The sequence below is a fragment of the Kluyvera sp. 1366 genome (assembly GCF_054823405.1).
Genome location: NZ_JBTRDW010000008.1, coordinates 230,687 through 281,574, shown reverse-complemented (window position 1 = coordinate 281,574; position 50,888 = coordinate 230,687). Strand labels below are relative to the sequence as shown.

48 protein-coding genes are annotated in these 50,888 nt (G+C 54.9%); 31 read left to right on the top strand and 17 right to left on the bottom strand.

Going from position 1 to position 50,888, the window contains the following annotated elements:
* Positions 1–311 precede the first annotated feature (311 nt).
* A complete protein-coding gene (locus ACVLVH_RS19175) occupies positions 312–524 on the bottom strand; it encodes a hypothetical protein (RefSeq protein ID WP_167391204.1) in 213 nt (70 codons plus the stop codon).
* Here ACVLVH_RS19175 and mdtD point away from each other — a divergent pair.
* Complete coding sequence (gene mdtD, locus ACVLVH_RS19170; RefSeq protein WP_312462471.1) at positions 463–1,866, top strand: multidrug transporter subunit MdtD; 1,404 nt, start codon at positions 463–465, stop codon at positions 1,864–1,866. The genes ACVLVH_RS19175 and mdtD overlap by 62 nt on opposite strands.
* Here the strand turns inward: mdtD and rbsR are convergent.
* From rbsR to ACVLVH_RS19135, 7 genes are all read right to left on the bottom strand, one after another.
* Positions 1,863–2,846, bottom strand: a complete 984-nt coding sequence (rbsR, locus tag ACVLVH_RS19165) for a ribose operon transcriptional repressor RbsR (protein ID WP_192414456.1) — start codon at positions 2,844–2,846, stop codon at positions 1,863–1,865. The two genes, mdtD and rbsR, sit on opposite strands and share 4 nt — an antisense overlap.
* A gap of 13 nt (positions 2,847–2,859) precedes the next feature.
* Positions 2,860–3,789: a ribokinase gene (gene rbsK, locus ACVLVH_RS19160; protein ID WP_192414264.1), complete on the bottom strand. Its 930-nt coding sequence runs from the start codon at positions 3,787–3,789 to the stop codon at positions 2,860–2,862.
* Positions 3,790–3,853: 64 nt separating this feature from the next.
* Positions 3,854–4,729: a ribose ABC transporter substrate-binding protein RbsB gene (rbsB, locus tag ACVLVH_RS19155; protein ID WP_008106759.1), complete on the bottom strand. Its 876-nt coding sequence runs from the start codon at positions 4,727–4,729 to the stop codon at positions 3,854–3,856.
* 26 nt (positions 4,730–4,755) lie between these two features.
* Complete coding sequence (rbsC, locus tag ACVLVH_RS19150) at positions 4,756–5,727, bottom strand: ribose ABC transporter permease (protein ID WP_008106756.1); 972 nt, start codon at positions 5,725–5,727, stop codon at positions 4,756–4,758.
* Entirely contained in the window at positions 5,724–7,232 is a 1,509-nt protein-coding gene (gene rbsA / locus ACVLVH_RS19145) for a ribose ABC transporter ATP-binding protein RbsA (RefSeq protein WP_101763923.1), read from the bottom strand. Before rbsA ends, rbsC begins: the two co-directional genes overlap by 4 nt.
* 7 nt (positions 7,233–7,239) lie before the next feature.
* A complete protein-coding gene (gene rbsD, locus ACVLVH_RS19140) occupies positions 7,240–7,659 on the bottom strand; it encodes a D-ribose pyranase (protein ID WP_101763922.1) in 420 nt (139 codons plus the stop codon).
* A 172-nt stretch (positions 7,660–7,831) separates the two neighbouring features.
* Positions 7,832–8,227, bottom strand: a complete 396-nt coding sequence (locus ACVLVH_RS19135) for a YgiW/YdeI family stress tolerance OB fold protein (RefSeq protein WP_176973313.1) — start codon at positions 8,225–8,227, stop codon at positions 7,832–7,834.
* 180 nt (positions 8,228–8,407) lie between these two features.
* Here ACVLVH_RS19135 and qseB point away from each other — a divergent pair, with 180 nt between their 5' ends.
* On the top strand, positions 8,408–9,070 hold the full coding sequence (qseB, locus tag ACVLVH_RS19130) for a quorum sensing response regulator transcription factor QseB (RefSeq protein WP_137386813.1): 663 nt from the start codon (positions 8,408–8,410) through the stop codon (positions 9,068–9,070).
* Positions 9,067–10,398, top strand: a complete 1,332-nt coding sequence (gene qseC / locus ACVLVH_RS19125) for a quorum sensing histidine kinase QseC (protein ID WP_192414266.1) — start codon at positions 9,067–9,069, stop codon at positions 10,396–10,398. The genes qseB and qseC overlap by 4 nt, the downstream gene beginning before the upstream one ends.
* Positions 10,399–10,409: 11 nt before the next feature.
* Here qseC and kup read toward each other — a convergent pair whose 3' ends face one another.
* A complete protein-coding gene (gene kup / locus ACVLVH_RS19120) occupies positions 10,410–12,278 on the bottom strand; it encodes a low affinity potassium transporter Kup (protein ID WP_498949959.1) in 1,869 nt (622 codons plus the stop codon).
* Between the two features lie 297 nt (positions 12,279–12,575).
* Between kup and ravA the strand changes: the two genes are divergently transcribed.
* From ravA to ACVLVH_RS19000, 24 genes are all read left to right on the top strand, one after another.
* The gene (gene ravA, locus ACVLVH_RS19115; protein WP_192414269.1) at positions 12,576–14,072 is read left to right on the top strand and encodes an ATPase RavA; all 1,497 of its coding nucleotides are present in this window, start codon (positions 12,576–12,578) and stop codon (positions 14,070–14,072) included.
* Entirely contained in the window at positions 14,069–15,529 is a 1,461-nt protein-coding gene (gene viaA / locus ACVLVH_RS19110; protein ID WP_192414270.1) for an ATPase RavA stimulator ViaA, read from the top strand. The genes ravA and viaA overlap by 4 nt, the downstream gene beginning before the upstream one ends.
* A gap of 67 nt (positions 15,530–15,596) precedes the next feature.
* Complete coding sequence (gene ovoA, locus ACVLVH_RS19105; RefSeq protein ID WP_498949958.1) at positions 15,597–17,723, top strand: 5-histidylcysteine sulfoxide synthase; 2,127 nt, start codon at positions 15,597–15,599, stop codon at positions 17,721–17,723.
* Positions 17,724–17,829: 106 nt separating this feature from the next.
* The gene (gene asnC / locus ACVLVH_RS19100) at positions 17,830–18,291 is read left to right on the top strand and encodes a transcriptional regulator AsnC (RefSeq protein WP_008106733.1); all 462 of its coding nucleotides are present in this window, start codon (positions 17,830–17,832) and stop codon (positions 18,289–18,291) included.
* A 154-nt stretch (positions 18,292–18,445) separates the two neighbouring features.
* Complete coding sequence (gene mioC / locus ACVLVH_RS19095; protein WP_101763915.1) at positions 18,446–18,886, top strand: FMN-binding protein MioC; 441 nt, start codon at positions 18,446–18,448, stop codon at positions 18,884–18,886.
* Positions 18,887–19,328: 442 nt separating this feature from the next.
* Complete coding sequence (gene mnmG / locus ACVLVH_RS19090) at positions 19,329–21,218, top strand: tRNA uridine-5-carboxymethylaminomethyl(34) synthesis enzyme MnmG (RefSeq protein ID WP_217549501.1); 1,890 nt, start codon at positions 19,329–19,331, stop codon at positions 21,216–21,218.
* Positions 21,219–21,265: 47 nt separating this feature from the next.
* Positions 21,266–21,883, top strand: coding sequence for a 16S rRNA (guanine(527)-N(7))-methyltransferase RsmG (gene rsmG, locus ACVLVH_RS19085; RefSeq protein ID WP_309836576.1), 618 nt, complete (start codon positions 21,266–21,268; stop codon positions 21,881–21,883).
* 713 nt (positions 21,884–22,596) lie between these two features.
* A complete protein-coding gene (gene atpI, locus ACVLVH_RS19080) occupies positions 22,597–22,977 on the top strand; it encodes a F0F1 ATP synthase subunit I (RefSeq protein WP_064738312.1) in 381 nt (126 codons plus the stop codon).
* 8 nt (positions 22,978–22,985) lie between these two features.
* Positions 22,986–23,804, top strand: coding sequence for a F0F1 ATP synthase subunit A (atpB, locus tag ACVLVH_RS19075; protein ID WP_007893608.1), 819 nt, complete (start codon positions 22,986–22,988; stop codon positions 23,802–23,804).
* 49 nt (positions 23,805–23,853) lie between these two features.
* Positions 23,854–24,093, top strand: a complete 240-nt coding sequence (atpE, locus tag ACVLVH_RS19070; RefSeq protein ID WP_003849523.1) for a F0F1 ATP synthase subunit C — start codon at positions 23,854–23,856, stop codon at positions 24,091–24,093.
* Positions 24,094–24,200: 107 nt separating this feature from the next.
* Entirely contained in the window at positions 24,201–24,671 is a 471-nt protein-coding gene (gene atpF / locus ACVLVH_RS19065; RefSeq protein WP_007893603.1) for a F0F1 ATP synthase subunit B, read from the top strand.
* Between the two features lie 14 nt (positions 24,672–24,685).
* Positions 24,686–25,219 (top strand): F0F1 ATP synthase subunit delta, encoded by a 534-nt coding sequence (gene atpH / locus ACVLVH_RS19060; RefSeq protein ID WP_008106723.1) that lies wholly within the window; start codon positions 24,686–24,688, stop codon positions 25,217–25,219.
* Between the two features lie 14 nt (positions 25,220–25,233).
* Positions 25,234–26,775 (top strand): F0F1 ATP synthase subunit alpha, encoded by a 1,542-nt coding sequence (atpA, locus tag ACVLVH_RS19055; RefSeq protein WP_008106721.1) that lies wholly within the window; start codon positions 25,234–25,236, stop codon positions 26,773–26,775.
* Positions 26,776–26,827: 52 nt separating this feature from the next.
* Positions 26,828–27,694, top strand: a complete 867-nt coding sequence (atpG, locus tag ACVLVH_RS19050; protein ID WP_101763910.1) for a F0F1 ATP synthase subunit gamma — start codon at positions 26,828–26,830, stop codon at positions 27,692–27,694.
* A gap of 63 nt (positions 27,695–27,757) precedes the next feature.
* The gene (atpD, locus tag ACVLVH_RS19045) at positions 27,758–29,155 is read left to right on the top strand and encodes a F0F1 ATP synthase subunit beta (protein WP_008106718.1); all 1,398 of its coding nucleotides are present in this window, start codon (positions 27,758–27,760) and stop codon (positions 29,153–29,155) included.
* A gap of 24 nt (positions 29,156–29,179) precedes the next feature.
* The gene (locus ACVLVH_RS19040) at positions 29,180–29,599 is read left to right on the top strand and encodes a F0F1 ATP synthase subunit epsilon (protein WP_008106717.1); all 420 of its coding nucleotides are present in this window, start codon (positions 29,180–29,182) and stop codon (positions 29,597–29,599) included.
* Between the two features lie 163 nt (positions 29,600–29,762).
* The gene (glmU, locus tag ACVLVH_RS19035) at positions 29,763–31,133 is read left to right on the top strand and encodes a bifunctional UDP-N-acetylglucosamine diphosphorylase/glucosamine-1-phosphate N-acetyltransferase GlmU (protein ID WP_137386820.1); all 1,371 of its coding nucleotides are present in this window, start codon (positions 29,763–29,765) and stop codon (positions 31,131–31,133) included.
* Positions 31,134–31,263: 130 nt separating this feature from the next.
* On the top strand, positions 31,264–33,093 hold the full coding sequence (gene glmS, locus ACVLVH_RS19030) for a glutamine--fructose-6-phosphate transaminase (isomerizing) (protein WP_222185620.1): 1,830 nt from the start codon (positions 31,264–31,266) through the stop codon (positions 33,091–33,093).
* Between the two features lie 176 nt (positions 33,094–33,269).
* Positions 33,270–34,313, top strand: coding sequence for a phosphate ABC transporter substrate-binding protein PstS (pstS, locus tag ACVLVH_RS19025; protein ID WP_049852409.1), 1,044 nt, complete (start codon positions 33,270–33,272; stop codon positions 34,311–34,313).
* 89 nt (positions 34,314–34,402) lie between these two features.
* Positions 34,403–35,365, top strand: a complete 963-nt coding sequence (gene pstC, locus ACVLVH_RS19020) for a phosphate ABC transporter permease PstC (protein ID WP_101763907.1) — start codon at positions 34,403–34,405, stop codon at positions 35,363–35,365.
* The gene (gene pstA / locus ACVLVH_RS19015; protein WP_101763906.1) at positions 35,362–36,249 is read left to right on the top strand and encodes a phosphate ABC transporter permease PstA; all 888 of its coding nucleotides are present in this window, start codon (positions 35,362–35,364) and stop codon (positions 36,247–36,249) included. The genes pstC and pstA overlap by 4 nt, the downstream gene beginning before the upstream one ends.
* A gap of 43 nt (positions 36,250–36,292) precedes the next feature.
* Positions 36,293–37,066: a phosphate ABC transporter ATP-binding protein PstB gene (gene pstB / locus ACVLVH_RS19010; protein WP_101763905.1), complete on the top strand. Its 774-nt coding sequence runs from the start codon at positions 36,293–36,295 to the stop codon at positions 37,064–37,066.
* A gap of 14 nt (positions 37,067–37,080) precedes the next feature.
* On the top strand, positions 37,081–37,815 hold the full coding sequence (gene phoU / locus ACVLVH_RS19005; protein ID WP_007893583.1) for a phosphate signaling complex protein PhoU: 735 nt from the start codon (positions 37,081–37,083) through the stop codon (positions 37,813–37,815).
* Between the two features lie 119 nt (positions 37,816–37,934).
* Positions 37,935–39,173: an MFS transporter gene (locus ACVLVH_RS19000; RefSeq protein ID WP_217549507.1), complete on the top strand. Its 1,239-nt coding sequence runs from the start codon at positions 37,935–37,937 to the stop codon at positions 39,171–39,173.
* A gap of 103 nt (positions 39,174–39,276) precedes the next feature.
* On the opposite strand, the gene yieH is transcribed toward ACVLVH_RS19000, so the two are convergent.
* Positions 39,277–39,939 carry a 6-phosphogluconate phosphatase gene (gene yieH / locus ACVLVH_RS18995; protein WP_498949957.1) on the bottom strand — a complete coding sequence of 221 codons (663 nt, stop codon included), beginning with the start codon at positions 39,937–39,939 and terminating at the stop codon, positions 39,277–39,279.
* Positions 39,940–40,090: 151 nt separating this feature from the next.
* Here yieH and ACVLVH_RS18990 point away from each other — a divergent pair, with 151 nt between their 5' ends.
* A complete protein-coding gene (locus tag ACVLVH_RS18990; RefSeq protein WP_217549509.1) occupies positions 40,091–41,404 on the top strand; it encodes an NCS2 family permease in 1,314 nt (437 codons plus the stop codon).
* Positions 41,405–41,432: 28 nt separating this feature from the next.
* On the opposite strand, the gene ACVLVH_RS18985 is transcribed toward ACVLVH_RS18990, so the two are convergent.
* Positions 41,433–42,179 (bottom strand): 4'-phosphopantetheinyl transferase family protein, encoded by a 747-nt coding sequence (locus ACVLVH_RS18985; RefSeq protein ID WP_110868240.1) that lies wholly within the window; start codon positions 42,177–42,179, stop codon positions 41,433–41,435.
* A gap of 294 nt (positions 42,180–42,473) precedes the next feature.
* Between ACVLVH_RS18985 and ACVLVH_RS18980 the strand changes: the two genes are divergently transcribed.
* Positions 42,474–42,983, top strand: a complete 510-nt coding sequence (locus ACVLVH_RS18980; RefSeq protein ID WP_192414279.1) for a flavin reductase family protein — start codon at positions 42,474–42,476, stop codon at positions 42,981–42,983.
* 46 nt (positions 42,984–43,029) lie between these two features.
* Here the strand turns inward: ACVLVH_RS18980 and ACVLVH_RS18975 are convergent, their stop codons facing one another.
* The 6 genes from ACVLVH_RS18975 to rpmH form a co-directional block, all read right to left on the bottom strand.
* Complete coding sequence (locus ACVLVH_RS18975) at positions 43,030–43,620, bottom strand: malonic semialdehyde reductase (protein WP_137386827.1); 591 nt, start codon at positions 43,618–43,620, stop codon at positions 43,030–43,032.
* A 192-nt stretch (positions 43,621–43,812) separates the two neighbouring features.
* Positions 43,813–45,177, bottom strand: a complete 1,365-nt coding sequence (gene mnmE, locus ACVLVH_RS18970; protein ID WP_309836560.1) for a tRNA uridine-5-carboxymethylaminomethyl(34) synthesis GTPase MnmE — start codon at positions 45,175–45,177, stop codon at positions 43,813–43,815.
* Between the two features lie 96 nt (positions 45,178–45,273).
* Positions 45,274–46,920 (bottom strand): membrane protein insertase YidC, encoded by a 1,647-nt coding sequence (gene yidC, locus ACVLVH_RS18965; RefSeq protein ID WP_101763898.1) that lies wholly within the window; start codon positions 46,918–46,920, stop codon positions 45,274–45,276.
* Between the two features lie 2 nt (positions 46,921–46,922).
* Entirely contained in the window at positions 46,923–47,180 is a 258-nt protein-coding gene (gene yidD, locus ACVLVH_RS18960; protein ID WP_007893564.1) for a membrane protein insertion efficiency factor YidD, read from the bottom strand.
* Positions 47,144–47,503: a ribonuclease P protein component gene (gene rnpA, locus ACVLVH_RS18955; protein ID WP_036648555.1), complete on the bottom strand. Its 360-nt coding sequence runs from the start codon at positions 47,501–47,503 to the stop codon at positions 47,144–47,146. The genes yidD and rnpA overlap by 37 nt, the downstream gene beginning before the upstream one ends.
* A 14-nt stretch (positions 47,504–47,517) precedes the next feature.
* Entirely contained in the window at positions 47,518–47,658 is a 141-nt protein-coding gene (gene rpmH, locus ACVLVH_RS18950) for a 50S ribosomal protein L34 (protein WP_003849659.1), read from the bottom strand.
* A 602-nt stretch (positions 47,659–48,260) separates the two neighbouring features.
* Between rpmH and dnaA the strand changes: the two genes are divergently transcribed.
* Together dnaA and dnaN are read left to right on the top strand one after the other, a co-directional pair.
* Entirely contained in the window at positions 48,261–49,661 is a 1,401-nt protein-coding gene (dnaA, locus tag ACVLVH_RS18945; protein WP_101763897.1) for a chromosomal replication initiator protein DnaA, read from the top strand.
* A gap of 5 nt (positions 49,662–49,666) precedes the next feature.
* A complete protein-coding gene (gene dnaN / locus ACVLVH_RS18940; RefSeq protein ID WP_008105300.1) occupies positions 49,667–50,767 on the top strand; it encodes a DNA polymerase III subunit beta in 1,101 nt (366 codons plus the stop codon).
* Positions 50,768–50,888: the final 121 nt, after the last annotated feature.

The window sequence follows — 50,888 nt, the reverse complement described above, 5'->3', positions numbered from 1 at the left end:
TTTTTGCGTCCGGAGACGCGGATATCAATCCTGCGAGTGCCCACACAGATTGTCTGATAAATTGTTAAAGAGCGTTGCGAACAGCGGCTGAACCGCCTGTCGCGAGGTGGCGTATACTACGCTACTCTCCTTCGGAGTCAAACACTTTTTTCAGCGTTTTCATCCGGCGGGATGAATTTCTTCACTCCCTGCTGAGCCGTCTGCGTTGCCGCTTTGCCGTCTCAGTGGTGGCGCATTATAGGGAGTTATTTGGGGCTGACAAGGGTTAATTGCAAAAAAATGACTGAGCGCCTCTTTTTTAAACGAACGCGTTAAAAACGGACATTTCCCGGCGAAGAATCAGTCAAAATCGCCGCTTCATCGGCATAAATCAGCGCCATCACCTTAAACACCAATGCTATTCTCTTTAACCAAACGTAATTTCTTTGTCGCAGGCTGACAATTATTCGAGAAGGACTTTCAATGATTCGCTCCGCGCGCAGCATGGCCGGCTTGCCCTGGATCGCCGCCATGGCGTTTTTCATGCAAGCACTTGATGCCACCATCCTGAATACTGCGCTTCCTGCTATCGCCACCAGCCTTGAACGTTCCCCTCTTGCCATGCAATCCGCCATCATCAGTTACACGTTAACGGTAGCGATGCTGATTCCAGTGAGTGGCTGGTTAGCCGATCGCTACGGCACACGCAAAATCTTCATTCTTGCGGTATCGCTATTTACGCTGGGTTCGCTGGCCTGCGCCTTATCCGGCTCGCTGAGCATGTTGGTGGTCTCGCGCGTGGTACAAGGGATAGGCGGGGCGATGATGATGCCCGTCGCGCGCCTGGCGTTGTTACGCGCTTATCCACGCAGTGAACTGCTGCCGGTGCTGAACTTCGTTACCATGCCGGGTTTAGTAGGCCCGATTCTGGGCCCAATGCTGGGCGGATTGTTAGTGACCTACGCCAGCTGGCACTGGATATTCCTCCTCAACATTCCCATCGGTATCGCTGGCATCTTCTACGCACGCAAATATATGCCGGACTTCACTACCCCAAAACGCCGCTTCGACTTTTCAGGCTTCCTGCTGTTTGGTTTGGGTCTGGTGCTGATCTCGGTCGGTATCGAGTTGTTTGGCGAGCGCGTGGTGTTGCCGTGGCAAGCGTTGTTGGTGCTGTTTGGCGGCATTGCATTACTTCTTCTCTATATAGTGCACGCGCGTCGCCATCCGGCACCGCTGATTAATCTGCCAATGTTTAAAACCCGCACCTTCTCGATCGGCATCATTGGCAACATAGCTTCGCGCCTGGGAACCGGCTGCATTCCGTTCCTGATGCCGCTGATGTTGCAGGTGGGCTTTGGTTATCCCGCACTGATTGCCGGTTGCATGATGGGGCCAACGGCGATTGGCGCGCTGCTGGCGAAATCCACGGTGACGCAAGTGCTACGCCGCTTTGGTTATCGCCATACGCTGGTAGGTATCACCATTATTATTGGCATATTGATCGCCACCTTCTCACTGCAATCGCCGGGTGGCAGCGTGGTGATGTTGCTGGCGGCACTGTTGATTCTGGGGATGGCGATGTCAACGCAGTTCACCGCGATGAACACCATCACGCTGGCAGATTTAAATGATGAGAACGCCAGCGGCGGGAACAGTGTGCTAGCGGTAACGCAGCAGCTGTCGATCAGCTTTGGCGTGGCGGTGAGTGCCGCAGTGCTGCGTTTCTATCAGGATGTCGAGGCCACAACCGTCGCGCAATTCCACGCCACCTTCCTGACGATGGGCGTCGTCACGGTGTTGTCTGCCTTTACCTTTATGATGTTACGTCCGAGCGATGGGCGTAATCTTATCGCCAACCGCGAGAAAAAGAAGAAAGCGACTTAGACCGAACCGCGCTCCACCAGCTCCGGCGTCAGCACCAGCGTTTGCTGACTGGCGTCGGGATCGCCCATACGATGAATCAAGGTATCAATCGCCAGTTCACCTAACTCATCTTTCGGCTGATGGATGGTACTAAGCGGCGGAGTCAGGTAACGCGCCAGCTCAATGTTGTCATAGCCCATCACCGCAATATCCTGCGGCACGCGCAATCCGGCCTGGAACAAGGCGTGATAGACGCCAACCGCCATCGCATCGTTGCTGGTAAATATCGCTTCTGGCAGCGTATCCAGCGTCAGCAGTTGATTCATGGCGTTGAAGCCGCCCTGAAACTCGAAATCGCCATCAACCACATAACCCGGCGGCACCGATAATCCGCTGTTGGCCATCGCTTTATGGAAACCTTCAAGACGCAAACGCGCGGGCGTTTTATCCTGCGGCCCGGCGATACAGGCAATGCGCGTATAGCCACGATCGATCAGATGCTGGGTTGCCAGTTCGCCGCCGAGCAGCGCGTTGTCCTGAATAATGTCGCCGCGCCCTTCAAATGGCGCCCAATCCATCATCACCATCGGCACCGAGGGATAACGATTGAGGATCTCCGCCGACGGCAGATGGGTTTCGGTGCACATCATCAGTAAACCATCGACGCGCTTTTGCATCAGCGTTTCGAGGCTGCGATTCATACGCTCTTCATCGCCTTCGGTATTACACAGAATCAGGCTGTAACCGCGTTCGTAGCAGCTGTTTTCTACGCCGCGCACCACTTCGGAATAAAACGGGTTACTGCTGGCGGTCAGCAGCATGCCGATGGTGCGGGTTTGTTTGATCTTCAGGCTGCGTGCCAGCGCGGACGGCGCATAGTTCAGCTCACGAATTGCCTGCTCCACCTTTTTGCGCACCTGCTCGCTGACAAAGCGATTGTTATTGATGACGTGTGAAACGGTGGAGGTAGAGACGCCCGCAAGGCGGGCGACATCTTTCATAGTAGCCAAGCGCTTAGTCCTGTTGTTGCAGGAAGGCGTCAATCTCAGTGCGCCACGGCACTGAGGGCTGCGCGCCCGGACGCGTCACTGCAATCGCAGCGGCGGCATGGGCGAAACGTACAGCATCATGCATCGCCACACCTTCCAGACGTGCGGTAATAAATGCCCCGTTGAAGGTATCGCCCGCCGCGATAGTATCGATGGCCTGCACGCTGAAGCCCGGAATGCGCACGCCGTTACCTTGCTCACTCAGCCACACACCGCGACGGCCTAGCGTGATCAACACGGTAGCAATACCTTTCGCATGCAATGCCGCAGCAGCACGCGCGGCATCTTCATCGCTCTTTACCGCGATGCCGGTGAGAATTTCAGCTTCGGTTTCATTTGGCGTGATGATGTCGATAAGCGCGAGCAGCTCATCAGAGAGCGCCGTGGCCGGTGCGGGATTGAGGATCACTTGCGTCTGCTGCGCGCGAGCAATCTTCGCGGCGGCCAGAACGCTTTCCAGCGGAGATTCCAGCTGCATCAGCAACGCATCAGCATCGGCAATCACCTGCTGATGCTGCGCAACGCGAGCCGGCGTCAGCGCGGCATTGGCACCGGAATAGATGCCGATATTATTTTCGCCTTCGCCATTTACGAAGATCATCGCTACACCGGTCGATTCATCTGCGACGGTTTCAACCGGTGCAGTATCAATGCGGTCTTGCTGCAACTGCTGACGAATACGCTCGCCAATATCATCAGCGCCTACGCAGGCAATAAAAGCAATGTCTGCACCGGCACGGCCCGCAGCCACAGCCTGATTGGCCCCTTTGCCGCCAAAAGCAATGTGATACTGTTTCCCGATCACCGTTTCGCCCGGACGTGGAAAATGGGCGAGGTTAAGGATGTGATCGGCATTGATGCTGCCGAGAACGGCCAGTTTTGCGCTTGTGGTCATTGGGATTCATCCAGAAAGATGCGCCACCAGGACGGTGGCGCGTTGCCCTGCTTTTCTTTACTTATTATTTGGTCACCAGCTTCAGGTCAACCGGATTAACCGCCTGCACCTTCTCGCCTTTCAATACTTTATCGGCAGTCTGCACGCCAATCACACCAATCTTGTCTGGCATCTGCGCCACAGTCGCGGTCAGTTTACCCGATTCTACGGCTTTCACACCGTCAGCGGTGCCGTCAAAACCCACCACCAGCACGTCGGTTTTACCGGCGGTTTGCAGCGCACGCAGCGCGCCCAGCGCCATTTCGTCGTTCTGAGCGAAGACGGCCTGCACATCCGGATGTCCCTGCAGCAGGTTCTGCATGACGTTCAGACCTTTAGTACGGTCGAAGTCAGCAGGCTGGCTCGCCAGGATGTTGAATTTATGGGCATCGGCTGCCTGTTTGAAGCCTTCGCCGCGCTCACGCGCCGCAGAGGTTCCGGCAATGCCTTGCAGTTCAATAATTTTCGCGCCATCGCCCAGTTTTTTGGCGATGAAGTCACCGGCCATTTTGCCGCCGAAGCGGTTGTCAGAAGCTACGTGGCTCACCACGGTACCTTGTGCTGCTACGCGGTCCAGCGTGATCACCGGAATATTTGCCTGGTTCGCCATCTTCACGGCGTTACCCACCGCATCAGAATCAGTTGGGTTGATCAGCAGCAGCTTGGTGCCGCGCACCGTCAGATCCTGCACGTTCGCCAGCTCTTTCGCCGGGTTGTTCTGCGAATCCAGCACCACGAGGTTATAACCCAATTGGTCAGCTTCTTTCTGTGCGCCATCTTTCAGTGACACAAAGAACGGATTATTCAGCGTAGATACCACCAGAGCAATGGTGTCCTTTGCCATCGCGCCAGCACTGAGGGTGGCGCCAAGAATGACGGCCAATGCAGTTAACTTTTTCATTTTTAAATCCTGTGTGAAGGTCAGAGTTATTTACTGCTTTTGTTATCCACCAGCACCGCTAGCAGAATGACGACGGCTTTAACAATCATTTGGTAGTAAGACGATACGCCCATCAGATTCAGGCCGTTATTCAGGAAACCGAGGATCAACGCACCAATCAGCGTACCCATGATGCGACCTTTACCGCCCGCCAGGCTGGTACCGCCCAGCACCACCGCAGCAATCGCATCCAGTTCATAACCGGTGCCCGCTGTAGGTTGTGCGGAAGAGAGACGCGCCACTTCGATGGTGCCCGCCAATGCCGCCAGCAGGCCGCACAGCGAATAGACGATGATTTTGACGCGATTAACGTTGATGCCCGACAAACGCGTAGCCGCTTCGTTGCCACCCAGCGCATAAATGTAACGACCAAGGCGCGTGTGATGCAGCATGTACCACGCCAGCCCGAACACCGCGACCATCAGCCACACCGGCGTTGGAATGCCCAACGGGCGACCGATACCGAACCAGCCGAACAGATCGGCGTTATCGTTAAAACCGGTATTGATTGGGCTGCCGTTGGTGTAAACCATGGTGACGCCGCGCAGCAGCAACATCATCACCAGCGTGGCGATGAAAGCCTGCACCTTGCCGCGCGCCACAATCACGCCGGTAATACCGCCAATCGCCGCCCCCAGCGCCAGCGAAGCCGCAACGGCCACCAGCGCATTCACCTCCAATCCGACAATCGATGCCGCCACCGCGCCGGTCAGCGCCAGCAGCGATCCCACCGATAGATCAATGCCCGAGGTCAGAATCACCAGCGTCATGCCGACCGCCATAATGGCGTTGACCGACGTCTGCTGCAGAATGTTGAACATGTTGGCCAGCGTGAAGAAGTTCGGACTCTGGCTGGCAACCACGGCAATCAGCACGATCAATGCAATCAGTGATTTCTGCTCCAGCAGCCAGGCTTTGCTAAACCAACGACGGCTGGCGGGTAAGGTTTGGGTGCTCATACAACTAACTCCTCGCTGTGTTGCTTACCGACTGCCGCCGCCATCAGGGATTCCTGGGTAGCTTGCTCACGGGAAAATTCGCCACTCAGATGGCCTTCATGCATCACCACGATGCGATCGCTCATGCCCAGCACTTCCGGCATTTCCGACGACACCAAAATGATGCTCAGCCCTTCGGCTTTAAACTGGTTAATTAACTGATAAATTTCTTTTTTTGCCCCGACATCGACGCCGCGTGTCGGCTCATCAAGAATCAGCACATCGGGGCGCGTCATCAGGCCACGCGCAATCGCCACTTTTTGCTGATTACCGCCAGATAGCAGACCAATCGGCTGCTCCATTGACGGGGTTTTAACGTTGAACAGGCGGATAAAATCGCCCACCGCCAGCTGCTCGTCGCTGTGGCGCAGGTTGCCCGCGCCAGTGCTGAAATAGCGCAGCGCGGTCAACGACATGTTCTCTTTCACCGACATGCCGAGCACCAGACCATCGCGCTTGCGGTCTTCCGAGATATACACAATGCCGCTGGCGAGGCCATCCTGCGGAGAGCGGGTCACGATCTCGCGGCCGTTCAGCGTCACTTTGCCTTTGCTGCGCGGCAGCGCGCCGTACAGCACTTTCATCAGTTCAGTACGTCCTGCGCCCATCAGACCCGACACGCCAAGGATTTCCCCTTTGCGCAGCGTAAAGCTGACGTTATCAACGCCCGGACCGCTGAGATTTTCCACTTTTAAGCGGATCTCGCCCGGCTGTTGATCGATACGCGGATATTGATCTTCCAGCTTGCGGCCGACCATCATCTCGATCAGGCTCTCTTCGCTGAGATCGCACACCGCGCGTTCGGCAATAAACTGCCCATCGCGGAACACGGTGACGTCATCGCAAATCTCGAAGATCTCTTTCATGCGGTGCGAGATATAGACGATGCCGCAGCCTTGCGCTTTCAGTTCATTGATGACGCGGAACAGCGACAGCGTTTCGGTATCAGTCAGCGCATCGGTCGGTTCATCCATAATGATGACTTTCGACTCGAAGCTGAGCACCTTGGCGATCTCGACCATCTGCTGATCGCCAATCGACAAATCGCCCACCAGCTTGTGGCTGTCGAAACGCAGATTGAGGCGCTTTAATAGCGCATCCGCTTCGGCATACATCTTTTTCCATTCGATGCGGCCAAAGCGGTTAACACATTCGCGGCCAAGGAAGATATTCTCGGCAACAGTCAGTTGCGGAATCAGGTTCAGTTCCTGATGGATAATGCCAATGCCTGCTTCCTGCGACGCTTTCGGGCCAGAGAACGCCACATCCTTACCCAGCCACTGCAGGGAACCGGCATCCATGCTGTAAATGCCGGTCAGCACTTTCATCATGGTGGATTTGCCCGCGCCGTTTTCACCCACCAGCGCCATCACGCGTCCCGGATAAACGGCCAGCGATGCGCCATTCAACGCCTTCACGCCAGGAAACGACTTTTCAATTCCTTTGAGTTGCAATAACGGTTGCATAGCGGCCTCAGAAGGTCACGCCGGCGCTCAGGATGACATTCGCATACGGAGAACACTCTCCGCTGCGAATGACCGCCTGACTACGCTGCGTATGTTGTTTGAATTGTTCATGGCTGGTGTAACGGATGGTGATGACATTCCCCTGGTGCTGTTGCAAGGCTTCGAGCACGGCGAGCAGTGCGCTGTGGAGCTGCGGATTGTGCTGCTTAATCTCCTCCGCCATCAGGGCGCTTTCGACCTGCATCTCCTGCGTGACAACGTCAACTACCTGTAGAAATTCGGGCGTACCCGGCGTTAACGCCAGATCGATGCGCTGTGGACCGGCCGGAATCGGCAAGCCTGCATCTGCAATCGTCAGCGTATCGGTGTGCCCCAGGCGAGCAATCACATGTGAGACTTCAGCGTTTAACAAGCGACCTTTTTTCATTTATTCCACTCCACAGCGAAACGTTTCGCTGATCGGGAGTGTATAAAATGCGCACGGCAACTCAATGACGGCATCACGGAAATGTGATCGCCATCGAAACGTTTCGCTTGTGCCAGAGAGCATTTGAGTTTGGTGGGATTTTGGAGCCGCTGCTGCGGCCCCGAAGATGGGATTACGGCAGTTTACGTACCTGTTTCACGTCCAGTTCGATGGAGTTGAAATCTTTATCCAGTTCGCCGGTCAGTTCTACCTGATCCTTCGGCGTGATGGTCAAACCGTTCCAGCGTTTATGATCGATTTCAACTTTCATGGTGCCGGTGGCATCACGGAACTGATAATCCTCATCACCGATTTGCTTCTCAAGCGTACCGCGCACGGTAATCCAGCTATCGTCTTTCATCTCTTCGGCCTGTTTTACCGTGACAACGCTGGTGTTGTCGGCTTTGAACCCACCGGACTTCACCTGCGCGGATGGCGCATTGGGATCAACAAAGCCACCTTGCTGAGCGGCAAGAACCGGCGTGGCGGCCAGGGCGACAATCGCTAACAGAGCTGCAGACTTTTTCATAATTCACCTCTTTTCCATGAATGTGTCGGTTTACGGGAGCTATTTCACCATAAGGTTCTTAACAGGATCTTAAGAGAATCCGTTTGGCTAATATTCATGAAAAATAGTCTATTTGCCGGGATTTTCGCTGTACAAGAGCAATTGTGCTTCGTATAACTCCGCTTAATAGAAGGAGGGTTGATGCGCATTTTACTGATTGAAGATGACACGCTGATTGGCGACGGTTTGAAAGTCGGGTTGACCAAGCTCGGTTTCAGCGTGGATTGGTTTGTCTCCGGCGAAGCCGGATTTCAGGCGTTGACCGCCGCGCCCTGGGACGCAGTGGTGCTGGATCTGTCGCTGCCCGAACGCGATGGTCTGGATATCCTGCGTCAGTGGCGCCAGCAAGGACACGATGTGCCGGTGCTGATTCTCACCGCGCGCGATGCGCTCGATCAGCGCGTACAGGGATTGCAACTCGGCGCCGACGATTACCTGTGCAAGCCGTTTGCATTAACAGAAGTGGCGGCACGCTTGCAGGCGTTGATCCGTCGCCGTCATGGGCAACTGCAGCCGGAACTGAAACACGGCAACGTGGTAATGGCGCCCGGCAGCCACAGCGTGCTGTGCGATGGCGAACCCGTTAGCCTGAAAAGCCGTGAACTGGCGCTGCTGGAACTGTTTCTGCGTAATCCTGGCCGCGTGCTGACGCGCAGTCAGCTGGAGGAGAAGCTCTACAGCTGGGATGAAGATGTCTCCAGCAATGCGGTGGAAGTGCACATTCATCATCTGCGCAAGAAACTCGGCAGCCAGTTTATTCGTACCGTGCACGGCGTCGGTTATACGCTGGGAGCGGCGGAATGAGTCTGTTTCTGCGCCTCGCCATCGGCTTTGTGCTGCTGATTATAGTGTGCGGCGGCCTGGCCGGCCTCAGCGCCTGGCATCAAACCCGCGATACGGTGAACGAGCTGTTTGATACTCAGCAAATGCTGTTCGCCAAACGGCTGATAGCGCTCGATCCCACCTCGCTGCAGGACGTGACGCTGCCGAAAACCAAAGCGATCCTGCGCCATCACCGCGGCGATCAGGATGATGATGCGCTGGCATTTGCCATTTTCAGCGCGGAAGGCCAGCCGCTGTTGAACGACGGCGAAAATGGCCGCGATCTGCAATTCGATCATCAGCGCGATGGCTTTGTTGATGGACGACTGCGCGGCGATAAAGACAGCTGGCGCCTGGTGTGGCTCACCTCCGAGGATAAGCGCTATCGCGTGGTGGTCGGGCAAGAGTGGGAATACCGCGAAGATATGACGCGCGATCTGGCGCTCAGCAGCCTGCTGCCGTGGCTGATTGCCATGCCCTTTATGTTGCTGCTGCTACTGGCGCTGGTGTGGTTCGAGCTGCGCCCGTTGAAACGCCTCACGCTTTCCCTGCATCAGCGTGCGCCGGATGATGCCACGCCATTGCCGGACACGCGCTTGCCTAAAGAGGTGAAGCCGCTGGTGGTGGCACTTAACGGTTTGTTCAGTCGTATGGCGCATCTGGTGCAGCGCGAACGTCGCTTTACCTCCGATGCCGCCCATGAACTGCGCAGCCCGCTGGCGGCGCTGCGCGTGCAGAGTGAAGTGATTCAACTGGCTGATGATGATGAGGCGATGCGCAAACGCGCCATTCAGCAACTGGATAGCGGCATCGTGCGTGCCACGCGTCTGGTGGATCAGCTCTTAACGCTGTCACGCGTGGAAGCCGACGATCTGCGCAGCGAGTTTCAACCGGTGGCGCTGGCGCCGCTGCTGCAAAACCTGCTGGCGGAGCACTTCCCGCAGGCAGAACAACAAAACACCGCTTTGCAGTTCACCAGCCATGCCGAACCGGTGATGAACGGTCATCCGCTGTTGCTGGGGTTGATGGTGCGCAATCTGCTGGATAACGCGCTGCGCTATTCGCCGTCGGGCAGCACTATTGATGTGCAGCTCAATGCCCGCGCCATTACCGTTGATGATAACGGGCCAGGCGTCAGCGATGAGCAGTTGATAAGGTTGGGTGAACGCTTTTGGCGACCGCCAGGACAGGCGCAAACCGGCAGCGGATTAGGGCTTTCCATCGTGAAAAATATTGCCCAGTTGCACGGCGTTCGCTTGCAGTTCAGCCAGCGCGCCAGCGGAGGATTGCGCGTCACCTTGAGTTGGTGACGCGCACAACATTAAATCTCGACCTGGGTTCCCAACTCGATCACGCGGTTCGGTGGGATTTCAAACTGATCCGGCGCGCGTAGCGCATTGCGTTGCAGCGCGAGGAACAGCTTGCCGCGCAGGCGCAGGTACCACGGACGATCGCCGATAATCAGCGATTCATGCGACATAAAGAAGGAGGTTTCCATCATGCGGCAGTTCAGGCCTTCAAGACCGCAACGGTGGAAAATCTCTTCGACGTTTGGCGTTTCGCGCCAGCCGTAACTCGCCACCACGCGCCAGAAGGTCGGCGACAACTGTTCGATGGTCACACGACGGACGTTGTGCACGTAAGGCGCATCTTCCGTACGCAGCGTCAGCAGCACCACGCGCTCATGCAACACTTTGTTGTGCTTGAGGTTATGCAGCATGGCAAACGGAATCACATTCAGCGCACGCGACATATACACCGCGGTGCCCGGCACGCGTACCGGCGGCGATTTCTCCAGCGATGCAATCATCGCTTCCAGTGAATTGCCGTGCTCATGCATGCGACGCAGCAGACGGAAACGCTCGCTTTTCCAGGTAGTCATAATGATGAACATCATCAGCGCCAGCGTCAGCGGCAGCCAACCGCCGGAGAACACTTTGATCAGGTTGGCGGAGAACAGCGACACGTCGATGATCAGCATGGCAATCAGAATCAGCACCACCAGATAGCGGTTCCAGTGCCAGTTTTGAATCGCCACGGTAGAACAGAGAATGGCGGTCAGCACCATGGTGCCGGTGACCGCGATGCCATAAGCCGCCGCTAGATTGCTGGAGTGCTCGAAGCCAACAATCACAATCACCACCGAGAAGTAGAGCAGCCAGTTAATCACCGGAATGTAGATCTGCCCGGACTCCTCTTCTGAGGTGTGCACAATGCGCATCGGCGGCAAATAGCCGAGACGCACTGCCTGACGCGTTAATGAGAACACGCCGGAAATCACCGCTTGCGAGGCGATCACTGTGGCTAAGGTGGCGAGAATCAACATCGGGATCAGCATCCAATCCGGCGCAAGCAGGAAGAACGGGTTTTTGATCGCTTCAGGATGTTTGAGCAGCAGCGCGCCCTGACCAAAGTAGTTGAGCACCAGTGAAGGCAGCACCACGATAAACCAGGCGAGACGAATCGGGAATTTACCGAAGTGGCCCATATCGGCATACAGCGCTTCCACGCCGGTAATCGCCAGCACCACGGCGCCCAGCGCGAAGAAAGAGACACTTTTGTATTGAATAAAGAAGTGCAGCGCCCAGTAAGGATTCATGGCGTGCAGCACGTCAGGATTATTAATGATGCTACGCGCACCCAATACGGCGAGGATGATAAACCACAGCAGCATCACCGGCGCGAACAGCTTACCGACAATGCCGGTGCCGTGCTTCTGGATGACAAACAGCAAGGTCAGCACCGCAATCGCCAACGGCACGATGTAGGTATCGAGGCTCGGCGCGGCAATTTCCAGACCTTCTATCGCCGATAACACCGACACCGCCGGCGTGATCACCACTTCCCCGTAGAAGAAGCTGCCGCCGATCAGGCCCATGATCACCAGTATCGCGGTGGCTCTGGCGCCGGTGTTTCGTCCGGCCAGTGACATCAGCGTTAAAATCCCGCCTTCACCGGCGTTATCTGCACGCATTACGTAGCTGATGTACTTTAGCGACACCACCAGAATCAGCAGCCAGAAAATCAGCGACAGGAAGCCAAAAACCGCTTCGCGCTCCACGCCAATTCCAAACTGACCAGAGAGGCATTCACGCAATGTATAGAGTGGGCTGGTACCGATATCGCCATACACCACGCCAATTGCCGCCAGCGTGACTGCCCCAAGGGACTGTTTCTTATCCGAGCTCATAAGTTGTCTTTTGTTGGAGCCGGAGGCGCTTGCCTTCCGCTCAAGCCATCAAAAAGCGCACAGTATGCACATATTCCCAAAAAAACCTACTCTTACAAAGTGTCACCATCGCGTCGGTGACGCGGTTTTTCGCCGAAAATAGCGCCAAAAAACCGTTGGAAGCGGCGAGTTTTCTCGCATCAACCTTCTGAAACAAAAAAGCTGACGGCTATCAACGCAATCGCGCATGATAATCAGTAGAGTATTGCGCTCGCCAGACTATGACGGCACCAGGATCAAAAGGATAATGATGTGATTATGGCTCAACCCCATCTTTTGGCAGAAAGAATTTCTCGCCTGAGCAACGCTCTGGAAAAAGGGCTGTATGAACGCCATCATGCGATCCGCCTCTGTTTGCTGGCTGCCTTAAGTGGCGAAAGTGTGTTTCTGCTCGGGCCGCCGGGCATCGCCAAGAGTCTGATTGCCCGCCGATTGAAATATGCCTTCCAGCACGCCCGCGCATTTGAATACCTGATGACCCGTTTTTCCACCCCCGAAGAGGTGTTTGGCCCGCTGTCGATTCAGGCACTAAAAGATGAAGGGCGTTATCAGCGTCTGACCAAAGGTTATCTGCCGGATGCCGAAATAGTCTTCCTCGACGAAATCTGGAAAGCCGGCCCGGCAATTCTTAATACCTTGTTGACTGCCATTAACGAACGCCGCTTCCGCAATGGCGACAGCGAAGAAAAAATCCCAATGCGCCTGCTGGTTACCGCTTCCAACGAATTGCCGGAAGCCGATAGTGGCCTCGAAGCGCTGTATGACCGCATGTTGATTCGCCTGTGGCTGGATAACGTGCATGAGAAGCAGAACTTCCGCAGCATGCTCACCCACCAGCAGGATGAAAACGACAATCCAGTGGCGGAATCGTTGCGCATCAGCGACGAAGAGTATGAGCAGTGGCAGAAAGGCATCAGCCAGGTCAGTTTGCCGGATCATGTGTTTGAACTGATTTATCAGCTTCGTCAGCAGTTAGAAACGCTGCCGGACGCGCCGTACATTTCCGATCGTCGCTGGAAGAAAGCCATTCACCTGTTGCAGGCTAGCGCCTTTTACAGCGGCCGCGTGGCCATCGCGCCCATCGACTTAGTGCTGCTGAAAGATTGCCTGTGGCATGACGTGGCGTCGATGAAAATGCTGGATCGCGAAATCGATACGCTAATGTCGCAACATGCGTGGCAGCAACAGGCGCTGCTACATAAGCTGCAGCAGATCAAAAGCCGCCAGCTGGCGCTGCAACAGCAGCAAAGCGTGGCGCAAGCGCTGACGCTGGAGAAACACAGCGGCATGTTCAGCCGCAAACCGCACTACGAATTACCCGCCGCCATCACCGATGATCAACTGACGCTAATGCTGCAACAACCGTTGATGCTGCACGACATGCAGGTGACGCACATTCTGATTGGCCGCGAAGCGCTGGATCAGTGGCTGCTGAAGGGCGGTGAAATCCGTGGCAAGCTGAACGGCATCGGCTTTGGTCAGACGCTGGATATGCTGGTGGATACTCATCACTGTTTGACGCTGCGCGATGCCAGCCTGCAATCCACGCGTCTGACGCTGCCGGGCGCCAGCAGCAGCAGCGAGATGCCGCAGGAGATCGCTGATGAATATGACGCGCTGGAAACCCAGCTGCGCGCGCAGCGCACGCTGTTCAGCCAGCATCAGCGCTGTCTGTTCATTAGCGATGACTGGCTGGCGCGCATCGAAACCAGCCTGCAGGATGTCGCGGAACAGCTGAAACAGGCGAGAAAATGATCTCACTGGAGACGCTGAGTGCGCTGTTGTCGATTGGCGAAACCGAGTTAATCGAAGAGCTGATTATCGCGCTGCTCGCCTCGCCGCAACTGGCGCTGTTCTTTGAGAAATTTCCCCGCCTGAAACAAGCCATGATGCGCGATCTGCCGCGCTGGCGATCGGAGATCGCCGAGCAGATCAAAGTCACGCCGGTGCCAGAAGCGCTGGCGCAGGAGTTTCAGCTGTTTCAACAGATGCAGCTACTCAGCACGCAACATTTCACCCAACAGTTACCCAACATCATGACGCAGCTGAAAAGCCTGCCGTCGCCATTCATCGAAGAAGCCAGCAAACTGCTGCTGAATGCTGAAAGCGACCAGCTCAGCAACGCGCAACACACCTTGTTCCTGCAACGCTGGCGCCTCAGCCTGACGCTGCAAACGCTGACGCTGAATGAAACCCTTCTGGAAGAGCAGCGCGAACGCTTGATGGCCGAGCTGCAGCAGCGCATGGCGATTAGCGGTCAGCTGGCGCCGATCCTGACCGATGACGATGAAGCTGCCGCCGGACGCCTGTGGGATTTAAGCAAAGCGCCGCTGCAGCACGGCGATTATGAACTGATTGTGCAGTACGGCGATTTCCTCGCCCAGCAGCCGGAATTGATGAAGCTGGCGCAGCAGCTGGGTCGCAGCCGCGAGGCCAAATCGGTGCCGTCGCAGGATGTACCGCTGGAAGCGTTTCACCAGCTGGTGCGCGAACCGGATAACGTACCGGAAGAAGTCAGCGGCATTCATCAAAGCGATGATGTGCTGCGTCTGTTGCCACCTGAGCTGGCGGCATTGAGCATAAGCGAGTTAGAGCTGGAGTTTTATCGGCGCTTAGTCGAGAAACGCTTGCTGACTTATCGTCTGCAGGGCGATGCGTGGCACGAAAAAGTCACCATGAGTCCGGCCAGCCACCAGCAGCATGAGGAGCAACCGCGCGGCCCGTTTATCGTTTGCGTTGATACGTCCGGATCGATGGGCGGTTTCAATGAGCGCTGCGCCAAAGCCTTTTGCCTGGCGCTGCTGAAAGTGGCGCTGGCGGATAAGCGCCGCTGCTATATCATGCTGTTTGCTCATGAAGTGATCGGTTATGAACTCACCGCTGATAACGGCATTGAGCAGGCGATCCGTTTCCTCAGCCAGCGTTTTCGCGGCGGTACCGATCTCGCTGCCTGCCTTGCGGCGGTGGTGAAACGCATGGAAGGCAGCGCGTGGCAGGAAGCGGATGCGGTGATCGTTTCGGATTTTATTGCCCAGCGTTTGCCGGACGACATCGTCAGCACCATTAAGCAGCGTCAGCGCCAACATCAACAGCGCTTCCACGCGGTAGCAATGTCGCTGCATGGCAAACCCGGCATTCTGCGCGTCTTCGATCACATCTGGCGCTTCGATACCGGCCTGAAAAGCCGTCTGCTGCGCCGCTGGCAGCGCTAATTCATCTGGCGGAAATGCTAATTTGCTATATTGATAAGTTCGAGCATTTAGCAAACTGGAGCACCTTGTGACGACCGCCCAACTTCCCGCACCGACCCGTACGCTGAAACTTTCCGGCCAACACTCCGAACAAAAACGGGCCGAGCTTCTGGCGTACTTCACCCAAACCTGGGAACTGTATGAAAGCTTGTTTGATTGCCTGGCGGACGAGCGCGCCTGGTTTAACAAAGCCATTTCGCTGCGCCATCCGCTGATCTTCTATTTTGGCCACACCGCAACCTTCTACATTAATAAGCTGATGGCGGGCCGCTACCTCGATCAACGCGTTGACGATCGTATTGAGGCGATGATGGCGATCGGCGTGGATGAGATGAGCTGGGACGATCTCAACGACAGCCATTACGACTGGCCGACCATCGCAGAAGTGCGCGACTATCGTGGCAAAGTGAAAAGCCTGGTGAGTGAGTTTATTCGCACCATGCCGCTGGAACTGCCGATCGACTGGGACAGCCCGGCGTGGGTGGTTTTGATGGGCATCGAACACGAACGTATTCATCTGGAAACCTCCAGCGTGCTGATGCGCCAGTTGCCGATTGAATGGGTTAAGCCGCAGCCGCACTGGCCAGTTTGCCCGCAGGCGCGTCACGATCGTCAATCGGTACCGGAAAACTCTCTGATCGCGATGCCCGGCGGCCGTGTGCAGCAGGGCAAAACCGACGACACTTATGGCTGGGATAACGAATACGGTAGCCAGCAAACCGAACTGAAGCCGTTTAAGGCCAGCAAAATGCTGGTCAGCAATGCTGAGTTTTATCGTTTTATTGCGGCGGACGGTTATAACGATCGCCGCTGGTGGGATGACGAAGGTTGGGGCTGGCGTGAATTTTCCGGTGCGCAGATGCCGACATTCTGGGTCGGTGACGAAAAGCTGCCCGATCAGCTAAAACTGCGCGTGCTGGCCGAAGAAGTGGCGATGCCGTGGGATTGGCCGGCGGAAGTGAATCAACTGGAAGCCGCCGCGTTCTGTCGCTGGCTGGCGGAAGAGACCGGTAAATCTGTTCAGCTTCCCTGCGAAGCCGAATGGGCGCAGCTGCGTGAGCAAGTTGGCGGCGATCAGCCGGACTGGACTGAAGCGCCGGGCAACATCAATCTGGCATACTGGGCTTCCTCCAGCCCGGTCGATCGCTTCGCACAAGGTGAGTTTTACGACATCGTCGGCAACGTCTGGCAGTGGACCACGACGCCAACCAACGGTTTCGAAGGCTTTAAGGTGCATCCGCTCTACGACGATTTCTCCACACCAACCTTTGATGGCAAACATGCGCTGATCAAAGGTGGCAGCTGGATTTCCACCGGCAATGAAGCGCTGAAGTCTGCGCGTTACGCCTTCCGTCGTCACTTCTTCCAGCACGCCGGTTTCCGCTATGTCGTTTCTTCCCATGAAGAGAGCATGACGCTCAATCCTTATGAAACCGACAGCATGGTGTCGCAGTATCTCGATTTCCAGTACGGACCGAGCTACTACAACGTACCCAACTACGCGGCTGCGCTGGTGGAAAAACTGCTGCCGCACTCTACTGCGCGGGGTCAGGCGCTGGACATCGGCTGCGCCACCGGGCGGGCCAGCTTTGAACTGGCGCGACACTTCGAGGCAGTAACGGGCATGGATTACTCGGCGCGCTTTATTGATGTTGCGCTGCAGCTGACCTCCGGTGAGGATTTCCGCTATGTGGTGCCTGAAGAGGGCGATCTGGTGGAGTATCGTCAGGTGCGGCTGAAAGAGTTTGGTCTGGAAGCTGAGCAAGCGCAGCGTATTCAGTTTGTGCAGGGCGATGCCTGTAACCTGAAGCCGCAGCCGGACCGTTACGATCTGGTGCTGGCCTCTAACCTGATCGATCGTCTGCGTCAGCCAAAACGTTTCCTGCAGGATGTCACGCCGATGATCCGCGCCGGTGGTTTGCTGGTGCTGTCATCGCCGTATACCTGGCTGGAAGATTTCACGCCGAAAGAGAACTGGCTGGGCGGTGTTCGCGAAAATGGTGAAGCGCTGACAACCTATCAGGCGCTGCAGCGTCTGTTACGTGATGCCTTTGACGAAGTGGCACCGCCGCAGGATGTACCCTTTGTGATCCGCGAAACGGCGCGCAAATTCCAGCACACGCAGGCGCAAGTGACCTTCTGGCGTAAGCGCTAAAAAGCAGGCAGACAACGGCATGGCTGTTGTCTGCACCTTGCCTGCACCGCTAATTTGCTGCACATTCTCCTCTATTCATAGAAGAAGAACTCAACGAGGATGGACAATGGCGGAACACCTTCAGCTGGATAACCTGGATCGCGGCATTCTGAATGCGCTGCTACAGAATGCGCGTACCGCCTATGCCGAGCTCGCCAAGCAGTTCAACGTCAGCCCCGGCACCATTCATGTGCGGGTGGAGAAGATGCGTCAGGCGGGCATTATTTTGGGCACGCGCGTGGAGATCGATCCGCGTCAGCTCGGCTTCGATGTGTGTTGCTTTATCGGCATTATCCTTAAAAGCGCGCGCGATTATCCGGCGGCTCTGAGCAAACTCGACGCGCTGGATGAAGTGGTGGAAGCCTGGTACACCACCGGTCATTACAGCATCTTTATCAAAGTGATGTGCCGATCAATCGATGCCTTGCAACAGGTGTTGATCAATAAGATCCAGACCATCGACGAAATTCAGTCCACCGAAACCCTGATCTCCCTGCAAAACCCGATCATGCGCACCATTAAGCCGTGATCCCTCTCTAATCTGTGCACAAACTTATCCCCGGCAGATCGCGCGTATAGCGCGACTTGCCGCCTGATGCTTTCTACTGTTAACCCTGTTTTCCACAGGTGGATCACGGCTTGATCACAGCGTACAATGCTCGCCTTTAGTGCGGGAGAGCATCATGGCCGATATTACGTTAATCAGTGGAAGTACCCTTGGCAGCGCCGAATATGTTGCTGAACATCTGGAAGAAAAACTGCAGGAAGCGGGCTTCTCAACCGAGGTGCTGCATGGCCCAGAGCTGGATGAGCTGCTACCGGAAGGGATTTGGCTGATCGTTACCTCCACGCACGGTGCCGGTGAACTGCCTGATAATTTGCTTCCTTTATATGAAGCACTGCAGGAAACAAAACCGGACCTCTCTGGCTTACGTTATGGCGCAGTCGGCATCGGTAATCATGAATACGATCTTTTCTGCGGCGCGATCAAGCTGCTGGAAGAGCAATTGAACCAACTGGGCGCCAAACGCATTGGCGATCGACTGGAGATCGACGTGCTGGAGCATGAGATCCCGGAAGACGCGGCCGAAGTGTGGGTCGCCACATGGAAAACGCAGATTTAAAACGATCTTTAGTGGCTGGGGATCGGGAAAATAGAATGATCCCCAGTTGATTGCGCTGTTTTTTTACCTTAAACCCGCGATCGACTGTGGATAACATGGCCTGTTTCATGCGTATAACCAGTAGTTATCCAAATAACAACGTCTGTTTCTTTTTTAGGCTGTGCATAAGTAGCCATTTTGATCCCAGCTTATACGGATCAGGATCACCGATCATTCACAGCTAATGATCCTCGCTAATTTGCTGTTTAGCCTGAATTTTTTGGGGTTATCAACAGCCGGATGCGATCCTAATAGTAGATCTAACAGAAAGATCATATAAAAGACTTAAGATCCTTTCTTTTAAACCTCGGGATCCCGCGACTTTCGCCGCCGACATTATTTCAGTAGAATCCACCGCCCAGGGCAACGATCCCTGTCCGAAACACTAACGAGGACCCACTTCATGTTTTATCCAGATCCTTTTGACGTCATCGTAATCGGTGGTGGTCATGCGGGCACAGAGGCCGCGATGGCCGCAGCCCGAATGGGTCAGCAAACCCTGTTACTCACCCATAACATTGATACGCTTGGACAAATGTCCTGTAACCCGGCGATCGGTGGCATCGGGAAAGGACATCTGGTGAAGGAAGTGGATGCCTTAGGCGGTTTGATGGCCACGGCAATTGACCAGGCAGGCATCCAGTTTAGGATACTAAACGCGAGTAAAGGCCCCGCTGTTCGCGCCACACGTGCTCAGGCTGACCGTGTACTGTATCGCCAGGCGGTACGCACCGCATTAGAGAACCAGCCAAACCTGATGATCTTCCAGCAGGCGGTTGACGATCTGATTGTGGAAAACGATCGTGTCGTCGGTGCTGTGACGCAAATGGGCCTGAAGTTCCGCGCCAAAACCGTGGTGCTGACCGTCGGGACCTTCCTTGATGGCAAAATCCACATCGGGCTGGATAACTACAGCGGTGGCCGTGCAGGCGATCCGCCATCAATCCCATTGGCAAAACGCCTGCGTGCACTGCCGCTGCGCGTAAACCGTCTGAAAACCGGTACGCCGCCACGTATCGACGCACGCTCGATTGATTTTTCGGTGCTAACACCGCAGCACGGTGATCATCCGATGCCGGTGTTCTCGTTCATGGGCAAGGTTTCACAGCATCCACAACAAGTGCCATGCTGGATCACCTACACCAACGAACAGACGCATGACGTGATTCGCAACAACCTCGATCGTAGCCCGATGTATGCCGGGATCATCGAAGGTATTGGTCCACGTTATTGCCCATCGATCGAAGACAAAGTGATGCGCTTTGCCGATCGTAATGCGCACCAGATCTTCCTGGAGCCGGAAGGCCTGACCAGCAACGAGATCTACCCGAATGGTATCTCCACCAGCCTGCCGTTTGACGTACAGATGCAGATTGTACGTTCGATGAAAGGACTGGAAAACGCGAAGATCATCCGTCCGGGTTACGCCATCGAGTATGATTTCTTCGATCCACGCGATCTCAAACCGACGCTGGAAAGCAAATTTATCCACGGCCTGTTCTTTGCCGGCCAGATCAACGGCACCACTGGCTACGAAGAAGCGGCAGCGCAAGGTTTGCTGGCCGGCCTCAACGCAGCACGCGCTTCCGCCGATAAAGAGGGCTGGGCGCCACGTCGCGATCAGGCTTACCTTGGTGTGCTGGTTGATGATCTGTGTACGTTGGGCACGAAAGAGCCGTACCGCATGTTTACATCACGCGCTGAATACCGCCTGATGCTGCGCGAAGACAACGCCGATCTACGTTTGACCGAAGCCGGTCGCGAGCTCGGTCTGGTTGATGATGCCCGCTGGGCGCGCTACAACCAGAAACTGGAGGCGATTGAGCAGGAGCGTCAACGCCTGCGCGATCTGTGGGTGCATCCAAAATCGGATAACGTGGCGGAAGTGAACGCGGTGATCAGTGCGCCGCTCACCAAAGAAGCCAGCGGTGAAGATCTGCTGCGTCGTCCAGAGATGACCTATCCGCTGCTGACGTCACTCGCCAGCTACGGTCCGGCACTGTCAGATGAGCAAGCTGCTGAGCAGGTGGAGATTCAGGTGAAATACGAAGGGTACATTGCGCGTCAGCAGGAAGAGATTGATCGCCAGCTGCGCAATGAAAACACCTTGTTGCCTGTCGAGCTCGACTATCGACAGGTAAATGGCTTGTCGAATGAAGTGATCGCCAAACTCAACGATCACAAACCGACTTCCATCGGCCAGGCTTCTCGTATTTCGGGCATCACGCCTGCGGCCATCTCAATTCTGCTGATTTACCTGAAAAAACAGGGCTTGCTGCGTAAAAGCGCCTGATCGACTTTGGGGCGAGGCAACTCGCCCCCGTTAATGGAATTCTCGTTGTGATCAACAAACTCTCCTCGCTGCTAAAAGCGGCAAACATTTCCCTTACCGATCAACAAAAACAGCAGTTGGTTGGCTATGTTGAGTTGCTGCATAAGTGGAATAAGGCCTATAACCTGACATCAGTGCGCGACCCGCAGCAGATGCTGGTACGCCATATTCTCGACAGCATGGTGGTTGAGCCACATTTGCAGGGCGAACGCTTTATTGATGTCGGCACCGGTCCGGGCTTACCAGGCATTCCGCTGGCCATTGTGCGCCCGCAATCGCATTTCACCTTGCTGGATAGCCTCGGCAAACGCGTGCGATTCCTGCGTCAGGTACAACATGAGTTAGGACTTACTAACGTCACGCCGGTGCAGAGCCGCGTTGAAGAGTACCCGTCTGAGCCGCCATTCGACGGTGTTATCAGTCGTGCATTTGCTTCACTCGAGGATATGCTGACCTGGTGTCATCATCTGCCGGGTCCTGAAGGTCGCTTTTATGCCCTGAAAGGTGTGCGTCCGGATGATGAGATTGCTGCATTACCCGCTGGCTTTACGGTGGAAAAAATTCAACCTCTGCAGGTACCCGAGCTGGATGGTGAACGCCATCTGGTGGTGATTACCCGCCAATAGCCTTTTAAACGGTATGGATTTAAGCTGCTTCATGCCGTTTGTCTTAGTCATTGCCCTGAACGAAAAAGCAGCGATTGAACACTTTTAGGTAAAAGCTTTTATTTCGCAGGGCAGGGCGCGCGAGTTAACATCCCCGGCGGAAATTATCCGAAAATCTCTGTTACATTTAACGAATAATTCACATTTCATTATCACGGAGATCACTTTTTTGGGTGTATTTACCCAACCAAATAATCACTGGTGAAAATATAACTTTGCAATAAATTGGCGTACGTAATATCAGTTTTGCGTTTTTATTGCAGCGCATGATGTCAATAGAGTGTTTTTCTCGAAAATCGAAGCGCAACAGTTAAATAATAAAATTAAAACTCTGATTTATAAGTGCTTAATACAATGTAGAAATCGTATAAATCTTGTCTGAAACAAATTCAGTCAGGCATTCCTTGTTTATTATGTGATCTAAAGCACGCTTTAAAAGCAAGTCGGTCGGGCATTTTCAGACTTAAAGTCAGACATTGCCTGAAGACGATGTTTTGAAAAATAGCCCTTCAGAAAGAAATTTAAATAATTGTTCACCTTTTCGCTACTTACCGATTGAAATCGCAGGTGGCGCCCGTATAATTTGCACGGCTTTTGCTGCTTGACTCAAATGAGTAAAGGCAGTCTTATACGACACGCGACATACCCCGTTCGGGGCAGGAGAGTTCAGCGTCATGTCAGTGTCTCTTTACAGTGTGAAATTAGCCCGGGCCGTGCTGATCATTCAGCTGGTGACCTTTGTCATCATCGGTGCGCTCTTTACCCTGAAAGAGGTTACCTGGGGCGCCTCCGCCATCGCGGGTGGCGTGGCAGCCTGGCTGCCGAACGTGTTGTTTATGTTTTTGGCCTGGCGCCTGCAGGATCAAACGCCTGCGAAAGGACGTGTTGCCTGGAGCTTCGCCCTCGGTGAAGTGTTGAAGGTTTTCACAACCGTCATTTTCCTCGCGGTGGCGTTGGGTGTGTTTGGAGCGGTCTTCTGGCCACTCGCAATCACGTGGTTATCGGTGCTGGTGGTGCAGATCGTCGCTCCGGCTGTAATTAACAACAAAGGGTAAGAGGCATCATGGCTGCTGGAGAAATCTCTACTCCGCAAGAATACATAGGTCACCACCTGAATAACCTTCAGTTGGACCTGCGTACTTTCGAGTTGGTGAATCCGCACGACGCTCCCGCGACGTTCTGGGTATTAAATATCGATTCCATGTTTTTCTCTGTGGTGCTGGGACTGATTTTCCTGGTGTTGTTCCGCAAAGTGGCGAAAAGCGCTACCAGCGGTGTTCCAGGGAAATTACAAGCGGCTATCGAACTGGTTGTCGGCTTCGTTGATAACAACGTGCGCGACATGTACCACGGTAAAAGCAAACTTATCGCCCCGCTGGCTCTGACGATTTTCGTCTGGGTCTTCCTGATGAACTTCATGGATCTGCTGCCTATCGATTTGCTGCCGTTTATCGGCGAGCACTATTTAGGCCTGCCGGCGCTGCGCGTCGTGCCGTCTGCAGACGTGAACATCACGCTGTCTATGGCGCTGGGCGTATTTATTTTGATTCTGTTCTACAGCATCAAAATGAAAGGCATTGGCGGCTTCACCAAAGAGTTGACGCTGCAGCCTTTTAATCACCCGATCTTCATCCCCATTAACCTGATTCTTGAAGGTGTTAGCCTGCTGTCCAAGCCTGTTTCACTGGGTCTGCGACTGTTCGGCAACATGTATGCGGGTGAGTTGATCTTTATCCTGATTGCCGGCTTGCTGCCGTGGTGGTCGCAGTGGTTGTTGAATGTGCCTTGGGCCATTTTCCACATCCTGATCATTTCGCTGCAGGCTTTCATTTTCATGGTCCTCACGATCGTCTATCTGTCGATGGCATCTGAAGAACATTGATTTTTATCTCAACACTTAAGCTTTTAACTGAAACAAACTGGAGACTGTCATGGAAAACCTGAATATGGATCTGCTGTACATGGCTGCCGCTGTGATGATGGGCCTGGCGGCAATCGGTGCTGCGATCGGTATCGGCATCCTCGGAGGTAAATTCCTGGAAGGCGCCGCGCGTCAACCGGATCTGATCCCTCTGCTGCGTACGCAGTTCTTTGTTGTAATGGGTCTGGTGGATGCAATCCCGATGATCGCTGTAGGTCTGGGTCTCTACGTGATGTTTGCTGTCGCTTAAACCTGGTAGCCTTGTTCACTCATGGCACCTGGTGTGATGAGGGACGGATTCTGCCGTTTATCTCTGATAGCGGCAGAGCAAGTTAACTTAATAAGAGGCATTGTGCTGTGAACATTAATGCAACAATCCTCGGCCAGGCCATCGCGTTCATTCTGTTTGTCGCGTTCTGCATGAAGTACGTATGGCCGCCGATTATGGCTGCCATCGAAAAGCGCCAGAAAGAAATTGCTGAAGGCCTTGCTTCTGCTGAGCGCGCGAAGAAAGATTTAGATCTCGCGCAGGCCAATGCGACCGACCAGCTGAAAAAAGCGAAAGAAGACGCTCAGGTCATTATCGAGCAGGCGAACAAACGCCGTGCCCAGATTCTGGACGAAGCGAAAACCGAAGCTGAAACTGAACGTAACCGCATCGTGGCGCAGGCGCAGGCAGAAATTGATGCCGAGCGTTCGCGTGCCCGTGAAGAGCTGCGTAAGCAAGTCGCGTTGCTGGCATTAGCTGGCGCCGAGAAAATCATCGAACGTTCCGTGGATGAAGCTGCTAACAGCGACATCGTTGATAAACTGGTCGCTGAACTGTAAGGAGGGAGGGGCTGATGTCTGATCTGATTACTGTAGCTCGCCCCTACGCCAAAGCAGCTTTTGACTTTGCTGTTGAGCATCAAAGCATCGATCGCTGGCAATCCATGCTGGCGTTTGCCGCAGAAGTGGCTCGCAACGAACAGATCGCAGATCTTCTTTCCGGTGCGCTCGCACCGGAAGCTTTGTCTGCTTCTTTCATTGCAGTTTGTGGCGATCAACTTGATGAAAACGCCCAGAACCTGATTAAGGTAATGGCCGAAAACGGACGTTTGACAGCGCTTCCAGCCGTACTGGCTCAGTACATTCAACTGCGTGACGCTTATGAAGCGACAGCCGAAGTTGATGTGATTTCTGCCAGCACGCTGAGTGACAGTCAGCTGACTAAAATCAGCGCCGCGATGGAAAAACGTCTGTCACGTAAAGTTAAGCTGAATTGCAAAATTGATAAGTCTGTAATGGCAGGTGTGGTTATCCGTGCGGGTGACCTGGTCATTGATGGCAGCGTACGCGGCCGTCTTGATCGTCTGGCAGACGTCTTGCAGTCTTAAGGGGACTGGAGCATATGCAACTGAATTCCACCGAAATCAGCGAACTGATCAAGCAGCGCATTGCTCAGTTCAATGTCGTGAGTGAAGCTCACAACGAAGGTACTATTGTTTCTGTAAGTGACGGTATCATCCGCGTACACGGCCTGGCCGATGTCATGCAGGGTGAGATGATTGCCCTGCCGGGCAACCGTTACGCTATCGCACTGAACCTCGAGCGTGACTCGGTTGGTGCAGTAGTGATGGGCCCGTATGCTGACCTCGCGGAAGGCATGAAAGTAAAATGTACGGGTCGTATTTTAGAAGTTCCAGTTGGCCGTGGCCTGCTGGGCCGTGTGGTGAACACCCTGGGTGCACCGATCGACGGTAAAGGCGCAATTGAAAACGACGGCTTCTCGCCTGTTGAAGTGATTGCACCGGGCGTTATCGACCGTCAGTCAGTAGACCAGCCTGTTCAGACCGGTTACAAATCTGTCGATGCGATGATTCCAATCGGCCGTGGCCAGCGTGAGCTGATCATCGGTGACCGTCAGACCGGTAAAACTGCAATGGCAATAGACGCCATCATCAACCAGCGCGATTCAGGCATCAAGTGTGTCTACGTTGCGATTGGTCAGAAAGCGTCAACCATTTCTAACGTAGTTCGCAAACTAGAAGAGCACGGCGCGCTGGCTAACACCATCGTGGTTGTCGCTTCTGCTTCTGAATCTGCAGCACTGCAGTACCTGTCACCGTACGCCGGTTGTGCGATGGGTGAGTACTTCCGTGACCGCGGTGAAGATGCACTGATCGTGTACGATGACCTGTCTAAGCAGGCTGTTGCTTACCGTCAGATTTCTCTGCTGCTGCGCCGTCCACCAGGTCGTGAAGCATTCCCTGGTGACGTGTTCTATCTCCACTCTCGTCTGCTGGAGCGTGCATCACGCGTTAGCGCTGACTACGTTGAGCGCTTCACCAACGGTGAAGTGAAAGGCCAGACCGGTTCTCTGACCGCACTGCCAATCATCGAAACTCAGGCGGGTGACGTTTCTGCGTTCGTTCCGACCAACGTAATCTCGATTACTGATGGTCAGATCTTCCTGGAATCTAACCTGTTCAACTCCGGTATTCGTCCAGCCGTTAACCCGGGTATTTCGGTATCCCGTGTTGGTGGTGCTGCACAGACTAAGATCATCAAGAAACTGTCCGGTGGTATTCGTACCGCGCTGGCACAGTATCGTGAACTGGCTGCGTTCTCTCAGTTCGCTTCCGATCTGGACGATGCAACGCGTAAACAGCTGAGCCACGGTCAGAAAGTGACCGAGCTGCTGAAACAGAAACAGTATGCGCCGATGTCAGTTGCGCAACAGGGTCTGGTGCTGTTTGCTGCTGAGCGCGGCTATCTGAACGATGTTGAACTGGCGAAAGTCGGCAGCTTCGAAGCCGCTCTGCTGGCGTTCGCGGATCGCGATCACGCTGAGCTGATGGCTGAAATCAACCAAGCGGGTAACTTCAATAACGAAATCGAAGAGAAGCTGAAAGGCCTCCTCGAAACGTTTAAAGCAACCCAGTCCTGGTAATGTCTGGCGGCTTGTCTGAAAAGGCAGGCCGCAAGGCTTTGAGGAGAAGCTAATGGCCGGCGCAAAAGAAATACGTAGTAAGATCGGAAGCGTAAAAAATACGCAGAAGATCACCAAAGCGATGGAAATGGTCGCCGCCTCCAAAATGCGTAAAACGCAGGAACGCATGGCGGCCAGCCGTCCGTATGCAGATACCATGCGCAAAGTGATTGGTCACCTTGCCTTGGGTAATCTGGAATACAAGCACCCTTACCTGGATGAGCGTGACGTTAAGCGCGTCGGCTACCTGGTCGTTTCGACTGACCGCGGGCTTTGTGGTGGTTTGAACATTAACCTGTTCAAAAAATTGCTGGCAGATATGAAAAGCTGGGCGGATAAAGGCGTACAGAGCGATCTGGCTGTTATCGGTTCGAAAGGCAATTCATTCTTCGGCTCTGTAGGTGGCAACATCGTGGCACAAGTCACCGGTATGGGCGATAAGCCTGCACTGTCTGATTTGATCGGCCCGGTAAAAGTGATGTTGCAGGCCTACGATGAAGGTCGCATCGACAAGCTGTATATCGTTGCCAACAAGTTTAATAACACCATGTCTCAGACTCCGACCATTACCCAACTGCTGCCGTTACCGCCAGCGGAAGGTGAAGAAGAGATGAAGGCGAAGACCTGGGATTACCTGTACGAACCCGATCCGAAAGCGCTGCTGGATACTCTGCTGCGTCGTTACGTCGAATCGCAGGTTTATCAGGGTGTGGTGGAAAACCTGGCCAGTGAGCAGGCCGCACGTATGGTTGCAATGAAAGCTGCAACCGACAACGGCGGAAACCTGATCAAAGAGCTGCAGTTGGTTTACAACAAAGCTCGTCAGGCCAGCATCACCCAGGAACTTACCGAGATCGTCTCGGGAGCCTCCGCGGTTTAACCAGGCATATATCCTGTCGCGCGAGCGCGGCTGGGTATTTTCGTATTAGGTAGAGGATTCAAGATGGCAGCTGGAAAGATTGTCCAGATTATCGGCGCCGTAGTTGACGTCGAATTCCCTCAGGACGCGGTACCGCAGGTATACAGCGCTCTCGAGGTGAAAAATGGTGATGCTCGTCTGGTGCTGGAAGTTCAGCAGCAGCTGGGTGGTGGCGTGGTTCGTACCATCGCCATGGGTACTTCTGACGGCCTGAAGCGCGGTCTGGAAGTTACCGACCTGAAAAAACCTATCCAGGTTCCGGTTGGTAAAGCAACCCTCGGCCGTATCATGAACGTATTGGGTGAGCCAATCGACATGAAAGGCGACCTGCAGAATGACGACGGCACTGTAGTAGAGGTTTCCTCTATTCACCGTGCAGCACCTTCGTATGAAGATCAGTCTAACTCGCAGGAACTGCTGGAAACCGGCATCAAGGTTATCGACCTGATGTGTCCGTTCGCTAAGGGCGGTAAAGTCGGTCTGTTCGGTGGTGCGGGTGTAGGTAAAACCGTAAACATGATGGAGCTGATCCGTAACATCGCGGCTGAGCACTCAGGTTATTCGGTATTTGCTGGTGTGGGTGAGCGTACTCGTGAGGGTAACGACTTCTACCACGAAATGACTGACTCCAACGTTATCGATAAAGTAGCGCTGGTGTATGGCCAGATGAACGAGCCGCCGGGTAACCGTCTGCGCGTAGCACTGACCGGTTTGACCATGGCGGAAAAATTCCGTGATGAAGGCCGTGACGTTCTGCTGTTCATCGACAACATCTATCGTTACACCCTGGCCGGTACTGAAGTATCAGCACTGCTGGGTCGTATGCCATCTGCGGTAGGCTATCAGCCAACGCTGGCAGAAGAGATGGGTGTGTTGCAGGAGCGTATTACCTCCACGAAGACCGGTTCAATCACCTCTGTACAGGCCGTTTACGTTCCTGCGGATGACTTGACTGACCCGTCACCAGCAACCACCTTTGCTCACTTAGACTCAACCGTTACGCTGAGCCGTCAGATCGCCTCTCTGGGTATCTACCCAGCCGTTGACCCGCTGGATTCTACCAGCCGTCAGCTGGATCCACTGATCGTGGGTCAGGAGCACTATGACGTTGCGCGTGGCGTGCAGTCTCTGCTGCAGCGTTACCAGGAACTGAAAGACATCATCGCTATCCTGGGTATGGACGAGTTGTCTGAAGAAGACAAACTGTTGGTGGCACGTGCGCGTAAGATTCAGCGCTTCCTGTCTCAGCCGTTCTTCGTTGCTGAAGTCTTCACCGGTTCTCCAGGTAAGTACGTCACCCTGAAAGACACCATCCGTGGCTTCAAAGGCATCATGGAAGGCGAATTCGACCACCTGCCAGAGCAGGCGTTCTACATGGTCGGCGCTATCGAAGAAGCCGTAGAAAAAGCGAAGAAACTGTAATTTAGGTTTCCCAGGAGGAATGGTATGGCTATGACTTATCATCTGGACGTGGTCAGCGCGGAGCAACAAATGTTCTCCGGTCTGGTCGAGCGTATCCAGGTGTCAGGTAGCGAAGGTGAGCTGGGGATTCGTCCTGGCCACGCCCCGCTGCTGACAGCCATCAAGCCTGGTATGATTCACATCGTGAAACAGCACGGCGAAGAGGAGTTTATTTACCTCTCTGGCGGCGTGCTGGAAGTTCAGCCTGGCAGCACCACCGTTCTGGCCGACACCGCGATTCGCGGTGAAGACCTCGACGAAGCGCGCGCGCTGGAAGCGAAACGTAAAGCGGAAGAGCACATGAACAGCAGCCACGGCGACGTGGATTATGCTCAGGCTTCTGCGGAACTGGCGAAAGCCATCGCGAAACTGCGTGTCATCGAGCTGACCAAAAAAGCGATGTAATCAGGCTTTATGCGTCACGAAATGCCAGCCCTTTGGGTTGGCATTTTTTTTGCCCAAAATTTGCCGCCTGGCGCTGAGCCCGGCTAATTTCGACCCGAGAAAAATGTAGTAATCTCGGGGTTAAACCTTACACTTTCGAAAGTTGAAGAGAATCAGGATAGTTATGTCTACGAACGCGATGAGTGTGGTGATCTTAGCCGCTGGCAAAGGCACCCGAATGTATTCCGACCTGCCCAAAGTTCTGCACACCCTTGCAGGTAAACCAATGGTTCAGCACGTTATTGATGCCGCAACCGGTTTGGGCGCCCAGCAGATCCATCTGGTTTATGGCCACGGCGGAGATTTACTGCAGTCAACGTTAGCGCATAACGCACTCAACTGGGTGCTGCAGGCTGAGCAACTCGGTACCGGCCACGCGATGCAGCAGGCCGCGCCCTTCTTTGCCGATGACGAAGATATTCTGATGCTGTACGGCGACGTGCCGCTGATCTCGCAGGCCAGCTTGCAACGTCTGCGCGACGCGAAACCCGCGGGTGGCATTGGCTTACTCACCGTAGTTTTGGATAACCCAACCGGCTACGGTCGTATCGTGCGTGAAAACGGCACGGTGATCGGCATCATTGAGCAGAAAGATGCCTCGCCAGAACAGCTAAAAATTCAGGAAATTAACACCGGCATCCTGATTGCCAACGGTGGCGACCTCAAGCGCTGGCTGGCACAACTTAACAACAATAATGCGCAGGGCGAATTCTATATCACCGACATCATCGCCATGGCGCACCACGAAGGCCGCGTGATCAATGCGGTGCATCCGGCGCGCATCAGCGAAACCGATGGCGTCAACAATCGCCTGCAGCTGGCAACGCTTGAGCGTGTCTACCAAAGCGAGCAGGCAGAAAAGCTGCTGCTGGCGGGTGTGATGCTGCGCGATCCGGCGCGTTTCGATCTGCGCGGTGCGTTGCAACACGGCCGCGATGTGGAGATCGACACTAACGTGATCATCGAAGGCAAGGTCACGCTCGGCAACCGCGTAAAAATCGGTGCCGGCTGCATCATTAAAAACAGCGTGATTGCTGACGACTGTGAAATCAGCCCTTATTCGGTGATCGAAGATGCCACGTTAGCCGCTGCTTGTACGGTTGGGCCTTTTGCGCGTCTGCGTCCGGGCAGCGAGTTGGCGGAAGCGGCGCACGTGGGCAACTTTGTAGAGATGAAGAAAGCCACGCTCGGCAAAGGCTCTAAAGCGGGTCACCTCTCTTATCTCGGCGATGCGGAAATTGGCGCGGGCGTGAATATCGGTGCGGGTACCATTACCTGTAACTACGATGGCGCCAACAAATCCAAAACCATCATTGGCGACAACGTGTTTATCGGTTCGGATACCCAACTGGTGGCGCCAGTCAGCGTGGCGAGCGGTGCGACCATCGCCGCGGGCACCACGATAATGAAAGATGTGTTAGCTGCGGATCTGGTCTACAACCGTAAAGAACAGAATCAAAAATCGGGCTGGCAGCGTCCTGTTAAGAAAAAATAAATTTTAAAGGCCGACAACGATCGGCCTGTTAGCAGTGCCATAAAAAAATATCCCCACTCTCTACAAGGCTCGGGGAAATCAGGTCGTATGACAACGCAATGGCCGAAAGCCATGAAGTCAGGAAATTACTATGTGTGGAATTGTTGGTGCAGTAGCGCAGCGTGACATCGCAGAAATTCTGCTGGAAGGTTTGCGTCGTCTTGAGTATCGCGGTTATGACTCCGCGGGATTAGCCGTCGTTGATCGTCAGGGCCATATGACGCGCCTGCGTCGTCTGGGTAAAGTGCAGAACCTGGCGGAAGCCGCAGAGCAGCAGCCGCTGATTGGCGGCACCGGTATCGCACACACGCGCTGGGCGACACACGGTGAACCGTCGGAGGCCAATGCGCATCCGCACGTTTCCGAGCACATCATCATCGTGCACAACGGCATCATTGAGAACCATGAGCCGCTGCGCGCGCAGTTGCTTGAGCGCGGCTATCACTTTGCCTCAGAAACCGACACCGAAGTGGTGGCGCATCTGGTGCATTGGGAGCAGAAGCAGGGCGGCACGCTGCGTGAAGTGGTGCTGCGCGTTATTCCGCAGCTGCGCGGTGCGTATGGCATGGTGATCATGGACAGCCGCGATCCTTCGCTGCTGGTGGCGGCGCGCTCCGGTAGTCCGCTGGTGATTGGCCGTGGCGTGGGCGAAAACTTTATCGCTTCCGATCAGCTGGCGCTGCTGCCGGTGACGCGTCGCTTCATCTATCTGGAAGAGGGTGATATTGCGGAGATCACTCGCCGCGAAGTCACCATCATCGATCGTGACGGTAAAACCACTAAGCGCGCTGAAATCGAATCGACCGCTCAGTACGATGCCGGCGACAAAGGCATCTATCGTCATTACATGCAGAAAGAGATTTACGAGCAGCCGAACGCGATCAAAAACACCATCACCGGTCGTTTTAATCACGGCGAAGTCGATCTCAGCGAGCTGGGCCCGGATGCTGAGACGCTGTTGAGCCAGGTCGAACATATTCAGATCATCGCCTGCGGTACGTCATACAACTCCGGCATGGTTTCGCGTTACTGGTTTGAGTCGCTGGCTAACCTGCCTTGTGATGTGGAAATTGCTTCAGAATTCCGTTATCGCAAATCTGCAGTGCGTAAAAATAGCCTGCTGATCACGCTGTCACAATCGGGTGAAACCGCCGATACGCTGGCGGCGCTGCGCCTGTCGAAAGAGCTGGGTTATCTCGGTTCGCTGGCCATCTGTAACGTGGCCGGTTCATCGCTGGTGCGTGAATCCGATTTAGCGCTGATGACCAAAGCCGGCACTGAAATTGGCGTGGCATCCACCAAAGCCTTCACCACGCAGCTGGCAGTATTGCTGATGCTGGTGGCGAAACTCGGTCGTCTGCACGGCATGAAAGCCGAAACCGAGCACGAGATTGTGCACGCGCTGCAGGCCTTGCCGAGCCGCATCGAGCAGATGCTGGCGCAGGATAAAGTGATCGAAAACCTGGCGGAAGGTTTCTCGGATAAACATCATGCGCTGTTCCTTGGCCGTGGCGATCAGTATCCAATCGCCATGGAAGGCGCGCTGAAGCTGAAAGAGATCTCCTACATCCACGCCGAAGCCTATGCGGCGGGCGAGCTGAAGCACGGTCCGCTGGCGCTGATTGATGCCGATATGCCGGTGATCGTGGTTGCGCCTAACAACGAACTGCTGGAGAAGCTGAAATCCAACATTGAAGAGGTACGCGCGCGCGGCGGTTTGCTGTATGTGTTTGCCGATCAGGATGCCGGTTTTAGCGACAGCGATGGCATGAAAATCATCTCTCTGCCGCACGTCGAAGAGGTGATTGCACCGATCTTCTACACCGTGCCGTTACAGTTGCTCTCGTACCATGTGGCGCTGATTAAAGGTACCGATGTTGACCAGCCACGTAACCTGGCGAAATCGGTTACCGTTGAATAATCAGTAACAAGAGTGGGCCCGCAATGGGCCCGCTTCATTTCTGCACGCTGTCATATAACTGTCATATTTCGTACATTTCACTGTCATCAAACTGTCCTATTTTCCCTCCAGCAGCAATCACTGACTCCTACTAAAAAGGCATTGAGCCTGATTTTTTTGAATCCCCTGGAGGGAACATGACACTGATGCGTAGCACCGTAGCCCGAATCCTCGCCGCCACCTTCGCAGTAAGCGCGGTTTCTGCTTTTGCAGCCACCGATCTGACGGGCGCAGGCGGGACATTCCCGGCGCCGGTTTATGCCAAGTGGGCAGCCGAGTACCAGCAAGCCACCGGTAGCAAAATCAACTATCAGGGTATTGGTTCTTCCGGCGGCGTGAAGCAAATCATCGCGAAAACCGTCGATTTCGGTGCGTCTGATGCGCCAATGAAAGAAGAAGATCTGCAGAAAAACGGCCTGTTCCAGTTCCCTACCGTCATTGGTGGTGTGGTGCTGGCGGTTAACATCCCAGGTGTGAAATCCGGTGAACTGACTCTTGACGGTAAAACCGTGGGCGACATCTACCTCGGCACCATCAAAAAGTGGAACGACCCGGCGATCACTAAACTGAACCCAGGCGTGAAACTGCCAGATTCCAACATCAACGTGGTTCGCCGCGCTGACGGTTCCGGTACTTCTTTCGTCTTCACCAGCTACCTGGCAAAAGTGAACGAAGAGTGGAACAGCAAAATTGGTAAAGGTAACACCGTTAACTGGCCAACCGGTCTGGGCGGTAAAGGTAACGACGGCGTGGCCGCGTTTGTACAGCGTCTGCCGGGTTCAATTGGCTATGTGGAATACGCTTACGCCAAGCAGAACAACCTGACCTACACCAAACTGGTTGATGCCGACGGTAAAGCGGTTGCACCAAGTGAAGAGAGCTTTGCTAACGCCGCGAAAGGCGCAGACTGGAGCAAAACCTTTGCTCAGGATCTGACCTTCCAGAAAGGCAACGATGCATGGCCGATCACCTCAACCACCTTCATCCTGATTTACAAAGATCAGGCGAATGCGGAGAAAGGTAGCGAAGTGCTGAAGTTCTTCGACTGGGCATACAAAGGCGGCAGCAAAACCGCAACCGACCTGGATTACGCCGCGCTGCCAGAAAGCGTAGCTAACCAGATTCGTGCAGCGTGGAAAGCGAACATCAAAGATAGCTCCGGTAAAGCGCTGTACCAGTAACAGATTGACCCGGCCAGCCGAGACGGTTGGCCAATCCCAATGGGCGGCCTGCGTGCCGCCCTGACATCCCCCTGAGAACAGAGAATTCTATGGCTGCCACTAAGCCGACGTTCAAAGCCCCCGGTAAACAAGGCGACATGATTTTCGGCGCGCTGGTGAAGCTATCCGCGCTTATCGTGTTGCTGTTGATGGGCGGCATTATCGTCTCCCTGATTTTCTCCTCCTGGCCAAGCATCCAAAAATTTGGTTTCTCTTTCCTGTGGAACAAAACCTGGGATGCGCCAAACGAACAATTTGGTGCGCTGGTACCGATTTACGGCACCCTCGTCACCTCGATTATTGCCTTGATCATTGCCGTGCCGGTGAGCTTCGGCATCGCGCTGTTCCTGACCGAACTGGCGCCAGGCTGGCTGCGTCGCCCGCTGGGCACCGCCATTGAGCTGCTGGCGGCCATCCCCAGCATCGTGTACGGCATGTGGGGCCTGTTTGTTTTCGCGCCGCTGTTCGCCGAATATTTCCAGACGCCGGTTGGCAACGTGATGGCGAATATCCCGATTGTCGGCACGCTATTCTCTGGCCCGGCATTCGGTATCGGTATTCTGGCAGCGGGCGTGATTCTCGCCATCATGATCATTCCTTACATCGCCTCGGTGATGCGCGACGTATTTGAACAAACGCCGGTGATGATGAAAGAGTCGGCTTACGGTATCGGCTGCACCACGTGGGAAGTGATCTGGCGCATCGTGCTGCCGTTCACCAAAAACGGCGTGATCGGCGGCGTGATGCTTGGCCTGGGCCGCGCGTTGGGTGAAACCATGGCGGTGACCTTTATCATCGGTAACACCTACCAGCTCGACAGCGCTTCGCTGTTTATGCCGGGCAACAGCATCACCTCCGCGCTGGCCAACGAATTCGCCGAAGCGGAATCCGGTGTTCACGTTGCGGCTCTGATGGAGCTGGGTCTGATTCTGTTCGTGATTACCTTTATCGTGCTGGCGATCTCCAAACTGATGATCCTGCGTCTGGCGAAGAGTGAAGGAGCCCGTTCATGACCGCTATTGAAGTTCAGGCTCGCGCCGAGCTGGAAGCCTCGCGCCGCAAAATGCAGGCATGGCGCAGTACTAAAAACAAAATTGCCCTGACGCTGTCGCTGATGACCATGGCATTCGGTCTGTTCTGGCTGGTGTGGATTCTGTTCACCACCGTTACGCGCGGCGTTGATGGGTTGAGCTGGGAGCTGTTTACCGAATCGACACCGCCGCCCAACACCGCAGGCGGTGGTTTAGCCAACGCCTTACTCGGCAGCGGTTTACTGATTTTCTGGTCGACGATCATCGGAACGCCGCTCGGCATCATGGCTGGGATTTATCTGGCGGAATATGGCCGTAAACACTGGCTGGCGGAAGTGATTCGCTTCATCAACGACATTCTGCTGTCAGCACCGTCGATTGTGGTGGGCCTGTTTGTTTACACCATTGTGGTATCGCAGATGCAGCACTTCTCCGGTTGGGCTGGTGTGGTAGCGCTGGCGCTACTGCAAATCCCGATTGTGATTCGTACCTCCGAAAATATGCTGCGCTTGGTACCCGACAGCATGCGTGAAGCGGCTTATGCGCTGGGTACGCCGAAGTGGAAGATGATTTCGGCGATTACGCTGAAAGCCTCGGTTTCCGGCATCATCACCGGTGTGCTGTTGGCCGTGGCGCGTATCGCCGGTGAAACCGCACCGCTGCTGTTTACTGCACTGTCGAACCAGTTCTGGAGCACTGACATGATGCAGCCGATCGCTAACCTGCCGGTCACCATCTTTAAATTCGCCATGAGCCCCTTTGCCGAGTGGCAAAGCCTGGCGTGGGCGGGTGTGCTGATTATTACCGTGTGCGTGCTGCTGCTGAACATTGTGGCGCGTGTGGTTTTCGCCAAGGGCAAACACTAATTTCCCGGCGCGGCTTCGGCGGCGCTGCTTATGAGAGACGAGAATGAGTAACGTGACTTCATCAGCCGGTAAAATTCAGGTCCGTAATCTGAACTTCTATTACGGTAAGTTTCACGCGCTGAAAAACATCAATCTGGATATCACCAAAAATCAGGTGACCGCGTTTATCGGCCCATCAGGTTGCGGTAAATCCACTTTGCTGCGCACCTTCAACAAAATGTACTCGCTCTATCCGGAGCAGCGTGCCGAAGGTGACATCCTGCTGGATGGCGATAACATTCTGGCTTCCAATCAGGATATCGCCCTGCTGCGCGCCCGCGTCGGTATGGTGTTCCAGAAGCCTACGCCATTCCCGATGTCGATTTATGACAACATCGCCTTCGGCGTGCGGCTGTTTGAGAAGCTGTCGCGTGCCGATATGGATGAGCGCGTGCAGTGGGCGCTGACCAAAGCCGCGCTGTGGAATGAAACCAAAGACAAGCTGCATCAGAGCGGTTACAGTCTTTCCGGCGGTCAGCAGCAGCGTTTGTGCATCGCCCGCGGCATCGCGATTCGCCCGGAAGTGCTGTTGCTGGATGAGCCTTGCTCCGCGCTGGATCCGATTTCAACCGGTCGTATTGAAGAGCTGATCACCGAACTGAAGCAGGATTACACTGTGGTGATCGTGACTCACAACATGCAGCAGGCTGCGCGTTGTTCTGACCACACCGCTTTTATGTATCTGGGCGAGCTGATTGAGTTCAGCGATACCGATACCTTGTTCACTAAGCCCGCAAAGAAGCAGACCGAAGATTACATCACCGGTCGTTACGGCTGATTCAGGAGACGCACATGGATAATTTAAATCTGAACAAACACATCTCCGGTCAGTTCAACGCGGAGCTGGAGCACATTCGCACGCAAGTGATGATCATGGGCGGCATGGTTGAGAAGCAGCTGATGGACGCCATCACCGCGATGCACAACCAGGATGGCGAGCTGGCGCGTCACGTCATTGACGGCGACCAGAAGGTTAACATGATGGAAGTGGAGATTGATGAAGCCTGCGTACGGATCATCGCCAAACGCCAACCGACCGCCAGCGATTTGCGCCTGGTAATGGCGATCATCAAGACCATTTCTGAGCTGGAACGCATTGGCGACGTGGCGGAAAAAATCAGCCGCACCGCGCTGGAGAAGTTCAGCCAGCAGCACCTGCCACTACTGGTGAGCCTTGAAGCGCTTGGTCATCACACCGTGCAGATGCTGCACGACGTGTTGGATGCGTTCGCGCGCATGGATCTCAACGAAGCCATCAAAATCTACCGCGAAGATAAGAAGGTGGATAAAGAGTACGAAGGCATCGTGCGTCAGCTGATGACCTACATGATGGAAGATCCGCGCACTATCCCAAGCGTGCTGACCGCGCTGTTCTGCGCGCGCGCCATCGAGCGTATCGGCGATCGCTGCCAGAACATTTGCGAAATTATCTTCTATTTCGTCAAAGGTCAGGATTTCCGTCATGTGGGCGGCGACAAGCTGGATGAACTGCTGTCGGGCGATGACGGCAGCAATAAACCCTCTTGATTGATGCGTCGGCGGCCCGTTGCCACTGTGGCTAACGGGCTGCCTGCTTAAATTCTGTCTGTTCTCATCGATTCCCTCTCTTTATACTTGGCGCACTTTTTTCTGCCAGGTGCTGTTACATGTCTTCCCCAACTCCTCAAAAACAAGCCATTACACCGGCGAAAGCCATGGTGGCGGCTATCAGCGGCTACGCGATGGACGGATTTGATCTGCTGATTCTTGGCTTTATGCTGCCGGCGATCAGCGTCTCGCTGGCGCTCGATCCGTCTCAGGCCGGTTCGCTGGTCACCTGGACACTGATTGGCGCGGTGATCGGCGGCATCGTGTTTGGCCATCTCAGCGATCGTTATGGTCGCATCCGTATCCTTACCGTTACTATTCTGGTGTTCTCAGTGTTCACCGGCCTGTGCGCCGTGGCGCAGGGTTATTGGGATCTGCTGGTGTACCGCACGCTGGCGGGCGTGGGATTGGGCGGAGAGTTCGGCATCGGCATGGCGCTGATTGCCGAAGCCTGGCCGAAAGAGAAGCGCAACCGCGCCTCGGCGTGGGTGGGCATTGGCTGGCAGCTCGGTGTGCTGCTGGCGGCCTTTATCACGCCGCCGCTGCTGAGCGTGATTGGCTGGCGCGGCATGTTCCTCGTCGGTTTGCTGCCGGCGCTGGTCTCCTTTGTGATTCGCCGCAGCATGGGCGAGCCGGAGAGCTTTACCCGCCACGTGGAGAAAACGCCGCAGCTCTCGTTTGGCGCACGTCTTAAATTGCTGTTTGCCGATCGCGCCACCAGTAAAGCCAGCCTGGGGATTTTCATTCTCTGCTCGGTGCAGAACTTTGGTTACTACGGATTGATGATCTGGATGCCGAGCTATCTGTCGTCCAGCTTCGGTTTCAGCCTGACCAAATCTGGCCTGTGGACGGCGGTGACGGTGGTGGGCATGACGTTCGGCATCTGGCTGTTTGGCGTGCTGGCCGATCGTTTCGCGCGCTGGAAAATCTTCCTGCTGTATCAGTTTGGCGCGGTGGTGATGGTGGTGGTGTATGCGCAGCTGCGCGATCCTACGGTGATGCTGTTTACCGGCGCGCTGATGGGGATGTTTGTGAACGGCATGATCGGCGGCTACGGCGCGCTGATTTCCGATACTTTCCCACCGCAGGCGCGCGCAACGGCGCAGAACGTGTTGTTTAATTTGGGGCGTGGCGTAGGCGGGTTTGGTCCATTGGTGATTGGCCTGCTGGCGACCAATATCTCTTTCACCGCGGCGATCACGCTGCTGGCGCTGATTTATCTGCTGGATATCGCCGCCACGCTGTTCCTGCTGCCGAAGAAGCAGAGCAACGAGGATTCGTTAGGGGCGATTGGCTGATTTGGATTGTGCTGGCTGTCCCCCATCCCGGCCTTCCCCCATTCATGGGGGAAGGCCGGGATGGGGGACAGCCAGCACGAACCGAGGAGGGGGAAAACGAGCTCTACCCCACCAAATCCCAGCCACGCGCGCGCCACAAATCCGGCAACTGCGCCATATCATCAAAGCGCGTCACCAGCGGATGATCGAGTTCGGGATTGTGCGCATCGGCGCAGTAGTAAAACACCGGAATCCCGGCCGCGATCCCGGCACGCGCGCCCGCTTCGGAATCATCCACCAGAATGCACTTCTCAATCGGCACCTGCATCTGCTCGGCGGCGTGATACATCAATTCCGGATCCGGCTTCCAGTGGTTAATGTCATACCCGCTGTACAGCTTGCCATCGAGATACGGCAGCATGCCGGTCAATCCCAGCGAATGCTGCATCTTCTTCACCGTGCCGTTTGAAACCACACACATTGGTACTTTCACGCGCTCCACCAGCGCTTTGGCACCGGCAATCGGCTTCAAATCGAGATCAAACAATCTCGCCACTTCGGCGCGATAGGCGGTTTCCACTTCTTCGAGTGGCAGTTCAACCTGCTGTTCGGCTGCCACATCGCGGATGATGTCGTAGAGCTTTACCCCTTTATACTGCTCAAACATTTGCTGCAGAGAGCGTTCAATACCGTAGCGGGCAAAGGTGTTGACGTAAGCTTGCGTACAGATCACTTCGCTGTCGACCAGCGTGCCGTCGCAATCAAAAAAAATACATTCCACCGACATCGCACATCATCCTTTTGTTAAACAATAAGCTGACACTCTAGCGCACTGAGCGCAGAAAGCGACCCTGAGCAACCGGTTGCGAAAAATCAGTGTTTTGCCACGCTAAACTCTATAGGATACGCGGCGATAAATTTTTTAGCGGAACAGTGGAATGACTAATCAGGGCCTTTTGCAGCGCATCTTCAAACTGCAGGAACACGGAACCACCATGCGTACCGAAGTGATTGCCGGTTGCACGACTTTCCTGACGATGGTGTACATCGTTTTCGTTAACCCGCAAATTCTCGGTGTAGCGGGCATGGATACGCAGGCAGTGTTTGTTACTACCTGCTTGATTGCCGCGTTCGGCAGTATTCTGATGGGGCTGGTGGCGAATTTGCCGGTAGCACTGGCACCGGCGATGGGCCTGAACGCCTTCTTCGCCTTTGTGGTGGTCGGGGCCATGGGATACTCGTGGCAGATTGGTATGGGCGCGATTTTCTGGGGCGCGCTGGGTCTGCTGATCCTCACACTGCTGCGCGTGCGTTACTGGATGATTGCCAACATTCCGCTCAGCCTGCGTGTTGGCATCACCGCTGGTATTGGTCTGTTTATCGCCATGATGGGGCTGAAAAACGCCGGAATTATCGTGCCAAACGCCGATACCATTGTGGCTGTGGGTAATCTGACCTCGCACAGCGTGCTGCTTGGGGCGCTGGGTTTCTTCATCATCGCGATTCTGGCTTCCCGCAATATCCATGCGGCGGTGCTGGTGTCGATTGTGGTGACGACCGCGCTAGGCTTGATCATTGGCGATGTGAAATTCAGCGGCGTGTTCGCAGCGCCACCTGCGATCACATCCGTTGTAGGCCAGGTTGATATCAAAGGCGCGTTCAATATCGGCATGGCCGGGGTGATCTTCTCCTTTATGCTGGTCAATCTGTTCGACTCCTCCGGCACGCTGATTGGCGTGACCGATAAAGCCGGGCTGACCGACGAGAAAGGCACTTTCCCGCGCATGAAGCAGGCGCTGTACGTCGATAGCATCAGTTCGGTGACCGGTTCGCTGATTGGTACCTCATCGGTAACCGCCTACATTGAAAGTTCGTCCGGTGTGGCGATCGGCGGTCGTACCGGCTTGATGGCGGTGATCACCGGGATTCTGTTCCTGCTGGTGATGTTCCTGTCACCGCTGGCGGCGATGGTGCCCTCTTATGCGGCGGCGGGTGCGCTGATTTACGTTGGCGTATTGATGACGGCGTCGCTGTCACGCGTGCAGTGGGACGATCTCACCGAAGCGGTGCCAGCGTTTGTTACTGCGGCGATGATGCCGTTCAGCTTCTCGATCACGGAAGGTATCGCGCTGGGCTTTATCTCTTACTGCGTGATGAAGTTGGGAACCGGCCGCTGGCGTGAAATCAGCCCGTGCGTGGTGGTGGTCGCGCTACTGTTCGTGCTGAAAATCGTCTTTATCGATGCCCACTAAACAGTAAAGGCCGCTGATGCGGCCTTTTTTACGGATGTCCCATCTCATGCGGCGTGACCAAACTGGTCAGGCGCAGCGTATGCGGCCCTATATTGGGTTTACTCATCTCGACATCGCGCAGTGCTTGCCACTGCTGCGCGCCATCAATCTCCCACAGATGTAAGCGTTCGGTGCCGGGCGACAGCGCGCACGACCACACCAGCGTGGGCTCAGCATCACACACCGCCTGAATATCGGGGAACACGGTGGAACGCAGCCGACCGGCCGCAGGATGCAAACGCAGTGAATCAATACCGCTATCGGTTTCGCCGGTGAGCTTGAGAATGCTTTGGCGCAGCGTCCAGATTTGCGTCAGCGCTTCCATGAAATCCTGCTGCGCGTTAATCCATGCTTTTTCGCCGGAGGAGAGATCCTGTGTCAGCATATCCTGTGTTTGGCGACTGTGTGCGCGCACAATTTCCATATCCAGTCCGGCGCGGCCGCCTTCTTCGGCCAGCAGCACACCGATAGTGTTTCCGGCGTAGGAGATGCTGAAATCGGGCAGGTTGGCATCGGCAAAACAGGGACGTCCGCTGCTGCTGGTCGTTAGCGCGGGGAGTTCGCGGATACCGTAGACGCGTAACATCAGCTGAGCAAGCAGTTCGCGTGCGGCGAGAAAGCGTCCGCGACGCTTGTCAGCGAAGCGCTGAGCGCTGTTGATTACTTCTTGTGGCACCCGCATGTTCTCAGAAGAAAAGGGCGGATTACCTATCCAACGTACAAAATGACTAGCCATCTGTCGCTCCATGAAAATGGTCGAATAATCATCAGTGCTATTGTAAGAATTTTCTCATGGGTTTGCATCCGGCTTAAGATGGAATAGGCGATATTTCAGATAAGGACGAAGCCATGCGGCAATCCCATTTGGCAACTTTGCATAGAACGCTTTTGCAGAAACCTGCCGGATTGAGTGCCTAACTGTGTGATGTGGTGTAGGATTTGGGCAGTAAAACAGCACATCAAAGTGCGCTAACTCTTCATTCATCTGCCCATTGTGCGCATTGTTAAAACAGGCACGTCGGAGTTTTTTATGTCAGATACCGCTATTTCTCGCCAGGAATCGATCTCGCTTGATGAGTTTCGTCACGGCATGCGTCGCTTAACCGCGGGTGTTTCTCTGGTTACCACCGAATTTCAGGGCGAAAAGCTGGGGCTGATTGCCACGTCGGTCAGTTCGCTTGCGGCTGAGCCACCCAGCCTGCTGGTATGCGTGAATCGTAGCGCGTCCAGTCATGATGCTTTTACCGCAGCCGGCCATTTTGCCGTGAACGTGCTGCGTGAGCAGCATGACGACTTATGTGCCCAGTTCAGCCAATCCTCACGCCGCGCCGAGCGTTTTCAAAACGGTACGTGGCAGACGCTGAATACCGGCGCGCCGATTCTGGCTGATGCGCTGGTGAGTTTTGATTGCCAGCTGGAGAAGGTAGTGGAGTGGAACACGCACAGCGTGCTGCTGGCGCGTATCGTGGGCATTGCTCTGCCAGGTGAAGCGGCAGAGCCGATGATCTACTTCAACAGCGGCTTCCATTCACTGGGATAACCGCTTGAAACGGGCGTCGTGGGCTAAGCCCGACGCCTTTTCTCAATCAGGCAAAGGTGCTGGCTTCATCAAAGCCGAGACGCGGCAGACGCGCGTGCAGTTTGCTGGCTTCGCCATAGCCGAGATTGATCAGTAAGTTCACCTGCCATTTGCTCTCGCTAAAGAAGGCGTCGTTCACTTTTGACGGATCGAAACCGGACATCGGGCCGGCATCCAGGCCCAGCGAACGCGCAGCCAGAATCAAATAACCTGCCTGCAAGCTGCTGTTACGGAACGCGGTCTCTTTCGCCAGATCCGGGCTGCTGGTAAACCAGCTGCGCGCATCACCATGCGGGAACAGCTTCGGCAGCGCTTCATAGAACTCAGGATCCCACGCCACGATCACCGTTACCGGAGCGGACATGGTTTTGTCGACGTTGCCGGAGGAGAGCGCGGGTTTCAGCTTCTCTTTGCCTTCCTGCGAGGTCACAAACACAAAACGGCCCGGCGAGCAGTTAGCCGAGGTTGGACCCAGCGCGGTCAGGTGATAGAGCTGCTCCAGCACCTCCCGAGAAACCGGTTTGTCCTGCCAATAGCTGTGGGTGCGGGCTTCGATGAACAGCGTGTTCAGCGCCACGCTGTCGAGCGTTGTACTCATGTTTCTCTCCTGTTCAGGCAGCAACTTGCGCCCAATATTTAGCATGAATAATGAATGTACCCAGCAGGACCTGTTCGCCGGGCAATGATCGTTATACTGCAAAGGCGTGGGAGAGCCAAATAACAAAGACGCATGTCAACCGGGCGCCAGATGCGCGTGAATGCGCACCCGACATGAGAACGCCGCAGGCCATTACTTACCAATACAGAAACTGGAGAAGATTCTGCCCAGCAAATCGTCTGAGGTGAATTCACCGGTGATTTCGCTCAGCGCTTGCTGCGCTAACCGTAACTCTTCTGCCAGTAATTCGCCGGCCCACGCGCCTAACAGCTGATGCTTGCCCTGCTGCAAGTGGGTTGCGGCTAACTCCAGTGCTTGCAGATGGCGGCGACGGGCGAGGAATCCACCTTCCATATTGCCGGCAAATCCCATGCTCTGTTTCAGGTGATCGCGCAGCGCTTCCACACCTTCCCCGGTGCGCGCCGAGAGACGAATCAGTGAGTGACCGTTCACTTCAGTGAGGCCCAGCTCTTCGCCGGTCATATCCGCTTTGTTACGCACCACGGTAATTGGCAGCGCTTCCGGCAAACGGGCAACAAAATCTGGCCAGATGGCGGCGGCTTCAGTCGCGTCGGTGGTGGTGCCATCGACCATAAACAGCACGCGGTTGGCCTGCTCGATCTCCTGCCACGCGCGTTCAATACCAATGCGCTCGACCTCGTCGCTGGCTTCACGTAAACCGGCAGTATCGATGATGTGCAGCGGCATGCCGTCAATATGGATATGCTCGCGCAGGACGTCGCGCGTGGTGCCAGCGATATCAGTCACAATCGCCGCTTCGCGTCCGGCTAAGGCATTCAGCAGGCTCGATTTTCCGGCATTGGGACGACCGGCAATCACCACTTTCATCCCTTCACGTAGCAGGCTGCCCTGACGCGCTTCGGCACGCACGCCGTTGAGGTCGCCGATCACCACATTGAGCTGTGCTTCAATTTTGCCGTCGGAAAGGAAATCGATCTCCTCATCCGGGAAGTCGATGGCCGCTTCCACATAGATGCGCAGGTGAGTAAGTGCTTCCACAAGTGCGTTGATGCGCAGGGAAAACGCGCCCTGCAGCGAGTTTACCGCCGAGCGGGCGGCTTGCTCTGAGCTGGCATCGATCAGATCGGCAATCGCTTCGGCTTGCGCCAAATCGAGCTTGTCGTTAAGGAAGGCGCGTTCGGAGAATTCACCAGGTTGTGCAATGCGTAAGCCGGGCAGCGCCACGATGCGCTTGAGCAGCAGGTCGAGAATCACCGGGCCGCCGTGGCCTTGCAGCTCCAGCACATCTTCACCGGTGAAGGAGTTCGGGCCAGGAAACCACAGCGCAATGCCCTGATCCAGCACGCTGCCATCGGCGTCGGTAAAGGGCAGATAGTCGGCATAGCGCGGCTTTGGCAGCTTGCCGAGCACGGCTTGCGCTACCTCAGCGGCTTTGGCGCCGGAGATACGCAGAATGCCAACGCCGCCACGGCCGGGAGGCGTCGCCTGGGCAACGATAGTGTCGCTGTGGCTCATGATTCCACCTTAAACTTTTAGGGTATTAATAAATAAAAATAGGGCGACATAAATGTCGCCCTTTGATTATACGCTGCTGCTGGTCGCAGTCAGGCGTTACGCTTTCTTCTTGTCGCGGCTATGCAGACCACGTTTTTCCAGGCCGCGATAAATCAGCTGCTGCTGGAGAATGGTCACCAGGTTGCTGACGATGTAGTACAGCACCAGACCTGATGGGAACCACAGGAAGAACACGGTGAAGATTACCGGCATGTAGGTCATGATCTTCTGCTGCATCGGATCGGTCACGGTGGTCGGTGACATCTTCTGAATGAAGAACATGGTGATACCCATGATGATCGGCAGAATGTAGTACGGATCCTGCGCTGACAGGTCATGAATCCACAGAATAAACGGCGCATGACGCAGTTCAACCGAGCCTGACAGCATGTAGTACAAGGCCAGGAAGATTGGCATCTGGATAACCAGTGGCAGACAGCCGCCCAGCGGGTTCACTTTCTCCGCCTTATACAGCGCCATCATTTCCTGGCTCTGCTTCTGCTTATCATCGCCCAGACGTTCACGCATCGCCTGAATCTTCGGCTGCAGCATACGCATCTTCGCCATCGAGGTGTACTGCGCTTTAGTCAGCGGGTACATGATGCCACGTACGATGAAGGTGATAACGATAATGGAGAAGCCCCAGTTACCGATAAAGCTGTGGATGAACTTCAGCAGCTTAAACAGCGGCTGCGAGATGAACCACAACCAGCCGTAATCCACGGTCAGATCCAGGTGCGGCGCGATAGCTGCCATCTGATCCTGAATTTCCGGGCCTACCCACAGCGTTGCGCCGAGATCTTGCTGTGCGCCTGCGCCAACGGTCACAGGAGCAGATTTGTAGCCAATTGCTGCGACGCCATTGCCGAGGTTAGTGGTGTACAGCGTGTTATTACCCTGCGTGCGCGGCACCCAGGCGGTAGCAAAGTACTGCTGCAGCATCGCCACCCAACCATTGCTGGTGGTGGTGTTCAGGTTCTCGTTATCCGCGATGGTGTCGAATTTATATTTTTCGTATTTCGCATCGCTGGTTGAGTATGCTGCGCCACGGAAGGTGTGCAGAGCAAAGTTGTTGCTGCCGGTATCGCGATGCTTAGGCACCTCGATGGTCTGCTTCAGCTGACCAAACATCGACACTTCCAGCGGCTGCTGAGTGGTGTTGTTGATGTTGTAGTCAACGTTTACCGCATACTCACCGCGCTTGAAGACGAAAGTCTTGGTGTAAACCACGCCGTTTTCACCGGTCCAGGTCAACGGTACGCGCAGTTCGCTCTGGCCATCTGCCATCACGAAGCTATCTTGCGAAGTGGTATACAGCGGACGTGCGCCATTGTTCGGGTTATCCGGGCCGTTGCGGCCAGTTAAGCCACTCTGCGCCTGATAAACGAAGGCCGGTGTAGTTTCAAGCAGCTGGAACGGTGCATCTGAACCCAGTTTGTCCGGGTAAGTCAGCAGCTGAGCCTGCTCAATATCGCCACCACGCGTATTGATGTTGAGTGACAGGACATCTGTCTTAACGGTGATCGTTTTGCCCTGTCCGCTAGCCGGCACGCCGGAAGTGGCGGCATCACCCGCTGCGCTGTTTGTGTTTTGCGTGGTCTGGGTTTGCTGTGGCTGCGGAGCGTGGTCCGTCTGCCAGGCTTGCCAGATCATAAAAGACACGAACAGAAAAGCGATGAGAAAGAGATTGCGTTGCGAATCCATCGTTAATGTTCTCTGGTATCAAAGGTTTTTGGCGGCACAGGATCGTCACCACCCGGGTTCAAAGGGTGGCATTTTAATACGCGTTTTATCGTCAACCAACTGCCTTTTACAACGCCAAAGCGGCGCAAGGCCTCAATCCCATACTGCGAACAGGTGGGATGGAACCGGCAATGAGGTCCCAGCAGTGGGCTGATGGCGCGTTGATAAACGCGTATCAGGGCAATCAGGAGCCGCGAGCCAGGCGACAGTGACGACGCCATAGTTTCTCCAACGCTTCCGTCAGCGCACGGTTATCCAGGTCAGCAATCCCTTTTTTAGCCACGATCACAAAATCCATTGCAGGGAGCTCATGTTGACGCAGACGAAAGCTTTCGCGGGTCAATCGCTTGATCCGGTTGCGTTCATGGGCGCGTTTTACATGTTTTTTTGCGACGGTGAGACCGATGCGGGGATGCCCCAGCGCGTTAAGTCGGCCGAGTATGGTGATTTGCGGCGTACCGGCTCGTTGTGGCTGCTGGAAGACGAAAGTGAAATGAGTGGGAGTTAACAAACGTAACTCCCTGGGAAATGCGAGCTTAACCACGAGGGTTAGCTTTATTACTTAGAAACGGTCAGACGAGAACGGCCTTTAGCACGACGACGTGCCAGAACCTGACGACCATTTTTTGTTGCCATACGAGCACGGAAACCGTGTGAACGGTTGCGCTTCAGTACGGACGGTTGAAAAGTGCGTTTCATGGCGATTTCTACCTAAACTTGAAAATTTTCACTGGGTGACGCGTTTTCGGGCCAGTAAATCGACCAACGCCTCAATGTGTCTTTAATAAAGAGGCGGGATTGTAATAATTGTACAGTCCAGAGTCAATTCACTTCGCTGGTCGCGGCACCTGGAAACCCAGATACAGCCCGCTGATTCCGGGCATCAAGGCTTCACGCAATAATGCCGGGTGGGGAATTATACGGGCTGTGGGTTAAAGCGCAAGGATCGCGCAGGATCTTCTTGCGATCAGTTTGCAGATTTGCTGCACGGAAACGAGAGCTTGCCAGAAAAATTAACGCTTTCAGCCACATTAACGCTGGCTTTTTTCGCAGAAAGCGTAAACTCATTATCACTTCAGTAGCCTGTGGATAAATTGGATCAAAACTGTGTAGAAAGGGAAGATCTCTGTGCAGCTTTACGTTATGATCCGCCCTTCCGCTGACGATCCTCGCTGCGATCGCCGGGGAAGACTACCGCGAATAGCGGTCGCAGGCGCTTTCCAACCGTCTGTGTCTAAAAATTACGTTTCTATTTATTAGCGCCTAAAATTCTTATCGATTTTGTACGAGTGGAGTCCGCCGTGTCACTTACGCTTTGGCAACAGTGTCTTGCCCGTTTGCAGGATGAGCTTCCTGCCACCGAATTCAGCATGTGGATTCGTCCGCTGCAAGCTGAATTAAACGACAATACGCTGACCTTGTATGCACCAAATCGGTTTGTACTCGACTGGGTTAGAGATAAATATCTCAATAGTATCAATGGGCTGCTGAATGAATTCTGCGGTGCAAATGTGCCGTTACTGCGTTTCGAAGTCGGTACGCGCCCTGCAGCACAGGTCACTACTAACCAACCGGCGATGGCCAGTTACAATGCGCCCGCGCCGATCGAAAATCGTCCGGCACCCGCGCAAATTTTGCGTCCAAGTTGGGATTCCGTTCCCGCACCGGCCGATGTGACTTACCGCTCCAATGTGAATAACCGTCATAACTTCGACAACTTCGTTGAAGGTAAATCGAACCAGCTGGCGCGCGCGGCGGCACGTCAGGTGGCGGATAATCCTGGCGGCGCTTATAACCCACTGTTCCTTTATGGCGGCACCGGCCTGGGTAAAACTCACCTGTTGCACGCGGTGGGTAACGGCATTATTGCGCGCAAGCCCAATGCCAAAGTGGTGTACATGCACTCTGAGCGTTTTGTGCAGGACATGGTTAAAGCCCTGCAGAACAACGCCATTGAAGAGTTTAAGCGTTACTACCGCTCGGTTGATGCGCTGCTGATCGATGACATTCAATTCTTTGCCAATAAAGAGCGCTCGCAGGAAGAGTTCTTCCATACCTTCAACGCGCTGCTGGAAGGCAATCAACAGATCATCCTGACCTCGGATCGCTATCCAAAAGAGATCAACGGCGTCGAAGATCGCCTGAAATCACGTTTTGGTTGGGGATTAACCGTGGCGATCGAGCCGCCTGAACTGGAAACGCGCGTCGCGATTCTGATGAAGAAAGCCGATGAAAACGATATTCGCCTGCCGGGTGAAGTCGCCTTCTTTATTGCTAAGCGTTTGCGTTCCAATGTCCGCGAGCTGGAAGGCGCGCTGAACCGCGTGATTGCCAACGCGAACTTTACCGGTCGCGCGATTACCATCGATTTCGTGCGCGAAGCGCTGCGCGATCTGCTGGCGCTGCAGGAAAAGCTGGTCACCATCGATAATATTCAGAAAACGGTGGCCGAGTATTACAAAATTAAAGTGGCGGATTTGCTGTCGAAACGCCGTTCGCGTTCGGTAGCGCGTCCGCGCCAGATGGCGATGGCGATGGCGAAAGAGCTCACCAACCACAGCTTGCCGGAGATTGGCGATGCGTTTGGTGGCCGCGACCATACCACCGTGCTTCACGCTTGCCGTAAAATCGAGCAACTGCGTGAAGAGAGCCACGACATTAAAGAAGATTTCTCTAACCTCATTCGAACACTATCTTCCTGACGCATATGAAATTTATTGTAGAACGTGAGCAGTTACTGAAGCCACTGCAACAGGTTAGCGGTCCACTTGGCGGACGCCCGACGCTGCCAATCCTCGGAAATTTACTGCTGCAAGTAAGCGAAGGCTCGCTGCGCTTGACCGGTACCGATCTGGAAATGGAAATGGTAGCCCGTGTTGCGCTGACGCAGCCACACGAGCCGGGCGCCACCACGGTTCCTGCGCGTAAATTCCTCGATATTTGCCGCGGTTTGCCGGAAGGCGCTGAGATCAGCCTGACGCTGGAAGGCGACAGAATGTTGGTGCGTTCTGGCCGCAGCCGTTTCTCGCTGTCAACGCTGCCCGCCAGCGACTTCCCGAATCTGGATGACTGGCAGAGCGAGGTGGAATTCACCTTGCCGCAGGCGACGCTAAAACGCCTGATTGAAGCCACGCAGTTCTCAATGGCGCATCAGGATGTGCGTTATTATCTCAACGGTATGCTGTTCGAAACCGAAGGCGAAGAGTTGCGTACCGTCGCCACCGATGGTCACCGCCTTGCAGTGTGCTCCATGCCGATTGGTCAGGCGCTGCCGAACCATTCGGTGATCGTGCCGCGTAAAGGGGTGATTGAGTTGATGCGTTTGCTCGATGGTGGCGAAACGCCGCTGCAGGTGCAAATCGGCAGCAGCAACATCCGCGCACACGTTGGCGACTTTATCTTTACGTCGAAGCTGGTTGATGGCCGTTTCCCGGATTATCGCCGCGTACTGCCGAAGAATCCCGACAAAGCGCTGGAAGCCGGCTGTGATATTTTGAAGCAGGCGTTTGCGCGTGCGGCGATTCTCTCGAATGAGAAATTCCGCGGTGTTCGCATCTATATCACCGAAAATCAGCTCAAGATCACGGCGAATAACCCAGAGCAGGAAGAAGCGGAAGAGATGCTGGATGTCTCTTACAACGGCACCGATCTGGAGATTGGCTTCAACGTCAGTTACGTGCTGGATGTGTTGAATGCGCTCAAGTGCGAGAACGTGCGTTTGCTGCTGACCGATGGCGTATCGAGCGTGCAGATTGAGGATGTGGCCAGTCCGGCTGCAGCCTACGTCGTGATGCCAATGCGCTTGTGATCCTTATCGGGCTAACTTACTCGCTATTTTGCGCCCGGGCAGTGCTCGTCCCTGGTCACATACTTCAGTATGCTCCCAGGGCCTGCGCGCTGGCCGTGCACAAACTAGCTTCGACGTTAAC

Excerpts from the sequence above, each read along its gene's own strand:
- mdtD (WP_312462471.1), top strand. The coding sequence starts at position 463 with ATGATTCGCTCCGCGCGCAGCATGGCCGGCTTGCCCTGGATCGCCGCC.
- ACVLVH_RS19175 (WP_167391204.1), bottom strand. The coding sequence starts at position 524 with ATGAAAAACGCCATGGCGGCGATCCAGGGCAAGCCGGCCATGCTGCGC.
- rbsR (WP_192414456.1), bottom strand. The coding sequence starts at position 2,846 with ATGAAAGATGTCGCCCGCCTTGCGGGCGTCTCTACCTCCACCGTTTCA.
- rbsK (WP_192414264.1), bottom strand. The coding sequence starts at position 3,789 with ATGACCACAAGCGCAAAACTGGCCGTTCTCGGCAGCATCAATGCCGAT.
- rbsB (WP_008106759.1), bottom strand. The coding sequence starts at position 4,729 with ATGAAAAAGTTAACTGCATTGGCCGTCATTCTTGGCGCCACCCTCAGT.
- rbsC (WP_008106756.1), bottom strand. The coding sequence starts at position 5,727 with ATGAGCACCCAAACCTTACCCGCCAGCCGTCGTTGGTTTAGCAAAGCC.
- rbsA (WP_101763923.1), bottom strand. The coding sequence starts at position 7,232 with ATGCAACCGTTATTGCAACTCAAAGGAATTGAAAAGTCGTTTCCTGGC.
- rbsD (WP_101763922.1), bottom strand. The coding sequence starts at position 7,659 with ATGAAAAAAGGTCGCTTGTTAAACGCTGAAGTCTCACATGTGATTGCT.
- ACVLVH_RS19135 (WP_176973313.1), bottom strand. The coding sequence starts at position 8,227 with ATGAAAAAGTCTGCAGCTCTGTTAGCGATTGTCGCCCTGGCCGCCACG.
- qseB (WP_137386813.1), top strand. The coding sequence starts at position 8,408 with ATGCGCATTTTACTGATTGAAGATGACACGCTGATTGGCGACGGTTTG.
- qseC (WP_192414266.1), top strand. The coding sequence starts at position 9,067 with ATGAGTCTGTTTCTGCGCCTCGCCATCGGCTTTGTGCTGCTGATTATA.
- kup (WP_498949959.1), bottom strand. The coding sequence starts at position 12,278 with ATGAGCTCGGATAAGAAACAGTCCCTTGGGGCAGTCACGCTGGCGGCA.
- ravA (WP_192414269.1), top strand. The coding sequence starts at position 12,576 with ATGGCTCAACCCCATCTTTTGGCAGAAAGAATTTCTCGCCTGAGCAAC.
- viaA (WP_192414270.1), top strand. The coding sequence starts at position 14,069 with ATGATCTCACTGGAGACGCTGAGTGCGCTGTTGTCGATTGGCGAAACC.
- asnC (WP_008106733.1), top strand. The coding sequence starts at position 17,830 with ATGGCGGAACACCTTCAGCTGGATAACCTGGATCGCGGCATTCTGAAT.
- mioC (WP_101763915.1), top strand. The coding sequence starts at position 18,446 with ATGGCCGATATTACGTTAATCAGTGGAAGTACCCTTGGCAGCGCCGAA.
- mnmG (WP_217549501.1), top strand. The coding sequence starts at position 19,329 with ATGTTTTATCCAGATCCTTTTGACGTCATCGTAATCGGTGGTGGTCAT.
- atpI (WP_064738312.1), top strand. The coding sequence starts at position 22,597 with ATGTCAGTGTCTCTTTACAGTGTGAAATTAGCCCGGGCCGTGCTGATC.
- atpB (WP_007893608.1), top strand. The coding sequence starts at position 22,986 with ATGGCTGCTGGAGAAATCTCTACTCCGCAAGAATACATAGGTCACCAC.
- atpE (WP_003849523.1), top strand. The coding sequence starts at position 23,854 with ATGGAAAACCTGAATATGGATCTGCTGTACATGGCTGCCGCTGTGATG.
- atpH (WP_008106723.1), top strand. The coding sequence starts at position 24,686 with ATGTCTGATCTGATTACTGTAGCTCGCCCCTACGCCAAAGCAGCTTTT.
- atpA (WP_008106721.1), top strand. The coding sequence starts at position 25,234 with ATGCAACTGAATTCCACCGAAATCAGCGAACTGATCAAGCAGCGCATT.
- atpG (WP_101763910.1), top strand. The coding sequence starts at position 26,828 with ATGGCCGGCGCAAAAGAAATACGTAGTAAGATCGGAAGCGTAAAAAAT.
- atpD (WP_008106718.1), top strand. The coding sequence starts at position 27,758 with ATGGCAGCTGGAAAGATTGTCCAGATTATCGGCGCCGTAGTTGACGTC.
- ACVLVH_RS19040 (WP_008106717.1), top strand. The coding sequence starts at position 29,180 with ATGGCTATGACTTATCATCTGGACGTGGTCAGCGCGGAGCAACAAATG.
- glmU (WP_137386820.1), top strand. The coding sequence starts at position 29,763 with ATGTCTACGAACGCGATGAGTGTGGTGATCTTAGCCGCTGGCAAAGGC.
- glmS (WP_222185620.1), top strand. The coding sequence starts at position 31,264 with ATGTGTGGAATTGTTGGTGCAGTAGCGCAGCGTGACATCGCAGAAATT.
- pstS (WP_049852409.1), top strand. The coding sequence starts at position 33,270 with ATGACACTGATGCGTAGCACCGTAGCCCGAATCCTCGCCGCCACCTTC.
- pstC (WP_101763907.1), top strand. The coding sequence starts at position 34,403 with ATGGCTGCCACTAAGCCGACGTTCAAAGCCCCCGGTAAACAAGGCGAC.
- pstA (WP_101763906.1), top strand. The coding sequence starts at position 35,362 with ATGACCGCTATTGAAGTTCAGGCTCGCGCCGAGCTGGAAGCCTCGCGC.
- pstB (WP_101763905.1), top strand. The coding sequence starts at position 36,293 with ATGAGTAACGTGACTTCATCAGCCGGTAAAATTCAGGTCCGTAATCTG.
- phoU (WP_007893583.1), top strand. The coding sequence starts at position 37,081 with ATGGATAATTTAAATCTGAACAAACACATCTCCGGTCAGTTCAACGCG.
- ACVLVH_RS19000 (WP_217549507.1), top strand. The coding sequence starts at position 37,935 with ATGTCTTCCCCAACTCCTCAAAAACAAGCCATTACACCGGCGAAAGCC.
- yieH (WP_498949957.1), bottom strand. The coding sequence starts at position 39,939 with ATGTCGGTGGAATGTATTTTTTTTGATTGCGACGGCACGCTGGTCGAC.
- ACVLVH_RS18990 (WP_217549509.1), top strand. The coding sequence starts at position 40,091 with ATGACTAATCAGGGCCTTTTGCAGCGCATCTTCAAACTGCAGGAACAC.
- ACVLVH_RS18985 (WP_110868240.1), bottom strand. The coding sequence starts at position 42,179 with ATGGCTAGTCATTTTGTACGTTGGATAGGTAATCCGCCCTTTTCTTCT.
- ACVLVH_RS18980 (WP_192414279.1), top strand. The coding sequence starts at position 42,474 with ATGTCAGATACCGCTATTTCTCGCCAGGAATCGATCTCGCTTGATGAG.
- ACVLVH_RS18975 (WP_137386827.1), bottom strand. The coding sequence starts at position 43,620 with ATGAGTACAACGCTCGACAGCGTGGCGCTGAACACGCTGTTCATCGAA.
- mnmE (WP_309836560.1), bottom strand. The coding sequence starts at position 45,177 with ATGAGCCACAGCGACACTATCGTTGCCCAGGCGACGCCTCCCGGCCGT.
- yidC (WP_101763898.1), bottom strand. The coding sequence starts at position 46,920 with ATGGATTCGCAACGCAATCTCTTTCTCATCGCTTTTCTGTTCGTGTCT.
- yidD (WP_007893564.1), bottom strand. The coding sequence starts at position 47,180 with ATGGCGTCGTCACTGTCGCCTGGCTCGCGGCTCCTGATTGCCCTGATA.
- rpmH (WP_003849659.1), bottom strand. The coding sequence starts at position 47,658 with ATGAAACGCACTTTTCAACCGTCCGTACTGAAGCGCAACCGTTCACAC.
- dnaN (WP_008105300.1), top strand. The coding sequence starts at position 49,667 with ATGAAATTTATTGTAGAACGTGAGCAGTTACTGAAGCCACTGCAACAG.